Origin of the sequence: Alkalihalobacillus sp. CinArs1 (genome assembly GCF_947387515.1) — a bacterium.
In the GTDB taxonomy this organism is placed as follows: domain Bacteria; phylum Bacillota; class Bacilli; order Bacillales; family Guptibacillaceae; genus Guptibacillus.
The window spans coordinates 1-57,361 of the sequence record NZ_CANDOB010000002.1 but is presented as its reverse complement, the minus strand read 5'-3'; the positions used below and the strand labels follow the sequence as shown (position 1 = coordinate 57,361).

Here is a 57,361-nt window from a genome sequence, read left to right as displayed (position 1 = left end):
TGCTTCTCATTATGTTCAGGATCTGCATTCTCCTCTTGCTTACCTGTTGGAGTTTCGTTGGAGAAAAACAAATCGTTGTTTGCACCAGCTTCTGTTGCGGACCCTTGACCTGAATCCGGGGCGTCGACCGATAGATCCTTATCCTCTTTAATCTCCTCCACTGAAGCACTAGTGACAGAATAATTCTTCATATCTTCCTTTGCACTTTCTGCTTCGTTCTCCGTTGGAAAATAGGCTTGTAATGTTTTACTCATCTCTATCGACTCCTTTTTTGTTTGGCTCACTGTAACTTGATTCCCGTTACAAAGAAGTCTTAATCATTCAAAACAAATCGCCTTTCTAATATTCCTTTCCAAACGAAATATCGTGATTAATCTCCCTTCAACTAACATAAACTACCGCTATTCCATACACATAGGAGGATCAATATGAAAAAGAGTAAACTCAATCGTGAGGACGAATACAAAAAGGGGCATGATGAGGTAAACGTTGATGAAGCGATCAATGAAGCCTTTTATTCCGAGAAGCAGAAGAACGATTCTACTCCAACTTCTTATCTAAACAACAACACAGCAGCCATCGATGTAACGGGCAATAAGGATGAAGACCGTTAACAAACCGTCTCACTCTCAGATTTCCTCCATCATTCAACTGAAATTAACTGATTTTCTTAAAATTTTCGTAAATTAGGGGTCCTTAGTTGAATCAGTACATGATGAGTGCTATCGTAAATTGTGATATAGCAAGCATTTCAGTACAAAATTGACCATTGTGATGGGGGTAAAATCTATGAGAATTATTGTTGCAGGTGGAGATGGTTTTTGCGGATGGCCAACAGCGCTTTACTTATCTAAACAAGGACACGATGTAACGATCCTAGATAACATGGTTCGCCGCAAGTGGGATGAAGAACTCCGCTCAAACTCTTTAACACCGATTCTAACTCTAGAAGAACGGGTAAAACTTTGGGAAGAAAAGAGTGGCAACCGCATCCATATTTATGACTGTGATTTAATGCATTACGATTTTCTTAAAGAGATCTTCAAACAAGTACAGCCAGAAGCATTCGTTCATTTTGCTGAACAGCGCTCTGCTCCATACTCTATGATCGACAGAGAACATGCGGTATTCACTCAGACGAATAACGTCGTTGGCAATTTAAACGTACTATATGCGATTAAAGAAGTCACACCTGATTGTCATTTAATAAAATTGGGCACAATGGGCGAATACGGTCAGCCTAACATTGATATTGAAGAAGGATACATAAAGATCGAACACAAAGGGCGCGAAGACGTTCTTCCATTTCCAAAACAGCCAGGCTCGTTCTATCACCTTTCAAAAGTCCATGATAGTCATAACATCCAATTTGCCTGCAAAATTTGGGGAATCAGAGCAACTGATCTGAACCAAGGAATCGTGTATGGCCTTCATACAGATGAAGCTGACATGGATGAAGGCTTGATCAATCGTCTTGATTATGACGGTGTGTTTGGAACCGCATTGAACCGGTTCATCATTCAGGCAGCGATCGGCCATAACTTAACGGTCTACGGTTCCGGGAAACAAACAAGAGCATTCCTTAACATTCAAGATACAATCCGCTGCGTTGAAATCGCTGCAGAGAACCCTGCTGACAAAGGGGAGTTCCGCGTCTTCAACCAGTTTACAGAAGAGTTCTCTGTCCTAGAACTAGCTGAAAAAGTACAGCGTGTGGCAGAAGCGAAAGGACTTAATATTTCGATCGATCACTTGGAGAATCCGCGTGTCGAGAAGGAAGAACACTATTATCATGCGGTTAACACGAACCTGATCGACCTAGGTCTTGAACCATGCTTATTAACAGATGAACACATTTCAAATACGCTCGATACTGCGCTTAAATACAAAGATAGAGTGTTAAAAGAAAATGTACTTCCGAACGTTACTTGGAAGTAAGTCGAAGACTAAACGAGAGGTGTAACTATGAAAATATCCATCGTCACTGAAACATTCCTCCCCTCCACAGATGGGGTCGTAACACGATTGCGTGCTTCAATCGATTATTTAATCGATCAAGGACATGAAATCCAAGTTATTGCTCCAGATTTAGGGGTACGAAGCTATAGGAATATTCGTTTCGATGGGGTTAAGCCTCGTACCTTTTTCTTGTACAAGCACCGAAAGTTTGGAATGCCGACGCGATTGATCAAAACATACCTTGAAGACTTTAACCCTGACCTTGTTCACGTCGTGAATCCCGCATTCATGGGGTATTCAGGTATTAAATATGGGAAGAAGCTCGGGGTTCCTCTTATCGCTTCCTATCATACGCATGCTCCAAAATATGCTGATTACTACAATGTACCGTGGGCGGAGCCCCTTCTATGGTGGCATTTTCGAAGAATGCACAATCAAGCAGACTTAAACCTCTGTACATCAAAAGCTATATTAGAAGAACTCAATGAGCAAAACTTCTATAACGTTCAATTATGGAAACGTGGCGTCGATACAGAAAGGTTTAACCCGAAACTCCGTAATCAGGAAATGAGAGAGCGGTTAACGAACGGAAACGCTGATAAAACGCTTCTCCTCTTTGTTGGACGCCTCGCATTTGAGAAAGAAATCGATACATTGATTCCGATGTTGGAGGAAAAGCAAGACGCTCACCTTGCGATCATTGGAGACGGTCCGTACAGAGAAGAGCTTGAGAAGAACTTCTCTCACTTAAGCAATGTGACATTCACAGGCTTTATGCATGGTGAAGAGCTTGCAACGGCCTACGCTTCCTCAGATGCGTTCATGTTCCCATCAACAACAGAAACATTGGGACTTGTGATTTTAGAAGCAATGGCGAGTGGTCTTCCTGTCATCGCAGCGGAATCGGGTCCGACGAACGAACAAGTAGAAGACGGGGAAACAGGTCTTCTTTATCAATCTGGTAAAGATGGGAACTTAACAAGTACCATCTCCAGACTAGAGGAAGACGACCTTCTCAAACGCATGTCAAAACAAGCCTTTTCTCATTCAAGAGCTTTCGGCTGGCACGGTCCTGCTCAGCAGCTTCTCGATATCTACGAATCAGCACTAGATCTTGGTCAGGAGCAAGAAGGACAGCAGGCGATCCAATAGATAGAGGTTAAATTATGAAACAGAGTCAAATAGGCAAAGGTTCAAAGCAGGTAATAAGCTTTAGTGCGATCGGCATCATGAATGCTCTAGTGGATATTGGCGCACTCAACCTGCTCATGCTGTTGTTTCCAACAGATGATCGAATCCAGCTCATTTTCTACAACACAATTGCATATACACTCGCGATCACAAACAGCTACTTTTGGAATGCGAAGCTAACCTTCCCTTCCAAAGCCATTCATGACCGAAAGCAGGTCATCCTGTTTTTAATACAAGCCGTGATCGCTCTTGGAGTCAGTAACCTCGTATTCTATGGTGCTCTGTTTCTGTTCGACCTCAAATGGCTCTCGTTCCCAAACTATATCGAACGGAATATCGCAAAAGGGCTCGCGATGTTTCTTTCTTCCGCCTCAAGTTTCTTTATGATGAAGCATATCGTCTTTCCTCGTACGAAGAAGCAACATCAAAATTAAAAAAAGCGAATCCACTGCTGGATTCGCTTTTTTCTAATTCAACTCTACACATACTTTTCCATTCGAATATCTGCCCACATTCTTCCGTCCCAATATGTAAAATCGTCAAGACGTCCGAATTCTTTATATCCTAATCTTTTATACAGTTGCTGTGCTCGAGTATTAAATTCAAACACACCAAGTTCAATTCGTTTGAGTCCAGCTTTTTTTATTTCTTCTTCTAAAAAGTTCATCGCTTCATAGCCTACACCGTGTCCACGTGCTTCATCTTCTCCAATCGTTATTCCGATCCAAGCCGTTTTGCGCACTTTTTTCAGAAGGTGGTTCGGATCGACCATATAGTTCATTTCCCCGACCAAGACATCATTATAATAAATCAAATAAATATGTAAGTGATTCAACCGCTCTGTTAGATCGATCATTGTTATTTTTCTACGGGTTTCTAGTTCCTTTATGTTCTTGTTAGGACGAATCAACGGAACTAACGACCGATCATTCTCCCATCGATTATACATATCGACGAGGAGTGTTGTAGGTTGTTCAATCTTAGTAAAGTGCGTTTTCATTGAGGACTCCTCTCTCGAAAAAAGGTTGTGTTTGTATTCCCTATCACCTAATCGAATTCCTTCAATAGTAGAACAGACGGTTCCAAGAGTGAAGACCGCTTGACTCTCCCGTACGCAGGAAAGCAAGCGGTGCTCCTCTGGAGTTCTCTATCAACCTTGCTTATGCTCTATTTTTCCAAGCAAATAAGCAGCTGCAAGACCGAGCAGCAGTGTCATGATACTCGCAGTCGCAATAGTAGCATCAGGCTTGAACCCTGGATAAAGAACAACGACTGAGCCGATAACGAGTCCAATCATAACGGCATATGTCGAGACGGTGTATTTATTCAACAGTAAAGAAATCGCCTTTCCTGTTAAACTTAATCCAATAATGATCCCTGCTCCTACTGTCAGAATAAGCGGAATCTGAAAAGAAGACAGCCCGTGGATAACGGTCTGATACGAACCTAACAGCAACAATACGAACGAGCCACTTACGCCAGGCAAAATCATCGCAGTACTCGCAAGCCACCCTGAAAAGAATAGAACGATATAATCATTAAGCTGTAGGCTTTCTTTCACCGCTCCGGAATGGTCTCCTTTAAAAACGATCGTAGAAGCAATCAACACTGCTGCAATCACAAGTAGGAGATAATGACGAGGTTTGAACGTTTCTTTAAACTCAACCTTCTTCAATAGAAATGGAATGACCCCAATGATCAGCCCAATAAAAAAGTAAAATGTAGGCTGGGGATAATGATTTAATAAGTGTTCCATCACCTTACTCACTAAGATGATCGCAAGAGCTACCCCGACAAGAAGAGGGATGAAGAATCCAAGTTCCTTCTTCCAATTTTTACTCATCAAGCCGTTGATGCCGTTGATCAAACGGCGGTAAATCCCGAGTACCATCGCAATGGTACCTCCACTAACACCAGGTATCAAGTCACTGATCCCCATTAATAATCCTCTATATATGTTCTTCCATCTAAACATGACTATGCTTCTCCTTTATCCATATATGTAATGGTTCCATACCCTGCATGCATTTACTTGTAACCTTGAGCGGAACCTTTCTTTCGGTTTTAGTTAGTAGGTATGGGTTATCCTAATCCTACAAACCTTCGAAACGAACCTTCAATTTTTGCCTAATTGCGAAACGTCTTGAGTTGATAATCCACCACGAAATACAGTAAAGTGATAGAGGTAATTTTTGATTTTATACACTGGAGGAATTTGATGAGTGATCGAAATAAAGGCATCCTTTTGTTACTCGTATCGTCGTTCGGTTTTGCGATGATGGCCGCTTTTGTAAAGCTGTCAGGTGATCTACCGACGGTACAAAAGACGATGTTTCGTAATGCAGTGTCTGCTGTTATATCATTTGGATTTGTTATGTATTATAAAGAACGCCTCTTTGGCAAAAAAGAAAACCAAAAGTTCTTATTACTACGTTCCACACTCGGAACGTTAGGAATACTTTTTTACTTTTATGCGATCGATCATCTTGTGTTATCAGATGCCGATATGCTCAACAAGCTCAGCCCATTCCTGCTTATTATCTTTTCCGCACTTTTTTTGAAAGAACGAGCTAGGACGTTTCAGATCGTTGCGATCATCGTTGCATTCATTGGTACATTATTGATTATTAAACCGCAATTTTCAATTGAAACAATCCCATATATTTCAGGTTTACTATCTGCGATTTTTGCGGCTGGAGCTTACACCGTTCTCCGTGTGCTTGGTCAAAAGGAGAAGTTCTATACGGTCGTTTTCTACTTTTCATTTTTCTCAACGGTGGTACTACTACCGTTTGTTATTGTGTTTTATGAACCGATGGAAACCATTCAGCTCATATACCTTCTTCTTGCAGGGGCCTTTGCAACACTAGGACAGTTCGGTATCACAATGGCCTATAAGTTCGCACCAGCAAGAGAGATTTCAATTTTCTTTTATTCCACGGTCGTGTACTCAGCTTTGATCAGTATCGTTCTCTTCGGACAAGTTCCTGATCTATTAAGTATACTCGGTTATATCGTGATCTTCTCTGCTTCATTCTACATGTTCTTACGAAACAACCATGAAGCGAAGATCGAAAAAAGAGCATTGCGCACTTCTAATTAAGAAAAGGTAGCGTCTGATAAGACGCTACCTCTTTTAATTTCGTCTATATTCTGTCCAATTACCACTATCGATTTTCCTAAAAGTTGAAGGTTTTGTTTTCATAACATAGGTGATCGCATCGTACTGCTTCCCTTTCGAATAGACTGGTTGAATGATCCTGTCATACAGGTTCGCTCTTCTTCCCTCTTGAAACCCTTCTAGCACATCGATTCGTGAGAGAAACGTGTCGTTCACTTCATAGACTTCTCCGTAGACGACCCCTTCTTCTGATTGAAACAGCGCAGGATAACCTGCACCTGTGTCATATAGCTTCCCGCTCGTCCAACTGTACGATTCAAGCAACCTTGCTCCTTCAATAACACGGTGGTTACTTTCACCTTTTCTTAATGTTCCATATACAAATACGATATGCATGTAACCGACTCCTAAAGCCCGCCATTGGCGGACTTTTGCTTTTAGAAAATTCGCTTCAACGCTTTCTTCAGCGGCGGCATGTCGAGTTCCTGCTCTTCGAAGGCCTTCTTCAACATGTATTTTGAATAACTTGAAGCTTGTTCATACGTAACTTTACCTGGAAGAGGAGCTTGGTCTTCAATCATGATGTCGACGATAACAGGCTTAGTTGATTTTGCCGCTCTTTCGAAAGCTGGCAGTAGTTCTTCATGCTTTTCAACACGATATCCTTCCCCGCCTGCTGTACGAGCGAAAGCTGCGTAATCAAAGTCTTTAAGCTCTGTTTCATAATCCAAATTACCGATTGCATGTTGTTCATATTTAATCATGCCGAGACGTTCATTGTTAAATAGAACGACCATCATGGGCAGCTGATATTTTACCGCAGTTAAGAAATCCTGCATGACCATGGAGAATCCACCGTCTCCACATATCGCTACAGCCTGACGTTCAGGGTGCGCAATCTTTGCTGCGATCGCTCCAGGCAGGCCGCAGCCCATCGTAGCCATCCAGGAGGAGAGAATAAACGTTTGATTTGTTACGCGGAAGTGTCTCGTTGTCCAAACCGTTACATTTCCAACATCCACAGACAAGATTGCATCATCATCGACGACTTTTTGCAGCTGTGGCATGATTTCCTGAGGCTTTATCGGTGATGATTTTTCCGCTTCAATCTTTTCTAGATGTGTCCACCAGTTTTTCATATTCTCCTGACACTTCTCAATAAAGTCCCTGTCTTCTTGATAGTGACAGTGTTCTGCTAAGTAAGAGAGCGTCCACTTCGCATCTCCGATCAACCCTACTGTAATAGGGTATCGTTTTCCGATTTGAGTTGGCTCGATATCGAGTTGAATCGCCTTCGCATCATCCGGTAAGTAGTCTCTGTAAGGAAACGACGTGCCTACCATGATGAGAAGATCTGTTTCTTCCATTGCTTCGTATGCTGGCTTTGTTCCTATTTGACCTAGCTGACCTAAATTGTAAGGATGAACATCGGGAATCGTGCCCTTTCCTGGAAGACTCAAAATGACTGGAGCAGCGATTTTCTCAGCGAACTGTAACAGTTCCTCTCTTGAATGCTTTGCACCCTTACCTGCTAAGATCACAGGTCTCTTTGCATCATTCAGTAGCTGTAGTGCATCCTGTAAGTTTGAATTGTCGGGATGAATAACAGCCTTCGAATGTATCAGTGATGTGTTTTTAACCTTCTGTTTCACCTTTTCGGCTGCAAGGTCGTCGGGAATCGTAAGGATAGCCACACCCTTTTTTTCAACAGCTGTTCGAATCGCCTGATTTGCCAAGTCAGGTAAGGTTTCTGCAGACTGAACCCGTTTATTGAACACTGATACATCGTCGAACATTTTCTCAAGATTCACTTCCTGAAACTGATCTGTCCCAAGCTGCGTACTGTCGACTTGTCCCGCTATGACAAGAACCGGCACCCCGTCCGCTTTCGCATCATATAGCCCATTCAGAAGATGAATCGCACCTGGACCTGCAATGGATAAACATACGCCGATCTTACCGGTTATCTTCGCATACGAAGCAGCTGATAGCGCACCAACTTCTTCATGGCGTACTTGGATGAATCTCATACGATCTTCAGCAGAACGTAGGTTATCAACAAAATGGTTGATCGAGTCACCCGGAAGCCCATATACATGATCGACTCCCCATTCTGATAACGTATATAAAAGGATCTCTCCCGTACTTTTATCAAACATTTTTTATTCCTCCTCCGCATCATTTCATAATGTTTCACCTTCCCTTTCAGAGGTATTGCGAAACTTTTTTACTACAAAGGTGGGTTCTATTGTTTAATTTCCTTCAATAAAGTGAAATGTAAAGAATAGGATTCCAAATTTCCGATTGGGAGGCTCCCTTATGAAACATCTCGTTTTTTATGATGCACAATGTCCACTTTGTTTTAATGTGAAAAAGACTCTTCAAAAGCTGGACTGGCGTGGACAAATCGAATGGATTTCTGTACAAGAAGTAGAAAGCAATCCTGAAGCTTATCCTTATATGCAATATCGCCACGATCTTATGTATGATGAAATACATATGTTGACGGCATCCGGCCGACTATATTCAGGATTTTCTACAGTCAGAAGGCTGCTCCTAGCATTACCGATCACGATACCATTAAGCTTATTTTTATATTTACCTTACCTCGATCGAATCGGTTCGCCACTTTATAAATGGTTTTCAAAACACCGATACGAATGGTTTGGTCGTTATCCTGAACCTGTTTATGAGTGATCATAAGCAGGTTTTTTTCTGTCGCTCGAGAAGTAGTTTCTAGTAGAAAACTATACTAAGGGAGAACCTTCATGAGCGAGAAATGGCTAGACTGGGCAAAAGAAATGCAGTCCATCGCGCAAGCTGGATTAACGTATACGAAAGATCCATATGACTATGAGCGGTACTTGGAACTGCGTAAATTAAGTACAGAAATAATGGAGACATATACGAAATACGATATGGCAACGATCGAAAACTTATTCGCGAATGAAACAGGTTATCAGACACCTAAAGTGGACGTTCGTGCGGCAATTTTTCAAAACGGAAAAATACTATTAGTACAAGAGAAAGAAGACGGAAAGTGGTCTCTTCCTGGTGGATGGAGTGACATTGGCTATACAGCAGCGGAAGTAGCTGTAAAGGAGGTATATGAGGAAACTGGGTATCACGTGAACGTAGTAAGACTTCTCGCCGTACTCGATAAATCGAAGCACCCTCATCCACCATCTCCTTATCATACATATAAGATTATTTTTCAATGTGAACGAATCGGGGGTTCTCCAACTGATAGCATCGAAACGAGTGGAAGTGGATTTTTCTCGAGAAAGGATCTGCCACCCCTCTCGACGGGAAGGACGACAGAATCTCAGATTGCTTTGTTATTCGATTTTCTAAAGAACCCTTCAAAACCTGTCGTCTATGATTAAAATAGTTGTAAAGAAAGAGGAGTATAACGATGATCACGCCATACGAAAACGGGATACTGCTACTGCGAAACGATCACCTTCATGAACGGAATTGGCGTAGTGACAGCTGCTATAAGTTTATCTTTTCACATCTAGGAAAAGGGCGCTATCAAACGCAACGAGGAGACATTTCGATTAATAAAGGACAGTTTTACCTCGTAAACCCTAATGAACCTCACAGGCAGTTAGAGGTGACGAACGAAAAGTTCTTGATCGAACTCGATCAGTCGCTCTTCTATCGTGTGATGAAGGAGCTATACGCTGAAAGCAGCATTCCAGAATTTGCGGGAATAAACTACTACCATCCACAAATCGAACGGTGGGCTTCTTTCGTAAGAGCGACGATGCAGGACGCCACTCAAGAAGAGGCTTCTTATTTCCTAGAACACAGCGTTCCTCAACTCGTACTTTTGCTGATGAAGCATGGACCTGGCTCACATCAGACGCACTTGTCATACCATTCTTCACCTTCACTCTCTAAAGCGATCGAAGCGATCAAGGATGATTATTCTGCAAACTGGACCCTAGACGAGCTCGCAAGACTATGCGGATTATCAAAGTATCAATTCGCACACGTTTTTAAAGAGACATACGGCATCTCACCCTATTCATGGCTTCAGCTTTATCGCCTTATAAGAAGTCAAGAAGCGCTCTATCATTCCAATGATACGATTTTAGAAATCGCGTTACAGTCTGGATTTACGAACCTTTCTTCGTATAATAAATTATTTAAAAAACTGTACGGAAGAACGCCTTCCCATTTTCGCCTTCACCGCCACTAAATACCCTACACTCGCAGCGATCATGAGACAGCCGCTTCCAACCATAAGCGTTTGGATCGGGATGAAAGCTGCGAGTGCTCCAAATAATGCGAGCGATACCGTGTTCGCAAGATAGAGAAGAACAGCGTTCGTACTAAACCCTCTCCCTAACATCTCTTCTGGTACGAGCGTCTGAAGAATATATACTCTAGCTAGCCCCGCGATTGGAATACCGATCCCAACTAACATCGCTCCGATTACGAAATGCTCTACATCATAGAATAAGCCGTAGTATAGCACGCCACCACCCCATATCGATGAACCGATCATATAAGTTCCTAGGTTCATCTTCTTAAAAACAAATGGAATGATCATATTCGCAACAATAACCGTTGCCCCAAAAACCCCTTGAACCATACTAAATACTTCTTCGCTTCTGTCCGTTAATTCCGACAGTGCGAGTAACATGCCCACTTCCCACACCCACGTATTTAAGAAGACGATCATAAATGTAAAGAAAAAGAGGTTTCGAATCGACACATGGTTTCTAGCCCATTTACTAAACTCCACAATGGCACTTACTGCCATCTTCACTGACTTTTTGCCCACTTTCCTTACTTCCGTTACATGTAAACGCCAAATACAGAATGAACTGATCGCATAGGTCACAGCATCGATCGTAAAGAAATGCACTGCACCGTAAGAAGAGAGGAGCCAAATCGCAATGACTGGACTGAGTACTGTAACGCCTCTACTGAGCGTATCGTTCAAGCTATTCACAACGGTTCTTTGCTCTTCATTCGTAATGAGTGGGAGGAGAGCACGATGAGCTGGATTAAAGAAACACCCGATCGTTTGGATAAGAAAGCTGATCACTAGTAAGAAGATATAGTGTAAGGCGTCTATGTAGTAGAGAAGAACCACAGACCCTACGAGTGGAATCCTTACTAAATCTAGAACGATGAGCAACTTTTTCTTTTGGACCCAGTCAGCGATTACTCCTCCAACCAATCCAAATAGAAGATATGGAGCCGTTTCCGCGATGGCCATTCCAGTCGTTAATGTTTTGGATCCTGTTAAGTCATAAGCGAGAAATAAGAAAGCCATCCCTGATAGAACATCACCTAGCTTCGATATTCCTCCCCCAAGCAGATAGTAACGGATCGTTTTATTTAAGAGAACCTCTTTATACATAAGAACACCTCCATTTTCATCATAAGGAAAATGGAGGTGTATTTTCTTATGTAATCTTGCTATCTCTTACAGCAAGATGTTACTTCACAACAGACCACCGTTTTTCGAGAGATACATGCTGTGACATGAGCCACTCTTTTAATGTGTTCTCTCCATCTTGCCAATCACATTCCTCTATACGAACTTCGATTTCATCTATTGACCCTTCTTGGCCCTGTTCATAGATCGAATCATGAACGTTCTCCATAAAGTCATCATATGCTTTATGATTTCTCCATAAAGCCCCTATCACCGCTACGTTCTCTCGTTCCTTTACCCAGCCCCCGTGTTGAGCGATGAATCCTGAACACTCCGCTATGGCGCTCCACTTTTCCTGACCCTTTGAAAAAACGACTTCTTTTCCACTCTTTACGGTACAGACGATCTTTTTTAAAATCACGATTGTCCCGCCCCATTCTCTGGGTGTTTGAAGCAATTTAATGTATGGTCATTCACTAACCCTACCGCCTGCATGAAGCTATAAATAATCACTGGACCTACAAAGGTGAAGCCTCTTTTTTTCAGGTCTTTGCTGATGGCTTTACTTAAGTCCGACTGTGCAGGTACCTCTTCACTCGAACGCCATCTGTTGATGATCGGTTCATCATCAACGTATGACCATATGTAAGATGAAAAACTTCCAAACTCTTTTTGAATTTGGATAAAGGCGTTTGCATTTTTCACTGCACCACGAACTTTGAGTTTGTTCCGTATGATACCTTCATTCGATAACAAATCTTGTATCTTTTCTTCGCTATAAGATGCCACTTTCTCTACGGAAAAATGATCGAAAGCTTCACGGTAGTTTTCTCGTCGCTTTAAGATCGTGATCCAGCTCAATCCAGCCTGTGCGCCTTCCAAGATCAACATTTCAAAAAGCTTATGATCATCATAAACAGGAACTCCCCATTCATGATCGTGGTAATCGATATAGATTTTTTCATCTGACACCCACGCACATCGTTTCATTCGTTTTCCCCCTTACAATCTACTTTATACAACAATAAAAACGCATAAAAGATGCGTTTTCAACGTTTTACTAGTATTTAGTTCGATTATCGCGCCAGCAAACCCTTTGAACGTAAGTAGTTTACTAATTGATGCACACAGTCTGGAACACTATGAATAGCTGTGTAAAGTACCACGTCAGGGGATTTTGGTGCTTCGTATGGAGCACTGATTCCGGTAAACTCCTTTATTTCTCCTGTACGAACTTTTTCATAGAGACCTTTAGGATCTCTCTTCTCACATTCTTCGATCGGACAATCCACATACACCTCAATAAACTCATCTGCTTCTACTAGATTTCTGACCATCTCGCGGTCACTCTGATAAGGAGAGATGAATGCCGTTAGAACCACCGTCCCACTTTCAACAAAAAGTTTCGCAACTTCACCTACACGTCTGATGTTTTCTTTACGATCAACTTCTTGAAATCCTAAGTCTGCATTTAGTCCGTGCCTTAGATTATCACCATCTAATAGAAAAGTAGAAAGCCCTCTTGAATGCAATGCTTTTTCAAGTTCATTAGCTACCGTTGACTTTCCTGATCCCGAAAGCCCTGTAAACCATACGATATAGCTTTTATGTTCGTGTAAAAGCTGACGATCTGACTTCTGGATAGAATGACTTTGCCAATGAATATTTTTATCCATCCTTACTCTCCTTTCTGACATGTGCGCCTGCTGCCATATTCATCGTTGTTCTCAAGAATCTTTCATTCCTTTTATCAGCACCTCTATGACTTCCCGTCTACTAAACTCAGCTGGAGGTGTTATTCCTTTCCGTAACATCTCTCTTACTTTCGTACCTGAGAGAATAAGCTTCTCGTGATCATCATGTGGACACGTTTTGTACGTTGCGATCGCACTGCACGTTTTGCAATAGAACGCATGCTCAAAGAAGAGAAGTTGGATTCCGATATCTTCCTTCGAAAAGTTTGAAAAAATCTCCTGTGCTTCATATGTGCCGTAATAATCTCCTACTCCCGCATGATCGCGGCCTACAATGAAGTGTGAGCAACCATAGTTTTTGCGAACGATAGCATGAAATACAGCTTCTTTCGGGCCTGCGTAACGCATCGCTGCTGGGAAGCAGGAGAGGAGTGTCCGATTGTTTGGATAATACTTCTTTAAAAGAACTTCATAGCTTTTCATACGTAGATCTGCAGGTATGTCTCCTTGCTTGGTTTCACCGACCAATGGGTGCAGAAGCAAGCCATCCACCATCTCAAGCGCACATTTCTGAATATACTCATGCGCTCTATGAACAGGGTTCCTCGTTTGGAATCCAACAACGGTATTCCATCCAAATTCCTTGATTTTGGAACGAACTTCAGATGGAGTGAGCTGATAGTCCAGAAACTGCAGGTCAGGAAATTTCGTCAAGGTGATCGGGCCGCTCACATACACATTTGACTGTTTCATGAGGCGAGATACTCCTGGGTGGTTCTGATCATTTGTCTTGTATACAGCTATCGCTTCACGATCGAGGTCCACTTCGAACGTCTCCTCTACCTCTAACACACCGTAAACTTGACCATCATAGGCCAGCTTCACCTTCGTTCCTTCAGTTAACTCCTTTCTTCTTTCACTACTGACCGGAAGAACGATCGGTAAACTCCATACCGTCCCGTCTTTCAATGTCATCGAATCTAATACACTCACGTAATCCTCGCGCCCCATAAACCCAAGCAAAGGACTGAACGCGCCGATACCGATACAATATAAATCAGAAAGAGATACGGCATCGAGTGCTACTTCGATCGATATAGAACTATAATCATATTCCGGTCTATATCTATTAATCAATGTCCCTCCATGTGGTTCAATCATTTCTTTTCACGCCCTTGCTTTTTATCAATATAGTTTACTGTATGTAAAAAACACGATTATGAAAGGGACAAACTCCTAAGACAGCATTGTATTTTCGAACCATACTTGTTCAAGTTCTTAGAACAAGAAAAAAACCTGCCCATTTATTGGACAGGTTTCTCATCATTCACCTGATACTTCGTTTTTTTCTCAAGCTTCCTTACTTCCTTCATAAGCTCTTTATAGCCAAACCTTGTTAATTCAAAATCCTCGTTTACGATTTCGTGCTCTTTTAGCGTTTCTCGCTTGTGTTCTGGGATCTCCTCAGAAACATCTTGTAACCTCTCGTTTAATTCAACGAATGTACTAGATTCGATGTCATGGACACCAATCAATTCTGCTACAAGCTTCATATCAGGCGTTTCTTTGATGAACAATCCTTTTTTCTCGCTGACGACCTGCTGAATCTTATCTTTTAATACGAGAAGCTCTTGCTTGATACGGTTACTGTCCGTTTCTTTTTGCTTAAGCTGCTCTCTATAGGTTGCTTTTTCAAGTTCATCTAGATCAGCTTTCGTGAGAAGTTCTTCAAAGAGCTGTGTTTTGTCACTATTGATCTTTTCGAGTTCACGTTCTTTCGCGGCTTCAACAGATTCATTCTCAGGATCTTGCCATTCGAACGTTAGCTGTGCTTCTGAACTAACAGCCGCCTCTTTTTCCTGTTCTTGTTCGCCACCTTTTAACACTCGGTCGAAATCTTGAATTTTCTTCATGACATATAACGATACACCGACACTTAAGCAAGTGATAAATAATCTAAATAGAAATGGAGAAAAAGCCACCGCGTATAAAAGTAGTATGAATCCTATTATCGAAAGGATGGTGAGTACTTTTTCTTTGCCTGTCTTTGCTTCAAGGGGTTGGTCCAACGTACCGAGAAACTTTTTCATGGATGTTATCATCCTTACATTTCACCTCTCTACTCTATTGTCATTCCCTATGAGAACGAGCAGTACCCGGATCGCACAGACCCCGGGTATAAGACTATTCGACCGACACATCTATTTTATGAGCACCTTGTCTCATTTAGTATGAATAACCCAGATGGAATTTAAATAAACATAAGGACAGGGTCAGCCAATAGGAAGGGAGATCATTTAAGTGGAATCTTATATCGTCCAATGCTTAAGCTGGTTGCTTACGCTAGGATATCCTGGTATCGCAATTGCTTTAATGATAGAAGTGATCCCAAGCGAACTTGTTCTTGCATACGGGGGATATATGGTTTCAAAAGGACACATTCACTTTACTGGAGCAGTCGTTGCCGGAATCATCGGCGGTACGATCGCTCAGCTTTTCTTATACTGGTTAGGACGATACGGCGGTCGCTCTTTCCTCGAAAAATACGGAAAATACCTATTCATTTCCAAAAAACATATGAATCTCGCAGAAAGATGGTTTGAACAGAATGGCGTTAGTGTTATCTTTACCGCACGGTTCATCCCCGTTGTCAGACACGCCATCTCCATACCAGCAGGCATCGCAAAGATGTCTCTCATCCGCTTTACACTTTATACGATGCTCGCGATGATCCCATGGTCGATATTGTTTTTATATATCGGGTTAAAGCTCGGTAGAAACTGGCAGCACATCCACTCAGCAGCAAAAATATATACGCTACCTCTAAGTCTAGGCGCAGCTTTTTTTCTCGTTGGTTACTGTGCTTTACTCGTTTGGAAAAGACGGAAGCATGTCTAATTGGCACTCGCCCACTCTTCATATGTTAGGGAATATCGTAGCGAGTTCCTCCATCCATCCCGGATAAGAAGATGGTTTTCCAACAAGCCTTCTTTCTTCATCCCGATCTTCTCCATAACTCTACTCGATGCTATATTCCTCTCATCACACGTGCCTATAACGCGGTGCAATCCAAGGTCTTTGAACGAGAATAATAGAAGCATTTTCCCTACTTCCGTTGCGATTCCGTTCCCCCACCATTCAGGATTAAGAATGTAAGAGAGTTCACCAATCTTCTCTTGAGCATTCCGCAAATTCACTTCACAAGCACCGATCACGCTATTATTTTTAGTTATTGCGTAAGCAAAGCGCGTTCTCGGAGTCTGTTTGGAAGCGAATAGGATGTCATCTACGTAGGCTTTCGAATCAGCTACAGAATTTGGCCCCCATGGCTGGTACTTACATACTTCATCAAGAGAAGCGTATCGGTGAACAGCTTCCCAATCATTTGTACGAAATTCTCTTAGTTTAATAGATGACATATCCTCACTCCTCTTATGTAAGTCTTTTCATTAAATAATACAACGTGTAGCCTTTTGGGTGATCCTTAACTTCTCCACAAACTTCAAAACCTTCGTTCATATAAAATCCTGGAGCCTGAAAACTGAAGGTATCGAGTAACATTAGATGACATCCATTTTCTTTTGCATACGTCTCGATTTTCCGTAACAGCTCTCGCCCTAGACCACTGCCTCTCATCTCTTCTTTTACCCACAAAAAGTCGATATGAAGATTACGCCAGAACATCGTACCGGTTATTCCGCCAACGAGCTCTCCCTCTTCACGACTAACAAACGTTACAGATTCTAATGGGGTTTTGACGGAATCGGGAAGTTTGGACATGTTGTAGGCGATGAGCTTCTCCTTTACTTCAGCATTCGCTGCATCTTCTCTCGTTATCATAGTATCTTCCCCTTCACTTAAGGTTTCTGATCGTTTCTTTTAACGGATTGGTATTGCCCTTCTCATATTCAACAGATACTTCAAACGTACCTTCTTCAAAAAACTTTGGCAGTCTACGCTTAAACCAATTTTGCATCGGTAGACTCATCATATCCTTCCGAGAAACCCACTTCAGTTCTCCTTCTGGCGGATTGGATAATAGCGTTCCAGTAAAATTCCTTACTAAATAATTGAAGACAATATAACGATACTTGTCTTCTCTAATAATAAATTCGTCTACTCCTTTAAAAATCATATCTGATTCTTTAGCATGCAAACCCGTTTCTTCGAATAACTCCCTCGATGCCCCTTCAGTGAAGCTCTCCGACATCTCAATTTTCCCGCCGGCACCGATATACCCTGGAAAGCCCGCTTCTTTAGGACGATTTAATAGAAGGATCTCATCTGTTTTTTCATTATGTACAACAACCATCGATAACAACGTTGCTTGTATTGTCTCCATCGAACTCTCCTATCTATTTGTTTATGCTGTCAGTATATACCACCTTAGAGAGAGAGCCTATAGTTTGAAGGATTTTTTTCTGTCGATAGTGGGTATCACAAGTAATAGGAAAGGGAGGCGATCGAATGTTAAAAGAAAGAGATTACAAAAGTAGAAAGAAGATGGACAAAAGACTCATCAACTGGTCTGTAAAAAACACGAAGGAAGAAGAATTTCAAGATTCACAAGTTGCGATCGTAGAATGTACGTGTACCAATTCAGACGGTGATGAGTTACAAACGGTCAAAACGTTAGAGATCGACCCCGAACATGAATCCTGGGAAGACTGGATGAATGAACTGAAAGAAGATCGGTTCGAAATCATTCATTGCCCAACGTGCAAAATTTGGACGATCGATTCTGAGACATAAAAGCGCCCCTCTCGTGAGGGACGCAGTGCTCTTATGCTTTCAGGTTCTTTAATTCGTTTGACACAAACTCCATTAACCCTTTGATCATTGATTCAGAGAAATCGAAGCGAATACCAGCTGCTTCATATACCTCTGAGAGTGAAACAGAACTTCCCAAAGATAGTGCTCGATTGTAGTTCTTTAACGTCTCCTCAGGGTTCTCTCTGTATTGGCGGTACATTTGAATTGCACCGAGCTGTGCGATTACGTATTCGATGTAATAAAACGGCACTTCAAAGATGTGCAGCGTCATCAGCCATTTATTTTTGATCCACTCATCGTCATCACTTCGATCGACGAATGAAGAATCAAACGTTTCAGAGATCTCCATAAACTTCTCGTTCCGCTCTTCACTAGTATGCTCTGGATTCTCATACATCCAATGCTGGAACTGGTCGATCACGATCCCACTCGGTAAAAAGTGAATGATCCCTTCTAACTGCTCCTTTTTGGCGCGATGAAGCTCATCGCTATCTTTATACATGATATCCCAGTAGTCCATCGTAAGAAGCTCCATCGTCATACTTGCAAGTTCAGAAGACTCCATCGGGGTATCACGATAATCTGATAACATCTGATTTCGCTTAAAGTCATTGTGAATACAGTGCCCCATCTCATGAAGGAGGGTTACAAAGTCATCTTGAGAGCTCGTGATGTTCATAAAGATGAATGAAAGCTCTGAAACAGGAAGGTATTCACAGAAGCCTCCTTGCGCTTTACCTTTTCGGCTTTCTAAATCTAACGCACTTTTTTCATTCATTTCTAGCAATAGCTCAGAAAAACGATTCGAAAGCTGCATGAAGATCTCAGAAGTCCCTTTCACGAGATCCTCTGTACTACCAAATGGTTTCAATGGCTTCTTTCCTGCTGGAACTGCTTTAAGATCCCATGGTTTGTAGTCACGTAGTCCAAGCTCGTTTTGATGCTCTTTTTGTAACTCTTCTTTAAGCGGTACGACATGCTTTCGAACGGCTTCAGCTAAGCTCTTACAATCTTCTGGTGTATAATCAAAGCGCTCGTATTTTTTAAACATATAATCCCGATAGTTATCAAGGTTCACATTCTCTGCCTTCTTTTGGCGAAGCTGAATCAGCTGATCCATGATATGTTGGAGATCGTTTTTCTTTGTTAAAAGCGTGGTATAGATTTCGGTCATAGCCGCTTTACGAACATCTCGATCTGATTCTTGTAGGTACAGACCCATTTCACTAAGCGTCTTCTCTTCACCTTCAAACATGAACGAAAGAGAACCAGTGTGCTCAAAATACTTGTTTACAAGTTTATCTTCTTCTATTTCTAAGTCTATGTTTTCTTCATTAAAAAGCTCGATTGCGTTTTCTTTTCTTAATAAAAATTGCTTATAAACCGTTTGGTCCAGTTCTAATCGATAAGGGGAATCTTGAAACTTCTTATCGAAAAGCCCTTCGTACCGTTTGATGATCGGTTCTATGTATTCTTGATCGTATTCGATGGTCTGTTTCGCTTTTTCACTGCTGCTATGACATTGAAAATCGATGTAATGCCCGCTCAATCCTTCAGCTATCTCATCCATTAACGTTGACAGACGCAATACCCACTTCTCAAGCTCATCTGCTGACGTTATCTCCTCTTGTAACAGCTTATCGAAACGTTCTTCTAATTGGTCCGGTTTCGTAAAATCAAACCGTTCTACATAAAAAGTACTCAATCTGTCTCCCCCTCTGCAAGTTTCCGTTTAGTCGCACCTACTAGTTTACCACAGAAAATTCTGACAGTATATGACAGCCTGAGGGCAAAAAAAATGGGACCCCATCTCATGGATGGGTTCCCTCCTGTGTGGAAATCGAAGCATCCCATCCATGGGACGGGGGCTTCATTAATGCTCGTACCCGGATAACCAGGTGAATTAACGTCATATTCACAAGAAATTTTAACCTTTTACACCAGAATAAGTATGCTGTTTCCTTCTCATCACATACTGAACCGTTCCATTCCCCAGCATGACGCCGCATACGATCAACACAAACCCTACTATTTGAGACAATCCGATCTGTTCTCCTAGGAAAATCGCTGATCCAATCAAAGCAAAAAATGGAGTCAAATTATTAAAGATCGCCACTTCTCCTGGACCGATATGGGAGATCGCTTTGTTATAAAACATATGCCCTAACCCTGTAGCAAAAATAGCAGATGCTGCAAAAACACTCCAGATCGGCCACTGTGATTGTGTTAAGGTCCCAACACCGCTCGGCTCAATGACGAGCGCAATGATAAATAACGTAGAGGAGCCAACCAGAAGCATCCACCCCGTCATAAGCCTTGGTCCCATCGTCTCCGTTCCTTTTTTAATGAAAATAAAGCTGATCGCCTGTGTCACTACCGATAAGAAGACGAGAAAATCCCCACTCGAGACAGAGCCTGGCTGATTATGTCCACTCAATACGACAAACGAAACACCAACAAGCGCGAGTAGAATACCAGCTCCTTTTGTGAACGTCATCTTGTCTTTTAGAAATAAAACAGCAAAGAATGCTGTCATGAGTGGAACAAGTCCCAATATGAGTCCTGCGTTTGAAGCGGTTGTGCTCGTTAACCCTAGCGCTAGGAAGGAATGATGGCACACCACTCCTGTAATCGCCCCCGCACTGATGTACCCTGCTTCTTTAAAGGAAATCTTTCTCAAATCCTTTCCGATGAGAACGACAGCAAGTACGACTAATCCAGCAGTAAAAATACGAATCGATTGAATCATCACAGGTGTGAAGGTGTTGACGAGCAATTTAATCGCAACTACGTTAAATCCCCATATGACCATGAGTAAAAGCAGCCCACCATACAATACAAAATTCTTCAAAGTATTCCTTCTTTCTTTTATCTATAGTGAGTCGCGATCGATCAAGTGAACGTCGTCACCAATTTTAATCGGTCCAGTCTCGATAACACGTAAGTAGATCCCAAAATGATTTCGGTGATGTTTTGCAACTCTCTTCAACAGATCTGGTTGTCTAAGACCACTTTCAGGATCCACCGTAATAATCATACAGCGTTCACATGGACCAGTGACCATCACTTTAACATGTTCTCCGATTTGAAGGGTACTCCCGATCCATTCTTGTTCAATGAACGCTTCTTGACTGTTTAATTCAAGCTTCAAATTAGGGCGAAACCTACGATCATCAACATGTTTCCCCCAAGCCTCTGATAACGCTTCGAGGGAAGCATCCGTAACCATCAAAAGGTTCGCCTCTTCGATCGCACCAGTCGGCACATGTTCTGGGTGATAAGAGACCTTTTGGAGTTTTTTAGAAGAACGTTCTTCCATTTCTTCAAGCCATTCAGAATCTGACCATCTATAGCTTTCTCCTGACATTGTCGTAACGATTGGCTCAGGAAAAGCCGTGAGCGAATCCGGTCCGTCAAAGGAAGCTTTGTATGTGACCATGTCAGGAAATTGTGTAATCGTAAGAAACGACTCTTTTTCATCGATGAGTGCATGGCTACGATCCCCATACAAACCATAGTTCATAACTCTCGTTTCACTTACTTTCTCTCCGCGCATCGATTTGACCGGGTGTCTGGTGATCTCTGAAATCGTACCTACGTGCATCGCATTAACCTCCCTACTAGTTATCTTTCCATTAGTATACCCGTTCAACGATCTTTCATAAATTTATTAGTATAAACTTTACTAGATTTGAATAAAACTAGTAATAACCAATAGGAAGGAGATGAGGAAGATGGAAATAAAAGAATATTACTCTATTACGTTGTATAACGAAAACCGTAAAGAAATCTATCGATCTGAAGATGAATACGATAATTTTGAAGAAGCTCACCGGGAAGGCTTCCTGCTTCTCCGCGACAATCCAAAAGCAGACCTCTACTCGATCGATAAGTTCTTTGCTGTTGAGGATGTCTAACTCTCTCGTTTTTTCTTCGTCAAGTTTGATAACTCAACATCCAGCTCCTTTATTTTAGGATCACCTGGAGGCAGTAAACTAATCTCACTAATAATAGCTGATATGCTATTTTCTAAAAGCATTTTCTGCTCCTCACTCGTAGGATCAGTCGTGCTTTTTTTCTTTGTTTCATATTCTGATAGCCCCATTTCAACTCGATGAAACCTGTTCTCCTCATGGACGAGTAGACGATCGCACATTTTATCCATGAAATAGCGATCATGTGATACAACGATCACGGTTCCACCAAATTCCATCAACGTTTCCTCCAATTGTTCTCTAGAAGGCAAATCCAAATGATTTGTCGGTTCATCCAAGACTAACACATCATGTTTGTTCATAAGTATACCGGTTAGCTTAATTTTCGTTCGCTCACCGAGACTCAACATTCGTATGGGAATCGTTTGCCTCGTTCGCTCAAGTCCCATCGTTGCTAGTATCGTTTTCGCTTGATAAATGTCGTCTCTCGTTATATAACCAAGAGCTTCGATCGCATCCTTGTCTTCAGGCAGGTCATGTACATCTTGAGAAAGATAGCCGATCGATAACGATGGACTTCGCCATACCTCCCCTTCTGAACATTCTTTTTCTTCTACAAAAAGACGTAATAACGTTGTTTTTCCACATCCGTTATCACCTACGATCCCGACTCTTTCCCCTTTTTTTATATAAAAAGAGGTTTTGTCGAAAAGCGTACGATCGTTAAACCGGACTGCTATATCGCTCGCTTCAATTATTCTCTTACCGTGACCCGTGCTTTCTTGGAATTGAAAACGCACTTTCTGCTCATCTTTCGGTCGCTCGATCCCACTATCATCGAGTTTCTTTTGAAGCTGCTTACGAGTAGACTTCACCTGCTTATCCATTTTTTTCGCCTTCATACGATAATACTCTTTCTTACCTTCTTGTTTTGTTGAATCATTATGAGCTTTTTCTGACCAATTCTCTAAAGACGCCAGATGCTTTTCAATTCGTTTTCGTTCACTTTCTTGAACGTGGTAATGATGAAGCTTCTCATCATATCTCCGTTTCTTCTCAGCACGATAGTCGGAATAATTTCCTACATACTCATGAACCTGCCGATCTTCTATTTCGATAACCCTATTTACGCTTCTATCTAGAAAGTAACGGTCGTGTGAGATGATCAATACCGCTCCTTCAAAAGAAGAAAGCTCATTGATCAGCCATTCCACTCCTTTTAGGTCAAGGTGATTTGTCGGTTCATCCAACAGGAGGATATCAGGATTGGCTGCCCATATTTTCGCAAGTGAGAGCTTTAGCTTCTCACCTCCGCTCAAGTGAGTTTCACTTCCTGAATACTCCCTGACCATACCGAGCTCTTTCGTCCGTTTTAGGAATTCACCATTTATCGAGGAGGCATTGGAAGCCTTCATTTCAGTCGATTGCTGCAAATAGCCAACCGAACCTCTCACATCGACTGCCCCATCGTCCTGCTTAGAATACCCAGTCAGGATATTGGCAAGCGACGTCTTTCCAGCTCCGTTCGCTCCGACGATCCCGATCCTCTCGCCATGCTCTATAGTAAGGTTCACATTTTCGAACAACATTTTTTCCTCAAACGCTTTAGTTAAATTTCTTACCGAAATCATATTCGTCATCATAACGCCTCCCTATTTTCTTAGGGAATTAAAAAAACTCCCCAATTCTGGAGAGATACGTCAGACCTGTTCCCAAAGAAGGCTGAGCATAGCCAAATAAGCATGCTCAACGAATGGTAAAAAAGGACAGACTAATCTTATTCTCCAGAATCTCAATTTCAGTATTTGAAAGTTGATCTAGAATAATAAGATTAGGTTTTCATTGCTCCTTAACCATTCCTTCCGTTATGTGTTGAACTCAGTTTAAAGAATTAGGAATATTTAGTCAACACTTCAAATCCTTTTTACTAAAAACAAAATTCGATATAAAACCTGTAATTAGTACAATGGTCTACTAAAAACCCTTAAATTCCCCACCGATATATACATTATGCAAGTCATCGATAACGTTTATAGATAAAGGGGGATCGTTTTTTACATATCTATCGTCACTGAGGTAAAAGGAACAAAAATAGGGGGAATTATGTTGCAAAAGCGTATCATTCTGTTTCTAGGAGTCATCGCACTGCTATTCGGCTTTACTCTACCAAGCGAAACTTCTGCTAATAGTAACGTAGATCGTATTAGTGGAGTAGACCGTATCAGTACAGCAATCGAAGTATCGAAAGAGTCTTGGCCAAGTCAACTCGCAACATCCGAAAAAGCAGTTATTCTTACAAGAGCGGATATGCCTTACGATGCACTAGCAAGCTCAGGGTTAGTAGGAGTAAAGCAAGCTCCAATCCTACTAACACATTCAACAAAACTTGACGATCGTGTAAAAAAAGAGATGGATCGTCTCAATGCAAAGAAAGTGTATATTTTAGGTGGAACAGGCGCTATTAGTTCTGGAGTAGAGAATGAATTGAAGAAACATTATTCAGTCGTTCGTTTAGAAGGATCGGATCGCTATACTACTGCTGAAGCCATCAACAAAGCAGCTGGACTCGACAAGTCTAACACAGCGATCGTTGTAAACGGGCAAACTGTCGCTGACTCTTTATCGGCGTCTAGTGTAGCTGCAATCAAACATTACCCGATTTACTTAACATCAAAAACAAAAGCACCGTCTCTTCCATCTAACGTAAAATATGTTTATTTGATCGGTGGAGACTCTGTACTATCTCAATCTGTCAAAACATCATTAGAACAGCAGGGTAAAAGTGTGACTCGTTTGTCTGGAGACGATCGTTTTCAAACAAACCTAGCGATCAATCAAGCATTCTTTAAATCTAGCTCTTCTTTCATTGTTGTAAGAGGAACGTCTACACAGAATGATAAAGAAGACTATCCGGATGCAGTTGCAGCAGCTGGACTATCACAAAAACTAGATGCACCGATCGTGTTGTCTCACCACTCTAGTGTTGTTACAGATGTAAAGTCATATTTGAAAGATAATGCTAAATCAATAAAAGTTCTAGGTGGAGAAGGAGCACTTCCATCTAAGGTAGTCGATTCTTACGAAAGCAAGCAAACTACTGAAGAAGTTGCATTAGGTACTGCTGTCGTGACGGCTTCAAGCCTAAACGTTAGAACTGCTCCAACCCTTTCTGGTACGAAAATCGGTGCGCTTCTAGAGCATTCTGAAGTGACGATCTATGGATTTGAAGGAGACTGGGTGAAGATTAAGTACAATGGTCAATTTGCTTACGTTCATGGAGCTTACCTTCTTATGAAGACGAGTGATGTATTGAATGGCCTTACGATTGTTGTTGACCCAGGACACGGTGATCATGATCCAGGTGCAAGCAGAGGGAACCTTTTAGAAAAGGATATCAATCTTGATGTCTCCACGTTCTTAGAGAAAAAGTTAAAACAAGCTGGAGCAAACGTTGTGATGACGAGAAAAGACGATACGTTTCTTGAACTTGAGGATCGCTCAGATATGGCAAACCATATCGATGCTGACTCTTTCATAAGTGTTCATACAAACGCAGGTCCTGAAGCAGCTCATGGGATCGAGACATATTGGTACAGCAAATATAGCTCAGAAGAAAGTAAAGCACTTGCAGCAAGCATCCAAAAGCGTTTGATCGAAGTAACGAACGCGAGAGATCGAGGTGTGAAACACGCAAGCTTTTCTGTTATTCGTGAATCAACGATGGCTGCTGTTCTTGTAGAGGTTGGATTCCTATCGAATAATGAGGAATATAAGCTCCTCTTAACGCAATCCTACAGAGAGAAACTAGCAGAAGGTATCTATCAAGGTGTAATCGATTATTACAAGAACTAATAAAGAAAGCGTACATCCCGTTAAGAGATGTACGCTTTTTTTTGCTTATGCTTTTGTCCAGTTAGCAGTCATTTCAACATCAGCAGCTTCAAGAGTCGTGTAAACAGGGCAACGAGAATCTACGATACGCTGAAGTTCTTGAACGCGCTCTTCGCTTTCAGATGTTTTTACTTTTGCATCAACGTTGATCTTTTGGAAATAAGGGCGAACGCCTTCTGCTCCCATCATTCCTTTTGGATCTAGTTCACCATTGATCGCGAATTCAATTCCTTGAAGGTCGAAGTCGATTTCCTTCGCTACGAAGTTTGCGATCGCATTTTCACAACCAGCTAATGATGCAAGTAGTGTCGCAAGTGGGTTTGCACCTTCGTCAGTACCACCCATGTTTGCTGGCTCATCGATAACGATCTTATGACCGTGAGAAAGACCTTCTGTATTCATTCCTTTAGATACTGCTGTAATTTTTTCGATCATGTGTAAAACTCCTTTTCATTTAGATAGTGAACACGTATCGTGTCTGCAATATTTTTCAGGATCGATACATCCTGATAACTTTTCATTAAAAGTATGCCGCCTTCTAACTGAGCTACAATGGTTTGAGCATGTTTCTTTGGATCTCCGTCGACAAACTCTCTCAATGCTTCTTCAAGGTTTTCAATCCAAGAATGAAGAAGTCCATTCACCTTTTCTCGAAACACTTCATCATGTTCACTCATCTCAAGAGCAAGATTTCCAAACGGACAACCATGGATGTTCGCCTGAGTCTCATGGTATTGCACAGCCCAATGAAGCATCGTATCGAGCTTTTCTCGACCGCTCTGATCCGTTCTAAGAATGTCCTCTATCAAATGTTGATTCCATGTTTCAACAAAGTGATCAACAACTGCGATTCCAAGATCCCTTTTTGATGAAAAGTAATGATAGAACTGACCTTTTCCAATTCCTGATTCGGATAGAATATCTTTAAGGCTCGTACTTTCATATCCCTTTGAATGGATCAGTCGAGCAGTCGCGTTAATGATTTCATCTCTTTTTGTCATAGATATCACCTTCTAATCGTTAGTAAAACCAACTAGTTGGTGTCATTTTACCATAGGCTATGACCTAAGAGACATGCACCACCTGCTCAATGACAGGAAGGCTGACATATTCAATTTTTAAAACCAACCGGTTGGTACAGAATAAATGTAACATCATCCTATAAGATGTGCCAACTAAAACGCTCAGGTTTTTTAACCTGAGCGTAAGCTTGTAAAATTCTCAGTGTTGCGATGAGAGAAGTCCAACGTTCCCACTCCATCTAACGTTAATGGATAAAAGGAAGGTCAGTAATTCTATATTTAGGACGGAGAGTTCGTTTGGGATTCATACTCTTCAAGTAGGAGAGACGATCGCGGACTCCTGCGGTAGAACGGGCTTGGACGTTCGTCCGCGGAAAGCATGCGATCGTCATCGACTACGGAATCGGGAGCACCGAATTATGACATAGGGCTACTCCTTTCCTCATGAACGCTCAGGTTTTATTACCTGAGCGTTTTCTTTCTTATAACCCAAGTCCGATCGAAGTTTGATTCGTGTAAGATGTATAGGCGATCAGCTGGTTAATCTCTACGATATTCTGTTCCGAGTAGCCATGTTCACGTAACTTGTCCAAGTCTTCTTTTTGTAATTCACTAGGGCTCGACACTAGCTTTTCAGCATAGTTCAAGATATCTTTCACATGTTCTGGAATAGCGTCTGAAGTACGGTATGACGTCAACTCTTCTACAATGTTGTCATTTTTACTAATCTGCTTTAACAACTTACTATGTCCTTCAAAGCAATAGTGACACCCATTCAGTTTTGAGACGTATACAACGACCGCCTCCGTTTCGAAGTCATTCAACACACCGTTCTTTATTGCTTTCGCGAGCGGCATAAATGTCGAAAAGATCTCCGGGCTTTTCGCAATAAGACGATTAAATACAGGAACAGGTTTTTCTAACTCTTCATAAATTGCCATTTCCTTTAGTTCAGATTGTTTTGCTGGTTTAATCCAAGGCATTACGTTTCCCTACCTTTCATCACGAGTAACTGCTATCATATCAAACTTTCACGAAATAGAAAGTTCGGAAGAAAAAGTACGTCGAATGACAAGAAGATTTTCCCATCATTTGATTAACATGGTAAACTATTAGTATCTACATATTGAGGTGGTTACACATGCAATTGGTTCAGGATTACTTCGGTAATATGATGATAATGCTCGCACTTTTATTTATCTATTATCAGCACTATAAAGACGAGAACCTCACCCATACCTCTTCCACTAAACGAAAAGTGATCAGTGGATTTTTTGCCGGGATAACTGGCAGTATACTTATGGTTTTTGGGATTGAAGTCGGTTCCAATACCATCATCGATATGAGACACGTGCCCTTTCTCTTGGTGACGCTTTATGGAGGCTACTTACCAGGCGGAGTCGCCTTGATCATCATACAACTCGTACGATTTTCATTCGGAGTTACAGTTTCTTCTTATGCTTCTCTTATTCTCTTCATTTCATTATATATTGGATACTTATTGTTCAGAAAATGGAAGATTGAGACAAGGATCAAAGTATTCTTCATGCTCCTATACTCCAATGTTATGTTCACAATTATCACATCCTTGTTGCTGAAAATAGATCCACTTAACAAAATCAATTTACTCTTTTGGATTACATCTTTCGTTTGTGGAATGATGGCGATCTATACATCAGAATATTTACGACGGATCAACCACCTTTTCAAACAATACCAGCTGAGCTCTACAATAGATCCTCTGACTGGTTTAAATAATGTAAGAAGCTTTGACGAAGCAATGAATAGTGCTATCAAAGAAAGCAATACAAAAAGAAAGCCCTTATCGCTCTTAATCATCGATATAGATTATTTCAAACAAGTAAACGACACCTATGGGCATGCTGCAGGTGATGCCGTATTACAACAATTCGGCGTAACGCTTCGCCAAACTGTAGGAACAGAAGATACAGTATCTAGAAACGGCGGCGAGGAATTCACCATCCTACTGAAGAACACAGATCATCAAGATGCATTACGAATTGCCGAACATGTTCGAACTTCTATTGAGGCACAGCCTTTTAAAGCTACTCAAATGGACACGATCTATATTACGGCGTCTGTAGGGGTTGCGACTTACCCAGATACGGTTTCAATAGGTGATCAACTATATAGTAAAGCAGATCAAGCGTTGTATACTGCAAAACGTAAAGGTCGAAATCGAGTATGCTCCACTACTGAACTAGATGAGCTAGTCACACAGTAGGAAACTTACCCTAACAAACTACTAATCTTTACTTTTGCGTCATATCTTTCTCCGTTACAAGAAGAAAAAACCCGTTAGAGTCCTAACGGGTTTCAGTATTTTTGTGAACGATGGGCAACAAGATTGTCACACATGTTCCTACGTTTTTTTCACTCTCTATCTTGATCTCTCCAAAGTGTTCCGAAATGATTTTATTACTAACTGTCATTCCAAGTCCTACTCCTTTTTCTTTATTCGTATAGAAAGGAGTACCTATATGGGGGATACGCTCTTGAGCGATTCCCTTACCATTATCACGAATCACAATCGCTATTTCATCGTGGTATTGGTCGATTGAAATAACAATCTTCCCTTCATCATGCTCGATTGCATCGATTGCGTTTTTTATGACATTGAAAAATACTTGTTTTATTTGATCACCACGACAGATTGTAAAGACCGGCTTCTTCATCATATTCTTTATTTTAATGTTTTTTTCATTTGCTTCTGCTTGAGCTTCTACTATCGCATTCTCCATCACCATTTTGAGACTAACCTCAAATGTATTGATCGCTTCAGGCTTACCAAGAGAGATAAATCCGTTTACGACTTCTTCTAGCTTACTGAGCTCGTTATTGATAATCCGGTGAAACTCTTTTTCTTTCTCATCTTTATCGATTGAAAGTAAGTCAAGAAATCCTTTGATCGATGTTAATGGCGTTCGGATTTCATGTGCAAAACCAGCTGCCAATTCTCCTACAACTGATAATTTCTCGATATTCTTCTTGTATTGATCGATCTTTATCTTTTCCGTAATATCTCTTGAAATAATGACATACCGATTCACTTCACCACACTCTCCAATAACAGGCATTGCCTTTCCTTCAAAGGTTAGCACTTCACCTGAGGCATGAAGTTTTCGATACGTTACGGTTACAGGCTCTTTAAAGTTACGGAGCTTCGTAAGTGCGTTCATGCACATCTCGTAGTCATCAGGGTGAACGTGGGATAGAACATCTTCCCCCACCACATCTTCCGGCAGATAATTCAGTACAGTTAGGTACGAGGGTGATGCATAGACAATCACACCTTCAAAATTAACCATACAGATGATATCACTACTATGTTCTACGATCATGCGGTGCTTTTGTTCACTCACACTTAGCTTCTGTTCTGCATTTTTCTGCTTTGTTATATCTCTTGAAATTACGATATAGTGATAGCGCTCTTCGTTTTGAACGCAGATAGCTCTTGATTCAAACCAGCGATAGTCACCATCGATGCGCAAGAGTCTATAGTCCACGGATATCGGCTTTTTGTATTTTAGGAGACGATCGAATGCCTCTTTTGCAGCAGTTAAATCTTCAGGGTGCACATATTTAAATGAGCTAGTACCAATTTCATTCTCGATTCCATCCCTTGAATAGTCCCGATAAGAAGGCGACACATACAAGAAGTTACCGTCTCGATCGATTAAGCTCACAATATCACTCATATTTTCCGTAATAAGCTTGTAGTTGTACAGCGTTTCCTCGATCAGCTTTTCTTTGCTTCCATTTTCCTCGATTAAAGCGACAGATTGTCCGAGTTCATTCGCTACAGGAATGCCCATTACTTTCAAATATACGTAAGACCCATCTTGCTTTATCCACTTCTGAGTCGAAGGTCCCGGGTTCGTACCATTTTGTAACGAGTGAATTCTACTCGTTACTGCTGTCCTTTGAGATTCATCGATTGTTTCCCATATCGATCGCCCTTCGAGTTCAGAGAGGGTATAGTAACCTAGTAGTTTTAAAGCGGAGGCATTTAAATACACCCATTTCCAATCCTTTTGTATTACGATTGCTGATGAAGACTTGTTATAGTAATCGATTAAATCTCTAAGTGCACTCATTTCTTTCTTCGGTTTAGAATTTGATTGAGGAGGTCGCTGAGCATCATGTTCGGTAGGATAGTAATTCACTCTAGTCATAGGGCCTCCCGTTAAGCATTTATATTTTTCAGGACTTTTGAAGGAGAAAACTTATACATTACTTTCTTCTTCGACTTTCCATCTCCTGCAAAATAATCAAGAAAAAGAAGGATTCTCAAATGTGATCCTTCTTATCTTTCACTAATATACCCTTTCTCCCTTAATCCAAGTTTGCAAGACGTTGACTTCCTTCAGTTTATGAGGTGATATTCCTTCTGGATGATCTGATAAAAGAACGAAATCGGCAGTAAACTCTTTCTCCAATTTGCCTTTCCACTCTTCTTGAAATTCTAATTCTGCACCTGTAGCTGTATAGGCTTTATAGATTTCACTTACCGACAGCCGCTCTTTTGGAATCCAGCCGCCTTTCGGATTTCCATCCTCGTCTTGTCTCATAACTGCCGCATAAATGTGAACGAATGGATTTAATTCACCAATAGGACAATCAGAGCTTCCGGTAAAAGGGATGCCCATTTCACTAACTGTTTTCCATGGATTACAATACTTTTCTTGTTCTTTCCCAACCCAATCAGCCGTTTGATCATATTCACCCATCATAAACCCTGGCTGAGTTTCAAGGTATGGCTTTACTTTCTTTAACCGTTCTAGTAAATCAGGCGCAAGAATTTGGGCATGTATGATCCTATGACGCATTTTGGAAGTGCCAACTTTCTCAATAGCCTTGAGCGCTTGCTCTACTGTACGGTCTCCGATCGCATGCATCGTAACTTGCATCTCATGATCGTCTGCAGTTTGGACCATTTCGTTAAGTTCTTCCTGTGAATAAATTAAAGCACCACTAGTTTCAGGTTTATCATGATATGGCTTTCGTAAAGCTGCAGTATGGAGACGCTGAGTTCCATCTAAAAATATCTTAAATGCGCCCATTCGCACCCTGTCCGTGCCATCTCCGGTTCGCCTATTATGATTATTCAAATATTTCTTCATATCATTAAGGTTGTACACATAATGATGGAGGTGAACTTGAACAGGCAGCTTCTCTTCATCTTCTAATCTTCTATAGCTGTCCCACACACGCTCGAAAGCTCCAGTGTAATTTAAATCGTCGGTATGCACTGACGAAATCCCGTGTTTCAACAAATGAGGAACCGCATCATGAATCGCTTCATATACTTCTTCTTCGCTTTTTTGTTTAAAATGAAATTTAATGAAATGCACAGCACTATCTTTAAAGCGTCCAGTCCATTCCCCGTTCTCGTCTTTTTCAATAAAACGATTATGGTTTTCTTCTAGCTCATCATTATCTCTAATAATTTTAAGTGCTTCTTCATTCACGATACATTCATGACCATCTTCATGCAGAAAGAACATAGGCTTTTTGTATTCTAATTCCTCGAGATCTTTAGCAGTCAAGAGATGGTCTATATCTGAGAATTGACTATCGATCAAACCTCGTCCTATTATCCAATCGTTCTCTTCCATCTTCTCTTCTGTATACCGATCTCGAACAATTTCCTTCATTTCATTCCATGATGTGACCTCTCGTAGATCCAATTCTTTCTTCATAAGTCCATATCGAAGGAGGTGCATATGTGTATCATTAAAGGAAGGAGCTACGGTTTTCCCCTCTCCTTCAATGACATCTTTCTCATCACCTTTATATAATCCCTCTTCAATTCTAGCAATCTTTCCATCTTCAATTAAAAGGTGTCCTTTGATTGTTTCATTCCCTGGTTGGTATAGTTCAACATTGTTAATTACCTTCATCTCCCCACCCTTTCAAAACACAGTCTTTCTATTATCTACCCGAGTGGGGACACAACTATTCGTAAAGAGGAGTCGTTTAAACACCTTTTAATCGATTTGTTTACGATACCACTCTCGTCCAAAATCGACCATTTTTCGCTGGTTGATCAACTTACAAGTTGCCTTTCCAACCTTCATACAGTTGAAATCCCCGCTTTTTTCGAATTCCTTCCCGATCTGTTCGAAGACATCTGAATCGTAGTCAATTTCCTCATATGACTTCCAAAGCCTTTCTCCATTTTCTATTAATGCAGCTGCTTTAGTTTGTAGAGGCTTATTCGGTCTAGCATGCTCTGCATAGTGAAGGGATGTATTGCTATCGTGTCCTACTCCAAGCAAAAGGATCATACCGTTTAACTGATAAATCTTCGCTAGTGGTGATCGATCGCCAAATCCGCTTTCTAGCGGCTGTTCTTCTATAATGTAGTCGCGATACTTTCCAAATGCTGCGAAGGAATAAGTCGGGTGGTTACTCCTTCTTACCCCTGGCATCGTTCGAAACAATTCTGCTATAACACCCATTCCTCTTGTTGGCGTCGTATCCTCACAAAATGCAGGCATGTTTTCTCTAATGATCGGCCACCACGATTCTGGAACAGGTGGATTCATCCAATTCGCGGGGTCAGAATTTCCAGCAGATTGTGTGGGCATCACGATCGTGCCATCATGACCGACAGCATCGGCCAATGCTCGTATTACCGCTTCAGCACCACCGCATACCCATCCGAGAGAACTAAGAGAGGAATGAACAATAATGGTCATTCCCTCTTTTACACCTAACTCCCTGAAATCATCTACTAAGCTAGCCATCGTATGCGGTTCGATCATACTTTCTGTCGTTCGTTTTTCAGTCATTCTACTTCCCCCTGTAACAACTCGTATAATTCGTTTCGTTTTTCTTCCATCTTTTCTTTCTCACGATAAAGAGTCTCGAGTTCCTTATGATCGCTTGTCCTTAGCAGCTTATCCTCGAGGTTATACAATCCTTCCTCAATTTGTTCAACTTCCTCCTCAATCGTAGCTGCTTTCTTCACAGGTGTTTTCTGCTCAGGCTCTTTATACTCTTTAGACCCTTTTCCTTCTTTCAAGTCGCTCTGATTTTCAGAAAGCATCTCAATATGCTTCACTCTTGCTTGACTGTATGACTCTAAATAGTGATAGAGTTTCCCTTCTTGGAGCCAATACGTAATTGGAAAACACTTGTTCAATAAATAGCGATCATGTGAAACGCAAATGATCGTTCCAGGAAACCGCTCGATCGCATCTTCTAGCACTTCTCTAGAATCGATATCAAGATGGTTCGTTGGTTCATCCAGAACGAGTAGGTTGATATCTTTACTCATCAGCTGAGCTAGACGAAGTCTCATCTTCTCTCCACCACTTAAAGAAGAAAGTTTTGAGAACACGCTATATCCATAAAATAAGAAACGGGATAGCTCATGACGTGCATCACCTTCAGCAACTTTCGCTGTTTCGCGATAGACGTCAATCACCCTCGCGTCCTCCCGATCTTCAAAAACGTGCTGAGAGAGATACCCAACCTTCAAGCTGGACCCTTGTACAACTTTTCCATCAGCGGGTTCGTGCTGACCAAGTAGGACTTTTAATAGCGTTGTCTTTCCACTTCCATTTTTTCCAACGATTGCAACCCTTTCCGGATAGCGAATACTCCAATCAACGTTCTTTAATAGTGGTTTACTAGTAAATCCAGCCGTCACATTTTCAAACGTGATCACATCTTTCCCGCTTCGATTTGCCATGTCAAATTCGAGTCCCATCTTTCGTCGTTCTAGAATCGGACGTTTGACCTTATTCATGCGTTCTAAAGCTCTTTCCATATTCCTTGCTCGTTTGTGAAGAGCAGCATTTGGAGGATTCGCCTGATTTGCCCACTCTCTTAAACGCTTTATCGCTTCTTTCATCTTCTTTATCTTCTTCTGTTGTTCTTGGAAAGCTTGAAATTCTGCTAGAAGCACCTCTTCTTTTTTCTGAACGAAATAACTATATGAACCGACGTATATTGTTAGTTCCCCGTCTTCTAAATCCATCACTTTAGTAACGACTTCATCAAGGAAATACCTATCATGCGAGACGATGAGAACAGTACCTTTGTATGCTCGTAAAAACTCCTCTAACCATTCGACCGCGTCTATATCAAGGTGATTCGTCGGTTCATCGAGTAAGAGAAGATCTGGTTCTTTCAACAAGATCAATCCTAAGCAAACCTTTGTTTGTTCTCCCCCGCTTAGCTGAGAGAACGCAGTATCTAGTAGATGGCTGATGCCTAAACCGTTGGCTACGGTTTTCACCTTGGAATCTGTTTCATAACCACCTCTCCTCGAATACTCGTCAAGGACATGTCCATACTCTGTTATTACTTTTTCATTAGCTCCCTTCGCCATCTCCGCTTCGAGCTTTTTCATTCGGTCAGCTAGATTTTCAAGGTCGCTGAAGGCATCGTTCAATACATCTCGAGCAGTACCTTTGTATTCAGGTATTTGAGCTAGATAGCCGATCGTAGTGCCTTTCTTATAATGAATGTCACCTTCATCCGGTCGTTCAACGCCAGCAAGCAGTTTAAACAACGTTGTTTTACCGCTCCCATTTCTTCCTACGATTCCAACCCGATCTCCTTCATTTATTTCAAACGTTATCTCTTCAAAAACGGTGTTTCCACCGAGCATTTTACTGATCGATAGTGCCGTGCAAACCATCATGATTATCCCATCCTTTTTCGATAATAAAAAAAGCCACAGATAAGGATACACCTCACCTGTGGCTACTTCTTGCATAAAAAAGAGCGGCAAACTACGCCGCTCCTCTCTCTTATATTAGTTCCGTCTGAAGTAGGGTAAGAGCGCCTTACGCGATCGTCGTGCTTATGAAGTTGCTAAAAAAGGGCATACGTGTCCCGTTAGCAGCTCCATCATGAATAATCGCACGGCAACAGCTAGCATAATCAACAAATTCCGCACGAACGACAGCGTTTAACATCTCTTACCTCACCTCCTTCATTTAATACTTTAACTTTATCTAAAGTTTCAGAAAAAATCAACCCTCTGTTACTTTTAGACCAACTACTGAAATAACGATGAATGATATCAAAAGGAGTTGGATTCGATTTCTTGGTTCTTTAAACCAATACATCCCGATCAGCACACTTCCAGCAGAACCAATTCCTGTCCAAATCGCATACGCCGTTCCGACCGGCAGTGCCTTAAGTGAAAGGGAAAGCATAAAAAAGCTCAGCATACCAAAGGCGATCGTCATAAGAGATGCCTTGAGGTTTCTAAATCCATTGGATAACTTAAGACTGGTTACCCCACCAATTTCCGCTATCCCAGCAATCAACAGTGCAATCCATGCCATCTCGCAACCCTCCTACGCTTCAGATTGGTTTGAGGTTAACTTCAAACCAACGATTGAAAAAATGAGTAATACTACAAAAAACACTTTGAACAAATTGACCGTTTCATTTAAATAAACCATCCCTACGATCGTTGTTCCAGCAGCTCCAAGGCCAGTAAAAATGGCATAAGCTGTTCCGACCGGCAAATATTTAATGGCCTTACCAAAAAAGAAGAAACTGATCCCGATACCGGCGACTGTCAATATACTGATGATTGGATTACTGAATCCATCAGAATACTTTAGACCAAGCGCCCATCCGACTTCCATCAATCCACCGATTACAAGAAAGATCCATGCCATCTCAATCACCTACTCTCATATAGTTGATGCCATTTATAAATAATGCCCATGAATGTTCAAGACGCTTACTATGTTCTTCTTTTGAATAATAGAAGAGCTGCTCAAACACACCGTCTAACAAACATAAATACGCATCGAATATTTGATCACAGTCAAGTTTCGAATCCATTTTCTCGAGGATCGAATAGACCACTTCTTTCATCACACCTTCTGTCGCTTCAAACATGTCATAAATATCACTTCGCAACGATTCAGGTGGAAACAAGAACATCCGTTTAAAGATCAGACCTAATTCATGATTCTGTAAATACGCCGTATTTCTTATCAAAAGCGTATAAAGTTGCTTCTCAGGATCTAGAGAAGCTATTTCCTTTGCCGTCTCTTCAAAGAATGTATTATAGTCGATCGTTACTTTATTAATAACGGCAAGAAATAAGTCTTCTTTATTTTTAAAATGAGCGTAAAGGGAAGGTTTCTTAATTCCGACTTCATCTGCAATATCATTGAGAGAGGTTCCTTCAAACCCTTTTTGAGCAAATAATATCAATGCTTTTTCCTTAATTACCTTCTGAGTTTCTTGTGCCATTTCGACAACCTCCCTACCATTCGTTAGGTAAACATCAAAATAAAGAACGGTTACCTACCGTCCGTTAGTTAGTGTACCAAATTTTTATCCACAACGCAAGTTTCCTTAAAACAAAAAAAAGGACCGGCATATAGCCGGTCTTCCTGGTAACGGAATATTTGAAAGGGGGTCTGGTAATAGAGTAACAAAATGGCAATAGACACGAACAGAGCAAGATAACCCATTCCATTTGAACCTGTTGATCAGTTTACCCTCAAAAGCATATCAATAGATCTAGGACTAAGGTATTGTTTTTTGTATCACGTTTCAGAAACACGCCTTTTGATTCAGTGGAAAGATTGAAGGAAAAATTTTCTCTAAAATTTCTTTATATTTCAATTTACCAACAACCTCTGAAAACATATTTCCCTCCTGTAGCTTTTGTGTCAAAATAGTTATTGTAAAGAGATTGAAAGCAGGTGGAGATAAAGAATGTATTGTCCACATTGTGGAAAGAAAAGAGATAGTAACGACCAATTTTGTTTCTCCTGTGGAAAAGAACTCGTCTCCCAAACGAAGGGAAAACGTTCTTTCTTGGTTCGTTGGTTACCGCTTATGATTTTCTTTGTAATCGGTATTACACTCTCAAGCTATTACTACTATGAAGAGTCTGTAACGAATGCAGCCATCCGTTCATTTGAACAAGGAGAAAAGCTAGCAGAAAAAGGTAATTATAAAGAAGCGCAAAATAAATTTGAAGAAGCGAAAGCGCAGCGTGATCAATTCCCCGCTGCACAAACCAATCAAAACATGATGAAGACAGCAATCGAAGTTGAAAGTACGCTGAACTCAGCTGAAAAAGCTCGCAAAAAAGACGACTACTCTCAAGCATTAGAACTCGTCGACAACGCCGAAACTGAATTGAACCAATTTAAAGGGCCTTTAGTCACGGATCTCCAAAATGATATCGCCTCAGCGAGAACAACCGTCATGGTAGCCGAACTGAAGTTTGATATGAAAGGAAAGAAATCGGTCGAAGCCCTCAAGCCAGTGTTAACTAGAGCAGAAACGCTTGAAGTTGATGAAGCGAAAGAAGTAGCGAATCAAATTCGTAACCAGATCATTGAGTTCTCTATGAATGAAGCGAACAAACATTTAAAAGACAATCAGTTTTCGAAAGCCCTCTATGCAGTTGAAGATGGGTTACAGATCAATAGTGAAAACGAAAAATTATTAAACTTAAAAAGCGTTATAGAAAAGAGAAAGAACGCATTCGAAGAAGAACAGCAAAAACGGATTGAGCAAGCAATGGTAGCGGCAGCGAAAGAAGAAGAAATGAACCGCACCAACGCCATAGAATTAGTCGATGCTAAAACTTCCGTCACCGAGTATAACGAGCTCAAAATCACAGGCAATGTTAAGAGTAAAGCCACTGTTCCTGTTTCATCGATCGGTGCATCTTATCAAGTACTTGATAGTGAAGGTAAGGTTTTTCGAAAGGGCGAAGTCTATATAAACCCAGAAACACTCTATCCTGAAGATACAGGAAAATTTGATTTCACAATTTATGAAATTGATAAAGACGTCAAAAACCTAGACGAATACACCGTAAAAATCGACCACTTCACGTGGTTCGTAGAATAGCAGAAAGGAGTTTCATAACGAGATGATTAATAAGTCTGCTATTATCTCCCTAGCTGCCTCATTACTTTTAATAGTAGGAGGCAGCGTGGGTTTTTATTATTTATATGACCATTATGACAGTACCACTGTCAACGCCACTTCTTCCTTAGGGGAGGAGTCTGAGACAACAAGCTCCAAAGAAGATAGTGAGGATTTAAAAAGCATCATTCATGATACTCAGAAAAGCGTTGTGCAGATCAACGTTCAGTTGAAAGACGGAACTTCTTCTGGTTCTGGCTTTTTATATAACAATCTTGGTGATGTGATTACAAATGCGCATGTCGTTGAAGATGCTGAAAAAATCATCGTAAAAACATCCGATGCCAAACAATTCGAAGCGCAAGTAATCGGTATGGGTGAGACAATCGATATAGCTGTCTTACGGGTTCCTGGTCTGAAAGATGCAGAACCTTTACCTGTCGCAGAAAAAAGAATGGCTGAAGTAGGTGATGATATCATTGCTCTAGGGAGCCCACTTGGCTTACAAAACACCGTTACGACAGGAATCATCAGCGGCCTCGACAGAGAGTTCATTCTTGAACCGTATCGTTATGAGAACATTTACCAAATCTCCGCTCCCATTACAGACGGAAATAGCGGGGGGCCTCTTATTGATGCGAATACAGGTGAAGCGATCGCAATCAATTCAGCTGGTACTGAATCCGGAGCGATCGGGTTCAGTATTCCGATCAAGAATGTGATCGAACAGCTTACATCCTGGTCAAACGACCCAGTAAAAGTAACTGTCGACGACGAGAGCCAAGAGTCTGTCTCGACTCCACAAGGACTCACTGGCGAAGATTTTGAAGAAAATGCACAGTACTTAATCGGGTATTTTTACGAAAGCCTCGCGACACAAGATTATGTAACAGCCTACTCTCTTCTCGGCAGCCGCTGGCAAAACGAAATGCCTTACGAAACATTTAGAAGCGGGTATATTCGAACCCTCGATGTAGAAGTATCGAACATGGCGGGCACGCTGAATGAAAACAATGAAGAAGTAAAAGTAACGGCAACGATCGAAGCGCAAGAGCGGACTGATGATCAAAAAACAAAAACATCTATGTACAATGTGACCTATCAAGTGGGTTATGAGAACGATCATTTAAAGATTCTGAGTGGCACAGCGAAAAAGCTTAAATAAGAAACAAAAGCATGGGGTAAACCCCATGCTTAGCTTGTCGAGGAACCTATTTGCGGTGCTCCCGATACCGTAGTCGATGACGATCGCATGCTTTCCGCGGACGAACGCAGGAGTCCGCGATCGTCTCTCCTACTTGATGAGAGTTGATCCAAAACGAACGTTCCGTCCAATGGTTTAACAGACAGATATTTCACTATCCATCAACATTAATTAGAATGGAAATGATCAACTACTTTCATCTAAACACCGAGACTTTCTCTACACACTGAGCATGGGGCAAGCCCCATGCTTTTTAGTTTGGAGGATAGAATCCTTCTTGTGAAATGAAGATGTTTCCCTCGCTAAACTTCTCTAACAAGCGATTCTTTATTTTTAGGTAGGTCTTCCGATCATACCAATCCCCTAAATTGTGTTCTTCAAACAATTTACGAATTCCGAGCTGTTCAGTCCTTTTTCCACCGCTTCCATCTCCCATAAAGAAATCATCGAGCGTAACTCGATTTACAGCACGATGCAGTTTCTCCGGGAAGTCCTCTGAACATGGTAATAGCGGTGCGATTGCAGCTTGAACGGGTATACCTGCCTCTCGTAATTCTTTTAATGCCTTCAATCGCCCTCCTATCGGCGGCGCTTGGGGTGCGAAAATCTTCCTTACTGACTCTAAATCAGTCTCGACCGTGATGCTGACGAGAACTTGATTGCCAAGCTTTTTCAACAGGTCGATGTCCCTTGTCACAAGAGGTGACCTTGTTTGAAGAAAAAGAAAATCTGGTGTCTCTTCAAGCATAGCTTCAAGAAGGCTTCTAGTTAATTCTGTTTTGTATTCAATCGGTTGGTAAGGATCTGTAGAGGAGGACATAAAGATCGAGACTTTCCCTTTCTTCTTTGCTTTTGGAATCTCTTTCTTTAATAATGCGACTCCATTTTCTTTAATGTCCACCCACTCTCCCCAATCTTCCTCTCGAAACAAAGCGATCGGCATTCTCCTCACATAGCAATAGGAACAACCAAATGCACAGCCAGCGTAAGGATTCAGCGTATGACTATATCCATTTAAAAAACCGCTCCCCTTCGTCAAGATCGTTCGGGACGTACGGCTTTGAATGGAAGGCTTCATTCTATCCCTCCTTCTAGCAAGAACGTAGGTTCTTATCTCTATACATAAAAATCCCCGAAAATGGAGAATATAAACATCGAAAGGTGGTTACGTATTATGAAGATGATAGTACCTCTACTTCTAATGATGGGTATCCTAATCTCACCAAATGAAACAAAAGCAGCGCTCCCAGTTAAACTCCTTCAAGAGGAATGCCCTAATCTTCAGAAGGTGAATAACCCGAGCTCAATCCAAGAACTTCAGGCAAAACTACAGGTAGTCGTTCCATCACTTATGACCCAGGACCCAAATGCGAAAAGTTGGCGGGTGTTGTCCACAACAAAACTAAATCGTTCTTCTCCTTACTATAAACCGGCTGTAAAAGCATGTAGCAAAAAAACTGCCGATCAAAGCTACCTTGTAGATGTTCTTGTGACGAAGAAGTCGACGAACTTCCCTGTTCATATTCACCTATTTGCAACGAATCAGGTTGAAAAAGGCTGGCAGCTTTGGGGATTGACGACGTATTGATGTAAACGTCCGATAGACAGCTTAACCCCCGATCAGGAAACTGGTCGGGTATTTTAATGCATATATCTTTCTAGGAACTCTTTAAATAGACTCGCTTCTCGTGAAATATGGTGATAGACCATATACGTATACACTGTCGGGAGCTTAATTTCACTCGTTTCCACTTCTAACATCCTTCCTTCAAGCAGCTCTCTTTGAACGGCAGACCTTGGCAGAAAAGAAAATCCAAGCCCCTCTTCAATAAAACGCTTTGTTACATGCACCTGAGAGACCACCATCGTCCGAATTCCTTCATACCTTGCACGTAGTTCGATCAATAGCTCTTCCCAATACCCTGGGTGTGAATACGTAAGCAATGTTGTATGGTTACAATACTCTTCAAGACTTAATGGCAAGCTCGTTTCGGCATCACCACCATCATGAGGAACGACGAGCACAATTGGATCTGGACCCATTTTTTCTGAGGTGAGATGCTGCTGTATGGCAGCCATCCTCGATAACCCTAAGTCAGCTGAGCCATCAGCTACACTATCTCCAATATCAGTAGACTCACTCACCTTTACCACAACTTCTATCGAAGGGTGCTGTTTCATAAACTGCTGCAGGACGTAAGGCAAAAGGGTCGCAGCTAGTAAAGGTGATACAGCAATCGTTATCTTCTTATCGTACCCTTGATTCCACCCTGACATATGTTGAAGGCTGCTATTATAGTGGTCGACCATTGTTTTTGCATATGGTAGGAACTGTCTTCCTGCTTCAGATAGCACCACACGTCTCCCGTTCTTCACAAAGAGCTTACTGTTCAGCGCTTTTTCTAATTGTTGAATATGTACTGTTACAGTAGGTTGAGCGAGATATAACTTCTCTGAAGCTTCTCGGAAGTTTTCATAGGTGGCTGCAGCAACGAACGTTCGAAGCCAGTTCAGGTTCATTTCTTCCCTCTCCAATCAATTATGATTCTCTATCAATAATACTGTTATTATTTATTAGTCATAATGATAGCGAAGCGATACACTGAAAACAAGAATATAGATTGGAGTTGATGATATGGTTCATGCTGGATTAAAGGGAATTGTTGCTGCTGAGTCAGAAATCAGTCTTGTTGACGGTGAAAGAGGCCAACTCGTCTATCGTGGGGAGTGGGCTTCCACTTTAGCAAAAGAAAAGTCGTTTGAGGAAGTCGTTTATTTCTTGTGGAATGGGTCATTTCCAAGTGAAAAGGCTCTTAAAGAATTTTCTACTAAACTTCTAGAAGCAAGATATCTCAAACCTTATCAAAAAGACATACTAGACCGACTACCTGATAGTATGGATATGATGGCTGTGATTCGAACAGTAGTTTCATCCATGGGTAACAAGGCGGACACGTTTCCTTCCACCGAACAAGAAGGAATCAAAATCGTGGGTCTCATTCCAACGATTATTTCGTATCGCTACAGATCATTGCAAGGAGATCCTATCATTGAACCAGATGCTTCGCTCTCGCATGTTGCAAACTTTTTGTACATGCTAAAAGGAAAAACGCCTGATGAAAATCATGTAAAGGCGTTGTCAGCTTATTTTGTCTTAACGATGGAACATGGTTTGAACGCTTCAACCTTTACTGCCCGTGTCATCGCCTCAACAGAAAGTGATCTCGTATCAGCGATTGCTGGTGCGATCGGTGCAATGAAAGGACCATTGCATGGTGGTGCTCCTACTGGAGTGATCGACTTACTTGAAGAGATCAAGAAAGAAGGAAGTGCAGAACGCGTCTTAAAAAGGAAGTTAGAAAATAAAGAAAAGCTAATGGGCTTCGGCCATCGAATCTATAAAACACGCGATCCAAGAGCTGCTGCGCTCAGTGACATCACTTCAAATTTCTATGATGATGAGGAATTTAAGCTAGCTCATGAAGTGGAGAACAAAGCTGTTGAACTACTAAAAGAGCATAAGCCAGGAAGAAACCTTTATGCGAATGTAGAATACTATGCAGCTGCTATCCTGCGCTCAATCGAGCTTCCAACAGAATTATTCACTCCGACCTTCACCGCAGCAAGATGTGCAGGCTGGGTCGCACATGTCTACGAACAAAACCAAAACAACAGCATCATCCGCCCTTCCTCCACCTATACTGGGGAAATCCCTGAGGAGTGACCTTCCGGAGTTACGTAGTGACAGGCACCGCCCGGTATTTGTCGAAGGGGGAAACAAAAAGAAGCGCCAGCCCGGCGCTTCTTTTAATCTATTACCCTTTATAAGGAATCGGATCAGTTGAACCTGCTTCTTCAAATCCTTTTAATCGAAGACGACAGCTATCACATTCCCCACAAGCTTCTTCTTCTCCGTTGTAACAAGAAGTGGTCAACTCATAAGGCACATCTAACCTTAACCCTTCTTTAACCGTTTCAGCTTTCGTTAAATCGATCAATGGCGTCTCGATTACCATGTTACTACCAGTTGCTCCTGCTTTTGTTGCAAGGTTTACCGTTTCATTCATACTCTCGATAAACTCAGGACGACAATCCGGATAACCGCTATAATCGACCGCTGACACCCCGATATAGATGGCCTCCGCTCCAATCACTTCAGCATAAGCTGATGCTAGCGAAAGAAAGATCATATTCCTTGCAGGCACATATGTTGCAGGAATCTCATCTTCATCCATGTCAGTTGGAACATCGATTGACTGATCTGTTAGTGCACTCCCACCGATTTGGTTCAGAAAGCTAATGTTTACAATCCGATGGTCTGGTGCTTCATAGTACTCAGCCACCTTCTTAGCCTGCTCGACTTCACGATTATGCTTTTGCCCATAGTGGAAGGTAATCGGATAAAGCTCATATCCTTTTTCCTTCGCCATTCCCATACAGGTCGTACTATCAAGTCCACCACTCAATACGATGACTGCTTTTTTACTCAATCTACACACCTCTTTTATTAGGATCCCAAATGATTTTATGAAGCTGCATGCTGAGCTTTACTCTACTCAGTCCAGCATCGAGTATCTTTTGAACGAGTTTATTCGGTGGCATCGTTTCCCACACAGGACTATAAAGAACCTGACCTTTATCATGATGCTCAGCCACAACCTCCGTCGCCACATCGAAATCTTCGTCAGACCCAATAACAAACTTGATTTCATCCTGTTCATCGAGCAGGGCGAAATTATCATGAAGCATACGATGCTGCTCACCGGAATCAGGAAGCTTATAGTCCATCACAAAGCGAACCTTGCTTTCCCACTCCTCATTTTCACTTCTCACTTGTTTATATGGCGCAAGATCGATTGCACCGTTCGTTTCGATGTGAATATCTTCAATATGCGGAAGGTCTACCATCGCTTGTAACAGAGCATAGGACTTTTCACGATGAATCAACGGTTCACCGCCCGTGTAACAGATATGCCTGCTCTTATACTGCTTGATTTGATCGATAATATCTGAAATCGTGGCCGTGTACTCAGCCTTATCAGGTGCATAGCTATATGGCGTATCACACCAAGTACAGCGAAGGTTACAATGAAACACTCTTACAAAAACAGTTGGAAATCCGGCCCTAGTCCCTTCTCCTTCTACCGTTTCAAACACTTCAACCATCGGAAGGTTCCAATTCATATATTCTGATCGTTCAGGTAATGTCCACTTCATCATTCTGATTCCATCCATTCTCGCTTCAATGTTGCGTAGCTTGTCGGTGTTTCATACAGAACGAGCTCTTCGAGACGCTGGCCATTATCTCGCATTTCACGGCTATCAAGAGCAGTATCGAGCTGTTCCCAAATCCAAACGATCATGTTCTCCGCAGTTGTATTCATGTTTGGAAGAACTTCATTTAAATAATGGTGATCAAGCTTTGAATCGATCACATCTTTAAACAATGCTTTGATCTCACCGAAATCTACTGAAATACCGATTTCGTTGACATACCCGCTAATCGTAATAACTAATTTATACGTATGACCGTGCATACTTTTACACTTGCCTTCATAACAGTGTAGGTGGTGTGCTGCGTCGAACGTAAATTCCTTTGTGACAGCCACACGCTTATTGTGATATTTTAATTCGCTTTTTTGAATATCTTCTCCAAGCAATTCAACTTTCTTAGGAATCATAAAAGACATAAAAAAAGCTCCCTTCTTTTATTCATTAGAGGGAGACGCATGAAAAAACCTTCTTTCAACGAGAAGGCATGCTACATTTCATGGGTCCCTAGTTTTGTTTTACGAGAGGAGGGAATTCCGAACTCTCCAACCTGATAATAATATCATAACACGTTTTTTGAGAAAAGCTTCTGGTAAATCTCTCCCTTATAAGAAATATAGCAGGTAAAAGCAATTGCATTACAAATGAATTGCAATCATGTAAACTTGTAGATGGACAACTATCTATAGGAGGTGACATATCATGAACCAAAACCAAGGTATGATGGAAGGAATGGGTATCCTTTTCGGTTTATTCGGTTTCCTTTACATGGCAATCATTTTATTTATCGTGATCTTAACGATCGTCTTTATCTTTAAAGCAATGGGATTCATGAAGCGAAAAACTGCGTCTGACCAGGAACAAAACGAACTACTTCGACAGCTCGTTTCAAAGCAAGCGAAGACGCATGACCATGATTCAACAGGTCATTAATGTGAAAGCCCACCTTTAAATAGGGAGGGTTTTGTGTGTCAAAAGCAATAGTTAAAGCCGTCCTTATTGGACGGCTTTCGCTAATTGCTCGCGTATTTATCTACGAACCGCTCGATTCGTTTCACAGCTTCTTGAAGGGATTCAAGGGATGTTGCGTAAGAGCATCTGACATACCCTTCGCCTCCCTCTCCAAATACATGACCAGGTACAACCGCTACTCGTTCCTCATGCAGCAGCTTCTCCGCGAACTCATCCGAAGTCATCCCTGTTGATTGAATAGATGGAAATGCATAGAATGCACCTCCTGGCATGCGGCAAGATAACCCCATCCTGTTAAATGATTTCACAATAAAGTTCCTTCGCTGACGATAACTACGCTTCATACGCTCTAAATCTTCACGACCATTACGTAGTGCTTCAAGTGCGCCATGCTGCGCGATCGTTGGAGCACACATCATCGTATATTGATGAATCGTAAGCATTACCTTCAAAATTTCTTCAGGCCCAGTTACGTAACCAAGTCTCCACCCGGTCATCGCAAAGGCTTTTGAAAACCCTGAAATCAAAATCGTTCTTTCTCTCATTCCAGGTATTCTAGCGATACTGTAATGTGGTTGATCATACGTAAGCTCAGCATAAATCTCATCAGATAACACGAGTAAGTCGTGATCTTCAATAACTTTGGCTACATCCTTCAATTCATCTTCTGTCATCGTTGCGCCTGTTGGGTTACTTGGGAAACAGATGAGCACTGCCTTCGTCCGCTCTGTAATCGCTGACTTCAACTTCTCAGGTGTAAGCTTAAATTCATCTTCCTCCACCGTTTCAAGAGGCACAGGTGTCCCTCCTGCAAGGGTAACTGCAGGTGAATACGCAACGAATCCAGGCTCCACGATAATTACCTCATCGCCAGCGTCCAGTATGGAACGAAATGCTAAATCGATTGCCTGACTTGCCCCAACCGTGCAGATGATTTCTGTCTCAGCAGAATACGAAAGTGCGAACTGTTCTTTTAAGTAAGAAGAAATCTCTTGACGTAAATTCAACAAACCCGCATTAGGGGTATAAGCCGTATAGCCATTTTCTAAGGAAGCATAGCCAGCTTCACAAACATTCCATGGTGTTACAAAATCTGGCTCACCAACACCAAGAGAAATGACATTATCCATTTGAGATGCGAGATCAAAGAACTTACGAATGCCAGAAGGTTTTAGCTTCGCAGCATTTTTTGAAACATAGTCGCTTTGAACCTGACTCATGGTGACACCACAATTCGCTTATCTTTCTGTTCAGGCTCAAAAATAACACCATCATGCTTATATTTTTTCAACAGAAAATGAGTCGTGGTCGAAAGAACAGAATCAAGCGTTGACAGCTTATTTGAAACAAAAAACGCTACTTCTTTCATTGTTTTTCCTTCGATTTGAACGGAAAGATCATAAGCACCCGACATCAAGTAGACAGTCTTCACTTCAGGAAAGCGATAAATACGTTCAGCTACATCATCGAACCCAACGTCTCTTTTTGGCGTTACCTTGACATCGATCATCGCAACGACACCATCTTTTCCTGCCGCTTTATCCCAATTGATAACGGATGAATAGTTTAAAATAATGTCTTGTTCCTCTAGAGAAAGAATACTCTTTTCCACTTCCTCTACGGGTAAGTCAACCATATCAGCAAGCACCTCCAACGGGATGCGAGCATTATCTTCAAGAATTTCTAGGATTTCAATTTCTTTTTCATTCACGTTAGTTCCCCCAGTTCACTGCATTTTTTCTACTATATCATGCTTGAAAAGTAATTTCATCAGTGATGCAATGCGTTAAACTCATAAGCATGACGGTTAATCGATAATACCTGACTCTAAAATCCCAACAGTTGGTTTAATCTTGATATCGAGACCTGTATATTGATCTTCCCAATTGGAAAAGTTGAATTGCCTCGTCTGGCTCCTAGCCCGATCCCCAAGTGCTAGAGGGTCGATCTGTAAGTCTTGAAACTTCTTTATGAGTTTCAAGCTGTCTTTCTGAATTTTCTCTTCAAACTCTTTCGCAATCATCTTCTTAATTTTGTCGTCTAGTTTATCTCCAGTATACTGTGCGATATTTGCTTTTATATCCACTTTGATCGAGACCTCAGGAGAAGTGTTTCCATTATCAATCGTATAATCAACATGAGATTTCACTTTGTGGAGCGTCGCAAAATTACCGTCTGAAAGGGCAACTTCAAATAACCCTGCTTTATGATTTTTGTTAATTAATGTAAACATAAACATCTCTTCTAAATCTAGCTCCCCCACCATCTTCTCACCTTTAAAGAGAGCTAAACCCGAGACAATGATTTCATCCTCGTTCTTTTTTAAAAGAGGCATATAAGGATCCATGCCTTTACCATAATATTTATAATCGAATAAGTGAAGATTGTTTTGTGGCATATTCCCGTACTCTATCGACTGTCTGATCAATATTTGCAGAAACGGTCCAATTCCTTGAAGGTATTCGAACTCTTCTGTAATCAAGTCCCCTGCGCTTCCTTCCACTACACCTATATACATTAAACGCCCAGATGCAGGATCACGTAAGAAACTGTCCAGTACCCTTAGAACGCCTTTCTCTGCTTCCTCTTCCCCAAATAGCATCACAGCCATCTTTCCAATCGTTATCGGCTTTGGCACCCCACTCAACTTGTTTCTGAGTCCTTTAGATGTATGTGCTTCTGCCTGGAAAGTTCTCGTCTCCACTTCCTGATTTGGTTTGAATCTTTGAAGAGAAATGGTTCCTTTAATCTTTCCTTCGCTTCCTTTATCGAATCCTGCAATAAATACCACGGGTACTTCATCGATGATTTCAGTTGAAACACAAGATGTTAGTAAGAGACACAGCATGAGTGAAACAGCTAACCTTTTTTTCACCTCGTCACCCTCCTTCGAATGACACTATATAAGAAGATGATCGGGACATAGATGTAGAAAAAGTACGTACCGATCGAGGCAGTAACTGTGTTTAACATGTCGATCTGTTCACGCGTTGCAATCATGACACATGCTAGGAAGACGAGGAACAGCAAGACGATCGAAAAATGTTTTTGTTTGATATGTAACGTTTTTTTACCGATTCTTGTTGCTGCCCAAATGTATAAACAGAGATTGGGAAAAATAACAAAGCACCAAAACGTAATCCCTATATACTCAAACCTCTCTACGAAAGGAAGCTCAACCATTTTCCAAGAAACCAACGTAGACCAAATCGTCTGCTGCAGCTGCTCATCGCTATAGAATGCGATGGAAATCACCATCACAATCAAGTAGATGACCGTAGTCCCCATAATACCTAAATGAGCCCAAATCCTTGATTTCTTAGGATTTTTAAGGAAAGGGTAAGCAAACAATAGGATCTCAGCTCCTAGATAGCTCAACGTCATTTGCTTTATTCCCATTGCGAATTCTTTCAAAGAATGATCAAAAACAGGGAGTAAATTCGTAAAAGATGAAAATTTCGCTGGCGACACCGCTGTCGTGATTAACCATATAGGTAAGATCACACCAAAAAAAGATACGCCGACTACTGTGCGAAACCCACCCGCCAGCACATAATAGGTTAACAACAAATACATGATTGCTGGAATCCATGTTTGCAGTTCGGGAAACATCCATGCTTGTATCACTTCAATAGACGTTCTCAGAACGATGACAGCACCAAGTAACATATATAACATAAAGAGGATATTGAGGAAGCCCCCAATCCAACTCCCAAACCACTTCTTATGCAGATCGATGATATCTTCGTTATCATCACCTAGTATGACGTACATCATCCACACAAACACATGAAAAATGAGCCCGGTGATAATGACAACGATCCATGCATCCTGCTCTGTATATTGTGTGATATACCTTGGAAAACCAAGGATACCGACGCCAACTTGATTGCTATGAATGATAAACATCACTAGAAAAGAGGAAACAAGAAGATCTTTTTTACGGTTATTTTCCAAAATACTCACCCTCTACTGCTCATCGAAGTCCAGTGAATTCCGTTTTTTTTCCTTCTTATCAAGAAACCTCGAAACTTTTTCTGTTCGAAAGAAATGAGCCCTCTTTTTTTGCATTACATACGGTAAGCGAAAGAACGAATCATACCAATCCATAAGCCTCGGCGGATATAGCGGAGCAAGATATGGACTTCCGAATGAAGTAAGTCTAATTAAATGAACCAGAACAAATAAACTGAATAAAGCAATTCCTATCAAGCCAAGAAAATGTGCAAATAGAATCAATGGGTACCTTAAGAATCTAATCGTATTCGTCATTCGATATACAGGGGTTGTAAATGACGCAAGCGCAGACAGCGCTACAATAATAAGAAGGATATTACTTGTAAGGGATGCTTCTACGGCAGCCGTCCCAATGACGATACCTCCCACGATACCGAGAGTCTGTCCGACTTTAGAAGGCATTCTCGCTCCTGCTTCACGCAAAAGGTCGATGGTGATCTCAAGGAATAGCACCTCGATAACAGGGATAAATGGAATGTCACTTCTTGAAGAAATCAACGTTGCAAGAAGTTTTGAAGGGAACAATTCAAAATGGTACGTTAACACAGCTACATACAAAGGGGTTGCAACGATCGACATTATAATAGAAAACATCCTGATAATCCTAAAAAATGATGCAATGTTCCATCCTAAATAATAATCCTCGAATGATACTAGAAGTTGTCCAAAATTAATCGGACCGATCAATGCATTGGATGATCCCTCTGCAAGAATCGTAATTGCTCCGTAATTCAGATGCCCAGTTATTCTGTCTGTCCGTTCCGTATCGATCATTTGTGGAAAAACGGAAAAAGAGTTGTCTTCTAACATTTGTCCGAGGAAGGATGAGTCTGCTATGATATCGAAATCTATATCCTCAAGTCGTTGCATGACTGTATTCACATTTTGTTCTGATGCAATATCTTCAATGTAGATAACAATTACTTTGGTCTTTGAAACAGTTCCAATCGTTACCTGCTTCATTCTTAGTTTGGGATGAGGGATTCGTCTCCTAATCAAGTTCATATTTGTTTGAAGGTCTTCGATTAAGCCCTCTTTTGGTCCCATGACACTGAACTCTATCTCAGGAGCAGATAAGTCTCTAGATTTTGTAAGACTTAAATCCATCAACAATACATTTGAATCGTTGGATAAGCGTACAGCTAAATAACCATTCATCAAGCGCTCTTGTATTTTCTTTGCATCCGATGTGATCTCTAGGTTCTGGATTGGAATCTTAGACTCTAGCTCTTCAAGTGATTTCATCTCGCATTCATTAAGCTTCGGCAGCACATTTCGATGAAGCTGTGCTGGATCAATAATGGAAGCAAAATAAATGATCGTATAAGAAATTGCACTCCTCTTGTTATGATAAGTCACAAAATCCGAAGACTTACTTAGGTCCTCTAACATTTCATCTAATGTCATCTCTTTTTTGAATGGTGCTTTCTGAAACCACTTCACGTCGATCAGCTCCGCTGCTAAGTCTCTTTTAGGTAGCATGCGCATTTCTATCTACGTTATCCAAATACAAAAACCAGGCACTTAAGTGCCTGGCTCAAGAAAGTTCTTTATAAACTGCTAAAACTTTTTTTCTTTGCTCTTTATGATCCACCGATGGCTCTGGATAGTCTTTGCCAATCATGCAGTTACTTTCAACCTGCTCCTCATGAGACATCTTTGATGGGTTATGAATATAAGCCGAGGGAACATCTCTTAACTCTTCGACATATTTCTTAATAAACGTTCCATCCGGATCAAAACGCTCACCTTGTGTAGTCGGATTAAACACTCTGAAGTAAGGAACAGCATCGGTTCCAGTCGATGCTGCCCACTGCCAGCCGCCTGCATTTGAAGACTCATCATGATCGATCAGTTTCATTTCAAAATGCTGATCTCCAAGTCTCCAGTCGATCATATAATCTTTGGTTAGAAACGAAGCCGTTATCATCCGAAGACGATTGTGCATCCATCCTTCATTGTTTAATTGCCTCATCCCAGCATCAACGATTGGAAAACCAGTTTTCCCTTCTTTCCACTTTTGAAGCCGTTCTTCATCATTATTATTCCAAGGAAGGTCACGATATTTTGAGTGAAACTCTTCTTCTCGTAACGTAGGAAAGTGATAATGAACCATCCCATAAAAGTCTCTCCATGCAAGCTCTTGTAAATATGCTTCTACTCCTGTATTATCTTTTTCTGCAACTAAGTGATATAACGTACGTATCGACAGACAACCTGTTTTTAAATAAGGAGATAGTCTACTCGTACCAACCACATAAGGAAGGTCCCGATTGTTGTCATAATCCTTTAATCGATCACTTACAAACCCCTCGGCACGCTTCCGAGCGTTTTCTTCCCCTATGCCCTGCCACTCTCGGTCGCATTGACTCAGCAAGGAAGAAAACTCTTCTGAAGACTTTTCATCAAGTTCCTCATTAAATGATCGTGCATACTTCTTCAGCATTTCTCCGTCGATTTTTACGACCTCAGGTTTCTTCTGCTTACTCCATTGTTTGTAATAAGTGGAGAAAACCTTATACATCGTCCCGTCATCCTTCTTAACTTCCTCTCCTGTATGCAAGTGATAGTCTTGAAAATCATGCGACTCAATCCCTTCACTCTCAAGCCATTCTCTCACCTTTTCATCTCTCTTTGCCCCATAGCCCACATCATCTCGATTGAAGAAAACAGCTTTTACCTCTTTTAACTCGTTCGTTACTTTTTTGAATACATCAACTGCCTCTCCATACACAACCTGAAATGGCAGCTTCATATCTAAACAGCGTTCTTGAAATTGCTTCACCGTCTGGAAAAAATAATCATGATGCGAGTCGATCGCCTGAGTAAAATGAGGATCCAATTGAAACACCCCAACCCAACGTGCATCATGTTCCTCACAATATTCGATCGCTCTATGTAATGCTGTATTGTCCTCTAATCTAAAATCCCGTCGAAACCAAACGATCACGATATCCTTCATGTTCTCACCTCTCTTTGTTATCGTACCGTTTTTATTCCCTAAAAGTGAAATTCTAATAGGCTTTGTGTGCTTTTGCGTGTGAATGTGAAAGGGTATGGTGGAATTGTGTTGTTGAGATGGGGGATTTTTAGCGGATATCAGCGAAATATTTGATTTATCGGCGAAATCGGGGGAGATATCAGCGAATTTTTCGTTTTATCAGCGAAACAGGGACATTAATCAGCGAAATTTTGATTTTATCAGCGAAACGGTTGTGATAGGGATTGATTAGTCAAAAGCACAATCAGATAAAATCTACTGGGGGTTGGAATCGGTACGATATCCGCGACTTTTTCGTTTTATCCGCGAAAAGGATAGATATATCCGCGCTTTTCGATTTATATCCGCGATTCTGAGATTATATCCGCGAAACCCCTTTTCAAGAACCCCTGATGACTCACCCCCGCATTCAAACAAAACAAAAAAGCCAGAGCTCAATGCTCTGACTTCTCACTTGCCTAGCGACGTCCTACTCTTGCAGGGGGAGAGCCCCCAACTACCATCGGCGCGCGAGCTTAACTTCCGTGTTCTCATACGGGGCGCGATAAGCGGCGAACTTCTTCGTCAGCTGCGCGATGCTGGATCCTCATAGATCTCCGAATATCTACTCCGGTCCAGCCTCACTTGCTTCCTCGAATTTCTTGCTTCTCCCACCCCTACGAAGCTTTCGAAGATGCCCTTTTCTCTCTTCTCAATGAAGGTACTTACCTTACGGTATCGCAATAAAAACCAAAAAAGCATATAAAAAAGCCAGAGCTCAATGCTCTGACTTCTCTCTTGCCTAGCGACGTCCTACTCTTGCAGGGGGAGAGCCCCCAACTACCATCGGCGCTGAAGAGCTTAACTTCCGTGTTCGGCATGGGAACGGGTGTGACCTCTTCGCCTTCATCACTAGACTATTCAGGTATTCCCTGAAAACTAGATAGCACGCAACATCGTATTCCAATTTTTTAGGTTAAGCCCTCGATCGATTAGTATTCGTCAGCTCCACGTGTCGCCACGCTTCCACCCCGAACCTATCAACCTCATCATCTCTGAGGGATCTTACCAGCTTGACGCTGTGGGAAATCTCATCTCGAGGGGGGCTTCATGCTTAGATGCTTTCAGCACTTATCCCTTCCACACGTAGCTACCCAGCTATGCTCCTGGCGGAACAACTGGTACACCAGCGGTGTGTCCATCCCGGTCCTCTCGTACTAAGGACAGCTCCTCTCAAATTTCCTGCGCCCGCGACGGATAGGGACCGAACTGTCTCACGACGTTCTGAACCCAGCTCGCGTACCGCTTTAATGGGCGAACAGCCCAACCCTTGGGACCTACTTCAGCCCCAGGATGCGATGAGCCGACATCGAGGTGCCAAACCTCCCCGTCGATGTGGACTCTTGGGGGAGATAAGCCTGTTATCCCCAGGGTAGCTTTTATCCGTTGAGCGATGGCCCTTCCATGCGGAACCACCGGATCACTAAGCCCGACTTTCGTCCCTGCTCGACTTGTAGGTCTCGCAGTCAAGCTCCCTTGTGCCTTTACACTCTGCGAATGATTTCCAACCATTCTGAGGGAACCTTTGGGCGCCTCCGTTACTCTTTAGGAGGCGACCGCCCCAGTCAAACTGCCCACCTGACACTGTCTCCGCACCGGATCACGGTGCTGGGTTAGAATGTCAGTACAGCCAGGGTAGTATCCCACCGACGCCTCCACCGAACCTAGCGGTCCGGCTTCTATGGCTCCTACCTATCCTGTACAAGCTGTACCAAAATCCAATATCAGGCTACAGTAAAGCTCCATGGGGTCTTTCCGTCCTGTCGCGGGTAACCTGCATCTTCACAGGTACTATAATTTCACCGGGTCTCTCGTTGAGACAGTATCCAAGTCGTTGCACCTTTCGTGCGGGTCGGAACTTACCCGACAAGGAATTTCGCTACCTTAGGACCGTTATAGTTACGGCCGCCGTTTACTGGGGCTTCGATTCAGAGCTTCTCCCGTAAGGGATAACCCCTCCTCTTAACCTTCCAGCACCGGGCAGGTGTCAGCCCCTATACATCGCCTTGCGGCTTGGCAGAGACCTGTGTTTTTGCTAAACAGTCGCTTGGATCTTTTCACTGCGGCTCCCCTGGGCTATTCACCCGAGGAAGCACCCCTTCTCCCGAAGTTACGGGGTCATTTTGCCGAGTTCCTTAACGAGAGTTCTCCCGATCGTCTTAGGATTCTCTCCTCGCCTACCTGTGTCGGTTTGCGGTACGGGCACCTCTTTCCTCACTAGAGGCTTTTCTTGGCAGTGTAGAATCAGGGACTTCGGTACTTAAATTCCCTCGCCATCACGACTCAGCCTTCGCGGTGAACGGATTTGCCTATTCACCAGCCTAATCGCTTGGACGCGCATTTCCAGCAGCGCGCTCTCCCTATCTTTCTGCGTCCCCCCGTCGTTCAAACGGAAAGGAGGTGGTACAGGAATATCAACCTGTTATCCATCGCCTACGCCTTTCGGCCTCGGCTTAGGTCCCGACTAACCCTGAGCGGACGAGCCTTCCTCAGGAAACCTTGGGCTTTCGACGGACAAGATTCTCACTTGTCTTTCGCTACTCATACCGGCATTCTCACTTCTAAGCGCTCCACCAGTCCTTTCGGTCTGACTTCGCAGCCCTTAGAACGCTCTCCTACCATTGTCGTAAGACAATCCACAGCTTCGGTGATACGTTTAGCCCCGGTACATTTTCGGCGCAGCGTCACTCGACCAGTGAGCTATTACGCACTCTTTAAATGATGGCTGCTTCTAAGCCAACATCCTGGTTGTCTAAGCAACGCCACATCCTTTTCCACTTAACGTATACTTTGGGACCTTAGCTGGTGGTCTGGGCTGTTTCCCTCTCGACTACGGATCTTATCACTCGCAGTCTGACTCCCGCGGATAAATCGTTGGCATTCGGAGTTTGACTGGATTCGGTAATCCGGTAGGGACCCCTAGTCCAATCAGTGCTCTACCTCCAAGATTCTTGCCGCGAGGCTAGCCCTAAAGCTATTTCGGAGAGAACCAGCTATCTCCGGGTTCGATTGGCATTTCACCGCTACCCACACCTCATCCCCGCATTTTTCAACATGCGTGGGTTCGGGCCTCCATTCAGTGTTACCTGAACTTCACCCTGGACATGGGTAGATCACCCGGTTTCGGGTCTACGACCACGTACTCCTTCGCCCTATTCAGACTCGCTTTCGCTGCGGCTCCGCCTTCTCGGCTTAACCTTGCACGGGATCGTAACTCGCCGGTTCATTCTACAAAAGGCACGCTGTCACCCATTAACGGGCTCCAACTAGTTGTAGGCACACGGTTTCAGGTTCTCTTTCACTCCCCTTCCGGGGTGCTTTTCACCTTTCCCTCACGGTACTGGTTCACTATCGGTCACTAGAGAGTATTTAGCCTTGGGAGATGGTCCTCCCGGATTCCGACGGGGTTTCACGTGTCCCGCCGTACTCAGGATCCGTCTCGGAGGGCAGCGGATTTTGACTACAGGATTGTTACCTTCTCTGATGGACCTTTCCAGGTCGCTTCGTCTATCCGTGCCTTTGTAACTCCAATGAGACGTCCTACAACCCCAGAGGGCAAGCCCTCTGGTTTGGGCTGTTTCCGTTTCGCTCGCCGCTACTCAGGAAATCGCGATTGCTTTCTCTTCCTCCGGGTACTGAGATGTTTCAGTTCCCCGGGTATGCCTTTTACTTCCTATGTATTCAGAAGTAAATACCATCCCATTACGGATGGTGGGTTCCCCCATTCGGAAATCTCCGGATCAAAGCGTACTTACTGCTCCCCGAAGCATATCGGTGTTCGTCCCGTCCTTCATCGGCTTCTAGTGCCAAGGCATCCACCGTGCGCCCTTAGTAGCTTAACCTTAGATTTCGCTAGAAACAGTGTTCTAACGTCATCGGTGCACATCGTTAGATGTGACTAACTAAGTTATAACGCAAAAAATAATAATTATTGGATGTCGTTGTTTGTGCTATCTAGTTTTCAAGGAACAT

General features: G+C 42.0%; 58 protein-coding genes, 2 rRNA genes and 1 pseudogene (1 of these 61 cut by a window edge). 19 read left to right on the top strand and 42 right to left on the bottom strand.

Annotation, left to right across the window (positions count from 1 at the left end; genetic code table 11):
- Positions 1-254, bottom strand: the 5' portion of a protein-coding gene (locus PFZ69_RS08805; protein ID WP_270180707.1) for a hypothetical protein. The gene continues 94 nt to the left of window position 1, outside the view; only the first 254 of its 348 coding nucleotides appear in the window; it begins with the start codon at positions 252-254; its stop codon lies beyond the left edge, outside the window.
- A gap of 174 nt (positions 255-428) precedes the next feature.
- Here PFZ69_RS08805 and PFZ69_RS08800 point away from each other — a divergent pair, with 174 nt between their 5' ends.
- From PFZ69_RS08800 to PFZ69_RS08785, 4 genes are all read left to right on the top strand, one after another.
- Positions 429-614 (top strand): hypothetical protein, encoded by a 186-nt coding sequence (locus PFZ69_RS08800; RefSeq protein WP_270180706.1) that lies wholly within the window; start codon positions 429-431, stop codon positions 612-614.
- Between the two features lie 175 nt (positions 615-789).
- Entirely contained in the window at positions 790-1,938 is a 1,149-nt protein-coding gene (locus PFZ69_RS08795; RefSeq protein WP_270180705.1) for an NAD-dependent epimerase/dehydratase family protein, read from the top strand.
- A 27-nt stretch (positions 1,939-1,965) separates the two neighbouring features.
- Complete coding sequence (locus PFZ69_RS08790; protein WP_270180704.1) at positions 1,966-3,111, top strand: glycosyltransferase family 4 protein; 1,146 nt, start codon at positions 1,966-1,968, stop codon at positions 3,109-3,111.
- A 14-nt stretch (positions 3,112-3,125) separates the two neighbouring features.
- The gene (locus tag PFZ69_RS08785; RefSeq protein ID WP_270180703.1) at positions 3,126-3,584 is read left to right on the top strand and encodes a GtrA family protein; all 459 of its coding nucleotides are present in this window, start codon (positions 3,126-3,128) and stop codon (positions 3,582-3,584) included.
- A gap of 44 nt (positions 3,585-3,628) precedes the next feature.
- Here PFZ69_RS08785 and PFZ69_RS08780 read toward each other — a convergent pair whose 3' ends face one another.
- Positions 3,629-4,150: a GNAT family N-acetyltransferase gene (locus tag PFZ69_RS08780; RefSeq protein WP_270180702.1), complete on the bottom strand. Its 522-nt coding sequence runs from the start codon at positions 4,148-4,150 to the stop codon at positions 3,629-3,631.
- 150 nt (positions 4,151-4,300) lie between these two features.
- Positions 4,301-5,125, bottom strand: a complete 825-nt coding sequence (locus PFZ69_RS08775; RefSeq protein ID WP_270180701.1) for a DUF368 domain-containing protein — start codon at positions 5,123-5,125, stop codon at positions 4,301-4,303.
- Positions 5,126-5,368: 243 nt separating this feature from the next.
- Here PFZ69_RS08775 and PFZ69_RS08770 point away from each other — a divergent pair, with 243 nt between their 5' ends.
- A complete protein-coding gene (locus PFZ69_RS08770) occupies positions 5,369-6,253 on the top strand; it encodes a DMT family transporter (RefSeq protein ID WP_270180700.1) in 885 nt (294 codons plus the stop codon).
- A 33-nt stretch (positions 6,254-6,286) separates the two neighbouring features.
- On the opposite strand, the gene PFZ69_RS08765 is transcribed toward PFZ69_RS08770, so the two are convergent.
- Positions 6,287-6,667, bottom strand: coding sequence for a gamma-glutamylcyclotransferase family protein (locus PFZ69_RS08765; RefSeq protein WP_270180699.1), 381 nt, complete (start codon positions 6,665-6,667; stop codon positions 6,287-6,289).
- A gap of 41 nt (positions 6,668-6,708) precedes the next feature.
- Complete coding sequence (locus tag PFZ69_RS08760; RefSeq protein WP_270180698.1) at positions 6,709-8,430, bottom strand: pyruvate oxidase; 1,722 nt, start codon at positions 8,428-8,430, stop codon at positions 6,709-6,711.
- Between the two features lie 160 nt (positions 8,431-8,590).
- Here PFZ69_RS08760 and PFZ69_RS08755 point away from each other — a divergent pair, with 160 nt between their 5' ends.
- The 3 genes from PFZ69_RS08755 (at position 8,591) to PFZ69_RS08745 (ending at position 10,478) form a co-directional block, all read left to right on the top strand.
- A complete protein-coding gene (locus tag PFZ69_RS08755; protein ID WP_270180697.1) occupies positions 8,591-8,968 on the top strand; it encodes a thiol-disulfide oxidoreductase DCC family protein in 378 nt (125 codons plus the stop codon).
- 71 nt (positions 8,969-9,039) lie between these two features.
- A complete protein-coding gene (locus PFZ69_RS08750) occupies positions 9,040-9,657 on the top strand; it encodes an NUDIX hydrolase (protein WP_270180696.1) in 618 nt (205 codons plus the stop codon).
- 29 nt (positions 9,658-9,686) lie between these two features.
- The gene (locus PFZ69_RS08745; RefSeq protein WP_270180695.1) at positions 9,687-10,478 is read left to right on the top strand and encodes a helix-turn-helix domain-containing protein; all 792 of its coding nucleotides are present in this window, start codon (positions 9,687-9,689) and stop codon (positions 10,476-10,478) included.
- On the opposite strand, the gene PFZ69_RS08740 is transcribed toward PFZ69_RS08745, so the two are convergent.
- The 6 genes from PFZ69_RS08740 to PFZ69_RS08715 form a co-directional block, all read right to left on the bottom strand.
- On the bottom strand, positions 10,422-11,651 hold the full coding sequence (locus PFZ69_RS08740; protein ID WP_270180694.1) for an MFS transporter: 1,230 nt from the start codon (positions 11,649-11,651) through the stop codon (positions 10,422-10,424). The genes PFZ69_RS08745 and PFZ69_RS08740 overlap by 57 nt on opposite strands.
- A 79-nt stretch (positions 11,652-11,730) precedes the next feature.
- Positions 11,731-12,090, bottom strand: a complete 360-nt coding sequence (locus PFZ69_RS08735) for a DUF4937 domain-containing protein (protein WP_270180693.1) — start codon at positions 12,088-12,090, stop codon at positions 11,731-11,733.
- Positions 12,087-12,659: a DNA-3-methyladenine glycosylase I gene (locus PFZ69_RS08730; RefSeq protein WP_270180692.1), complete on the bottom strand. Its 573-nt coding sequence runs from the start codon at positions 12,657-12,659 to the stop codon at positions 12,087-12,089. Before PFZ69_RS08730 ends, PFZ69_RS08735 begins: the two co-directional genes overlap by 4 nt.
- Positions 12,660-12,745: 86 nt before the next feature.
- Positions 12,746-13,345: an adenylyl-sulfate kinase gene (gene cysC, locus PFZ69_RS08725; protein ID WP_270180691.1), complete on the bottom strand. Its 600-nt coding sequence runs from the start codon at positions 13,343-13,345 to the stop codon at positions 12,746-12,748.
- Between the two features lie 51 nt (positions 13,346-13,396).
- A complete protein-coding gene (sat, locus tag PFZ69_RS08720) occupies positions 13,397-14,524 on the bottom strand; it encodes a sulfate adenylyltransferase (RefSeq protein WP_270180690.1) in 1,128 nt (375 codons plus the stop codon).
- A 143-nt stretch (positions 14,525-14,667) separates the two neighbouring features.
- Positions 14,668-15,453, bottom strand: a complete 786-nt coding sequence (locus tag PFZ69_RS08715; RefSeq protein WP_270180689.1) for a hypothetical protein — start codon at positions 15,451-15,453, stop codon at positions 14,668-14,670.
- A 211-nt stretch (positions 15,454-15,664) separates the two neighbouring features.
- Here PFZ69_RS08715 and PFZ69_RS08710 point away from each other — a divergent pair, with 211 nt between their 5' ends.
- Positions 15,665-16,261, top strand: a complete 597-nt coding sequence (locus tag PFZ69_RS08710; protein WP_270180688.1) for a DedA family protein — start codon at positions 15,665-15,667, stop codon at positions 16,259-16,261.
- Here PFZ69_RS08710 and PFZ69_RS08705 read toward each other — a convergent pair.
- The 3 genes from PFZ69_RS08705 to PFZ69_RS08695 are packed head-to-tail and all read right to left on the bottom strand — an operon-like array spanning position 16,258 to position 17,705.
- A complete protein-coding gene (locus PFZ69_RS08705) occupies positions 16,258-16,782 on the bottom strand; it encodes a GNAT family N-acetyltransferase (RefSeq protein WP_270180687.1) in 525 nt (174 codons plus the stop codon). The two genes, PFZ69_RS08710 and PFZ69_RS08705, sit on opposite strands and share 4 nt — an antisense overlap.
- Before the next feature lie 13 nt (positions 16,783-16,795).
- Positions 16,796-17,203 carry a GNAT family N-acetyltransferase gene (locus PFZ69_RS08700; RefSeq protein ID WP_270180686.1) on the bottom strand — a complete coding sequence of 136 codons (408 nt, stop codon included), beginning with the start codon at positions 17,201-17,203 and terminating at the stop codon, positions 16,796-16,798.
- A gap of 13 nt (positions 17,204-17,216) precedes the next feature.
- Complete coding sequence (locus PFZ69_RS08695; RefSeq protein WP_270180685.1) at positions 17,217-17,705, bottom strand: 8-oxo-dGTP diphosphatase; 489 nt, start codon at positions 17,703-17,705, stop codon at positions 17,217-17,219.
- Between the two features lie 125 nt (positions 17,706-17,830).
- Here PFZ69_RS08695 and PFZ69_RS08690 point away from each other — a divergent pair, with 125 nt between their 5' ends.
- On the top strand, positions 17,831-18,115 hold the full coding sequence (locus PFZ69_RS08690) for a hypothetical protein (RefSeq protein ID WP_270180684.1): 285 nt from the start codon (positions 17,831-17,833) through the stop codon (positions 18,113-18,115).
- 31 nt (positions 18,116-18,146) lie between these two features.
- On the opposite strand, the gene PFZ69_RS08685 is transcribed toward PFZ69_RS08690, so the two are convergent.
- The 3 genes from PFZ69_RS08685 to PFZ69_RS08675 form a co-directional block, all read right to left on the bottom strand.
- Positions 18,147-19,841 carry a M3 family oligoendopeptidase gene (locus PFZ69_RS08685; protein WP_270180683.1) on the bottom strand — a complete coding sequence of 565 codons (1,695 nt, stop codon included), beginning with the start codon at positions 19,839-19,841 and terminating at the stop codon, positions 18,147-18,149.
- Positions 19,842-20,063: 222 nt separating this feature from the next.
- On the bottom strand, positions 20,064-20,987 hold the full coding sequence (locus PFZ69_RS08680; RefSeq protein WP_270180682.1) for a DMT family transporter: 924 nt from the start codon (positions 20,985-20,987) through the stop codon (positions 20,064-20,066).
- A 21-nt stretch (positions 20,988-21,008) separates the two neighbouring features.
- On the bottom strand, positions 21,009-21,740 hold the full coding sequence (locus PFZ69_RS08675) for an MOSC domain-containing protein (RefSeq protein WP_270180681.1): 732 nt from the start codon (positions 21,738-21,740) through the stop codon (positions 21,009-21,011).
- 130 nt (positions 21,741-21,870) lie between these two features.
- On the opposite strand from PFZ69_RS08675, the gene PFZ69_RS08670 reads away from it, so the two are divergent.
- On the top strand, positions 21,871-22,053 hold the full coding sequence (locus PFZ69_RS08670; RefSeq protein WP_270180680.1) for a hypothetical protein: 183 nt from the start codon (positions 21,871-21,873) through the stop codon (positions 22,051-22,053).
- Here PFZ69_RS08670 and abc-f (PFZ69_RS08665) read toward each other — a convergent pair.
- Positions 22,050-23,711: a ribosomal protection-like ABC-F family protein gene (abc-f, locus tag PFZ69_RS08665; protein WP_270180679.1), complete on the bottom strand. Its 1,662-nt coding sequence runs from the start codon at positions 23,709-23,711 to the stop codon at positions 22,050-22,052. The two genes, PFZ69_RS08670 and abc-f (PFZ69_RS08665), sit on opposite strands and share 4 nt — an antisense overlap.
- Positions 23,712-24,174: 463 nt before the next feature.
- Here abc-f (PFZ69_RS08665) and PFZ69_RS08660 point away from each other — a divergent pair, with 463 nt between their 5' ends.
- Positions 24,175-25,923, top strand: coding sequence for an N-acetylmuramoyl-L-alanine amidase (locus PFZ69_RS08660; protein ID WP_270180678.1), 1,749 nt, complete (start codon positions 24,175-24,177; stop codon positions 25,921-25,923).
- 45 nt (positions 25,924-25,968) lie between these two features.
- On the opposite strand, the gene PFZ69_RS08655 is transcribed toward PFZ69_RS08660, so the two are convergent.
- From PFZ69_RS08655 to PFZ69_RS08645, 3 genes are all read right to left on the bottom strand, one after another.
- Positions 25,969-26,397, bottom strand: coding sequence for an OsmC family protein (locus tag PFZ69_RS08655; protein WP_270180677.1), 429 nt, complete (start codon positions 26,395-26,397; stop codon positions 25,969-25,971).
- On the bottom strand, positions 26,394-26,963 hold the full coding sequence (locus PFZ69_RS08650; RefSeq protein WP_270180676.1) for a TetR/AcrR family transcriptional regulator: 570 nt from the start codon (positions 26,961-26,963) through the stop codon (positions 26,394-26,396). The genes PFZ69_RS08655 and PFZ69_RS08650 overlap by 4 nt, the downstream gene beginning before the upstream one ends.
- Positions 26,964-27,466: 503 nt before the next feature.
- Positions 27,467-27,967: a carboxymuconolactone decarboxylase family protein gene (locus tag PFZ69_RS08645; RefSeq protein WP_270180675.1), complete on the bottom strand. Its 501-nt coding sequence runs from the start codon at positions 27,965-27,967 to the stop codon at positions 27,467-27,469.
- A 158-nt stretch (positions 27,968-28,125) separates the two neighbouring features.
- Between PFZ69_RS08645 and PFZ69_RS08640 the strand changes: the two genes are divergently transcribed.
- Entirely contained in the window at positions 28,126-29,229 is a 1,104-nt protein-coding gene (locus PFZ69_RS08640; protein WP_270180674.1) for a diguanylate cyclase, read from the top strand.
- A gap of 82 nt (positions 29,230-29,311) precedes the next feature.
- Here PFZ69_RS08640 and PFZ69_RS08635 read toward each other — a convergent pair whose 3' ends face one another.
- The 8 genes from PFZ69_RS08635 to PFZ69_RS08600 all read right to left on the bottom strand — a co-directional run bounded on the left by PFZ69_RS08635 (position 29,312) and on the right by PFZ69_RS08600 (position 37,244).
- Entirely contained in the window at positions 29,312-31,180 is a 1,869-nt protein-coding gene (locus PFZ69_RS08635) for a PAS domain-containing sensor histidine kinase (protein ID WP_270180673.1), read from the bottom strand.
- A 141-nt stretch (positions 31,181-31,321) separates the two neighbouring features.
- Positions 31,322-32,908: an amidohydrolase gene (locus PFZ69_RS08630; RefSeq protein WP_270180672.1), complete on the bottom strand. Its 1,587-nt coding sequence runs from the start codon at positions 32,906-32,908 to the stop codon at positions 31,322-31,324.
- Positions 32,909-32,995: 87 nt separating this feature from the next.
- Positions 32,996-33,802, bottom strand: coding sequence for an aminoglycoside N(3)-acetyltransferase (locus PFZ69_RS08625; RefSeq protein ID WP_270180671.1), 807 nt, complete (start codon positions 33,800-33,802; stop codon positions 32,996-32,998).
- Entirely contained in the window at positions 33,799-35,664 is a 1,866-nt protein-coding gene (gene abc-f / locus PFZ69_RS08620; protein WP_270180670.1) for a ribosomal protection-like ABC-F family protein, read from the bottom strand. Before abc-f (PFZ69_RS08620) ends, PFZ69_RS08625 begins: the two co-directional genes overlap by 4 nt.
- A 145-nt stretch (positions 35,665-35,809) precedes the next feature.
- Positions 35,810-35,941 carry an RAxF-45 family protein gene (locus tag PFZ69_RS08615; RefSeq protein WP_270180669.1) on the bottom strand — a complete coding sequence of 44 codons (132 nt, stop codon included), beginning with the start codon at positions 35,939-35,941 and terminating at the stop codon, positions 35,810-35,812.
- A 57-nt stretch (positions 35,942-35,998) separates the two neighbouring features.
- Complete coding sequence (locus PFZ69_RS08610) at positions 35,999-36,316, bottom strand: DMT family transporter (RefSeq protein WP_270180668.1); 318 nt, start codon at positions 36,314-36,316, stop codon at positions 35,999-36,001.
- A gap of 12 nt (positions 36,317-36,328) precedes the next feature.
- Positions 36,329-36,658 carry a DMT family transporter gene (locus PFZ69_RS08605; protein ID WP_270180667.1) on the bottom strand — a complete coding sequence of 110 codons (330 nt, stop codon included), beginning with the start codon at positions 36,656-36,658 and terminating at the stop codon, positions 36,329-36,331.
- Between the two features lies 1 nt (position 36,659).
- Positions 36,660-37,244, bottom strand: coding sequence for a TetR/AcrR family transcriptional regulator (locus tag PFZ69_RS08600; protein ID WP_270180666.1), 585 nt, complete (start codon positions 37,242-37,244; stop codon positions 36,660-36,662).
- A gap of 471 nt (positions 37,245-37,715) precedes the next feature.
- Here PFZ69_RS08600 and PFZ69_RS21015 point away from each other — a divergent pair.
- The 3 genes and pseudogenes from PFZ69_RS21015 to PFZ69_RS08590 form a co-directional block, all read left to right on the top strand.
- Positions 37,716-37,781: pseudogene (locus PFZ69_RS21015) on the top strand (zinc-ribbon domain-containing protein); the annotation flags it as partial.
- 36 nt (positions 37,782-37,817) lie between these two features.
- The gene (locus PFZ69_RS08595) at positions 37,818-38,867 is read left to right on the top strand and encodes a hypothetical protein (RefSeq protein WP_270180665.1); all 1,050 of its coding nucleotides are present in this window, start codon (positions 37,818-37,820) and stop codon (positions 38,865-38,867) included.
- Positions 38,868-38,889: 22 nt separating this feature from the next.
- The gene (locus PFZ69_RS08590; RefSeq protein ID WP_270180664.1) at positions 38,890-40,050 is read left to right on the top strand and encodes a S1C family serine protease; all 1,161 of its coding nucleotides are present in this window, start codon (positions 38,890-38,892) and stop codon (positions 40,048-40,050) included.
- Positions 40,051-40,342: 292 nt separating this feature from the next.
- On the opposite strand, the gene PFZ69_RS08585 is transcribed toward PFZ69_RS08590, so the two are convergent.
- Entirely contained in the window at positions 40,343-41,167 is an 825-nt protein-coding gene (locus PFZ69_RS08585; protein ID WP_270180663.1) for an SPL family radical SAM protein, read from the bottom strand.
- A gap of 96 nt (positions 41,168-41,263) precedes the next feature.
- Here PFZ69_RS08585 and PFZ69_RS08580 point away from each other — a divergent pair, with 96 nt between their 5' ends.
- The gene (locus PFZ69_RS08580; protein ID WP_270180662.1) at positions 41,264-41,677 is read left to right on the top strand and encodes a hypothetical protein; all 414 of its coding nucleotides are present in this window, start codon (positions 41,264-41,266) and stop codon (positions 41,675-41,677) included.
- Between the two features lie 53 nt (positions 41,678-41,730).
- Here PFZ69_RS08580 and PFZ69_RS08575 read toward each other — a convergent pair whose 3' ends face one another.
- Positions 41,731-42,609 (bottom strand): LysR family transcriptional regulator, encoded by an 879-nt coding sequence (locus PFZ69_RS08575; protein WP_270180661.1) that lies wholly within the window; start codon positions 42,607-42,609, stop codon positions 41,731-41,733.
- A gap of 115 nt (positions 42,610-42,724) precedes the next feature.
- Here PFZ69_RS08575 and PFZ69_RS08570 point away from each other — a divergent pair, with 115 nt between their 5' ends.
- Positions 42,725-43,813 (top strand): citrate synthase/methylcitrate synthase, encoded by a 1,089-nt coding sequence (locus tag PFZ69_RS08570; protein ID WP_270180660.1) that lies wholly within the window; start codon positions 42,725-42,727, stop codon positions 43,811-43,813.
- A 91-nt stretch (positions 43,814-43,904) separates the two neighbouring features.
- On the opposite strand, the gene queC is transcribed toward PFZ69_RS08570, so the two are convergent.
- The 3 genes from queC to queD are packed head-to-tail and all read right to left on the bottom strand — an operon-like array spanning position 43,905 to position 45,779.
- Positions 43,905-44,579: a 7-cyano-7-deazaguanine synthase QueC gene (gene queC / locus PFZ69_RS08565; protein ID WP_270180659.1), complete on the bottom strand. Its 675-nt coding sequence runs from the start codon at positions 44,577-44,579 to the stop codon at positions 43,905-43,907.
- 1 nt (position 44,580) lies between these two features.
- A complete protein-coding gene (locus PFZ69_RS08560) occupies positions 44,581-45,309 on the bottom strand; it encodes a 7-carboxy-7-deazaguanine synthase QueE (protein ID WP_270180658.1) in 729 nt (242 codons plus the stop codon).
- On the bottom strand, positions 45,306-45,779 hold the full coding sequence (queD, locus tag PFZ69_RS08555; protein WP_270180657.1) for a 6-carboxytetrahydropterin synthase QueD: 474 nt from the start codon (positions 45,777-45,779) through the stop codon (positions 45,306-45,308). Before queD ends, PFZ69_RS08560 begins: the two co-directional genes overlap by 4 nt.
- Positions 45,780-46,062: 283 nt before the next feature.
- On the opposite strand from queD, the gene PFZ69_RS08550 reads away from it, so the two are divergent.
- Positions 46,063-46,293, top strand: a complete 231-nt coding sequence (locus PFZ69_RS08550; protein ID WP_270180656.1) for a hypothetical protein — start codon at positions 46,063-46,065, stop codon at positions 46,291-46,293.
- An 80-nt stretch (positions 46,294-46,373) separates the two neighbouring features.
- On the opposite strand, the gene PFZ69_RS08545 is transcribed toward PFZ69_RS08550, so the two are convergent.
- The 8 genes from PFZ69_RS08545 to PFZ69_RS08510 form a co-directional block, all read right to left on the bottom strand.
- Positions 46,374-47,552: an aminotransferase gene (locus PFZ69_RS08545; protein WP_270180655.1), complete on the bottom strand. Its 1,179-nt coding sequence runs from the start codon at positions 47,550-47,552 to the stop codon at positions 46,374-46,376.
- A complete protein-coding gene (locus tag PFZ69_RS08540) occupies positions 47,549-48,043 on the bottom strand; it encodes an Lrp/AsnC family transcriptional regulator (protein ID WP_270180654.1) in 495 nt (164 codons plus the stop codon). Before PFZ69_RS08540 ends, PFZ69_RS08545 begins: the two co-directional genes overlap by 4 nt.
- 96 nt (positions 48,044-48,139) lie before the next feature.
- The gene (locus PFZ69_RS08535) at positions 48,140-49,207 is read right to left on the bottom strand and encodes a Ger(x)C family spore germination protein (protein ID WP_270180653.1); all 1,068 of its coding nucleotides are present in this window, start codon (positions 49,205-49,207) and stop codon (positions 48,140-48,142) included.
- Complete coding sequence (locus PFZ69_RS08530) at positions 49,204-50,289, bottom strand: GerAB/ArcD/ProY family transporter (protein ID WP_270180652.1); 1,086 nt, start codon at positions 50,287-50,289, stop codon at positions 49,204-49,206. The genes PFZ69_RS08535 and PFZ69_RS08530 overlap by 4 nt, the downstream gene beginning before the upstream one ends.
- Before the next feature lie 12 nt (positions 50,290-50,301).
- A complete protein-coding gene (locus tag PFZ69_RS08525; RefSeq protein WP_270180651.1) occupies positions 50,302-51,792 on the bottom strand; it encodes a spore germination protein in 1,491 nt (496 codons plus the stop codon).
- A 94-nt stretch (positions 51,793-51,886) separates the two neighbouring features.
- Complete coding sequence (locus PFZ69_RS08520; RefSeq protein ID WP_270180650.1) at positions 51,887-53,311, bottom strand: cryptochrome/photolyase family protein; 1,425 nt, start codon at positions 53,309-53,311, stop codon at positions 51,887-51,889.
- Positions 53,312-54,129: 818 nt separating this feature from the next.
- Positions 54,130-54,246: ribosomal RNA gene (rrf, locus tag PFZ69_RS08515) — 5S ribosomal RNA — on the bottom strand.
- A 55-nt stretch (positions 54,247-54,301) separates the two neighbouring features.
- Positions 54,302-57,231 (bottom strand): 23S ribosomal RNA (locus tag PFZ69_RS08510).
- Positions 57,232-57,361: the final 130 nt, after the last annotated feature.

What these genes read in the sequence shown, in the direction of transcription:
- PFZ69_RS08650 (WP_270180676.1), bottom strand. Translation starts at nt 26,963, where the DNA reads ATGACAAAAAGAGATGAAATCATTAACGCGACTGCTCGACTGATCCAT.
- PFZ69_RS08545 (WP_270180655.1), bottom strand. Translation starts at nt 47,552, where the DNA reads ATGAGTCAGGTTCAAAGCGACTATGTTTCAAAAAATGCTGCGAAGCTA.
- PFZ69_RS08660 (WP_270180678.1), top strand. Translation starts at nt 24,175, where the DNA reads ATGTTGCAAAAGCGTATCATTCTGTTTCTAGGAGTCATCGCACTGCTA.
- PFZ69_RS08675 (WP_270180681.1), bottom strand. Translation starts at nt 21,740, where the DNA reads ATGCACGTAGGTACGATTTCAGAGATCACCAGACACCCGGTCAAATCG.
- PFZ69_RS08745 (WP_270180695.1), top strand. Translation starts at nt 9,687, where the DNA reads ATGATCACGCCATACGAAAACGGGATACTGCTACTGCGAAACGATCAC.
- PFZ69_RS08570 (WP_270180660.1), top strand. Translation starts at nt 42,725, where the DNA reads ATGGTTCATGCTGGATTAAAGGGAATTGTTGCTGCTGAGTCAGAAATC.
- PFZ69_RS08740 (WP_270180694.1), bottom strand. Translation starts at nt 11,651, where the DNA reads ATGTATAAAGAGGTTCTCTTAAATAAAACGATCCGTTACTATCTGCTT.
- PFZ69_RS08655 (WP_270180677.1), bottom strand. Translation starts at nt 26,397, where the DNA reads ATGATCGAAAAAATTACAGCAGTATCTAAAGGAATGAATACAGAAGGT.
- PFZ69_RS08605 (WP_270180667.1), bottom strand. Translation starts at nt 36,658, where the DNA reads ATGGCATGGATCTTTCTTGTAATCGGTGGATTGATGGAAGTCGGATGG.
- PFZ69_RS08785 (WP_270180703.1), top strand. Translation starts at nt 3,126, where the DNA reads ATGAAACAGAGTCAAATAGGCAAAGGTTCAAAGCAGGTAATAAGCTTT.
- PFZ69_RS08705 (WP_270180687.1), bottom strand. Translation starts at nt 16,782, where the DNA reads ATGTCATCTATTAAACTAAGAGAATTTCGTACAAATGATTGGGAAGCT.
- abc-f (WP_270180670.1), bottom strand. Translation starts at nt 35,664, where the DNA reads ATGATGGTTTGCACGGCACTATCGATCAGTAAAATGCTCGGTGGAAAC.
- PFZ69_RS08580 (WP_270180662.1), top strand. Translation starts at nt 41,264, where the DNA reads ATGAAGATGATAGTACCTCTACTTCTAATGATGGGTATCCTAATCTCA.
- PFZ69_RS08790 (WP_270180704.1), top strand. Translation starts at nt 1,966, where the DNA reads ATGAAAATATCCATCGTCACTGAAACATTCCTCCCCTCCACAGATGGG.
- PFZ69_RS08635 (WP_270180673.1), bottom strand. Translation starts at nt 31,180, where the DNA reads ATGACTAGAGTGAATTACTATCCTACCGAACATGATGCTCAGCGACCT.
- PFZ69_RS08780 (WP_270180702.1), bottom strand. Translation starts at nt 4,150, where the DNA reads ATGAAAACGCACTTTACTAAGATTGAACAACCTACAACACTCCTCGTC.
- PFZ69_RS08550 (WP_270180656.1), top strand. Translation starts at nt 46,063, where the DNA reads ATGAACCAAAACCAAGGTATGATGGAAGGAATGGGTATCCTTTTCGGT.
- sat (WP_270180690.1), bottom strand. Translation starts at nt 14,524, where the DNA reads ATGATTGAACCACATGGAGGGACATTGATTAATAGATATAGACCGGAA.
- PFZ69_RS08640 (WP_270180674.1), top strand. Translation starts at nt 28,126, where the DNA reads ATGCAATTGGTTCAGGATTACTTCGGTAATATGATGATAATGCTCGCA.
- PFZ69_RS08695 (WP_270180685.1), bottom strand. Translation starts at nt 17,705, where the DNA reads ATGGAGACAATACAAGCAACGTTGTTATCGATGGTTGTTGTACATAAT.
- PFZ69_RS08560 (WP_270180658.1), bottom strand. Translation starts at nt 45,309, where the DNA reads ATGATGAAGTGGACATTACCTGAACGATCAGAATATATGAATTGGAAC.
- PFZ69_RS08750 (WP_270180696.1), top strand. Translation starts at nt 9,040, where the DNA reads ATGAGCGAGAAATGGCTAGACTGGGCAAAAGAAATGCAGTCCATCGCG.
- PFZ69_RS08575 (WP_270180661.1), bottom strand. Translation starts at nt 42,609, where the DNA reads ATGAACCTGAACTGGCTTCGAACGTTCGTTGCTGCAGCCACCTATGAA.
- PFZ69_RS08765 (WP_270180699.1), bottom strand. Translation starts at nt 6,667, where the DNA reads ATGCATATCGTATTTGTATATGGAACATTAAGAAAAGGTGAAAGTAAC.
- PFZ69_RS08610 (WP_270180668.1), bottom strand. Translation starts at nt 36,316, where the DNA reads ATGGCATGGATTGCACTGTTGATTGCTGGGATAGCGGAAATTGGTGGG.
- PFZ69_RS08645 (WP_270180675.1), bottom strand. Translation starts at nt 27,967, where the DNA reads ATGCCTTGGATTAAACCAGCAAAACAATCTGAACTAAAGGAAATGGCA.
- PFZ69_RS08770 (WP_270180700.1), top strand. Translation starts at nt 5,369, where the DNA reads ATGAGTGATCGAAATAAAGGCATCCTTTTGTTACTCGTATCGTCGTTC.
- PFZ69_RS08800 (WP_270180706.1), top strand. Translation starts at nt 429, where the DNA reads ATGAAAAAGAGTAAACTCAATCGTGAGGACGAATACAAAAAGGGGCAT.
- PFZ69_RS08775 (WP_270180701.1), bottom strand. Translation starts at nt 5,125, where the DNA reads ATGTTTAGATGGAAGAACATATATAGAGGATTATTAATGGGGATCAGT.
- PFZ69_RS08715 (WP_270180689.1), bottom strand. Translation starts at nt 15,453, where the DNA reads ATGAAAAAGTTTCTCGGTACGTTGGACCAACCCCTTGAAGCAAAGACA.
- PFZ69_RS08590 (WP_270180664.1), top strand. Translation starts at nt 38,890, where the DNA reads ATGATTAATAAGTCTGCTATTATCTCCCTAGCTGCCTCATTACTTTTA.
- PFZ69_RS08760 (WP_270180698.1), bottom strand. Translation starts at nt 8,430, where the DNA reads ATGTTTGATAAAAGTACGGGAGAGATCCTTTTATATACGTTATCAGAA.
- PFZ69_RS08700 (WP_270180686.1), bottom strand. Translation starts at nt 17,203, where the DNA reads ATGATAACGAGAGAAGATGCAGCGAATGCTGAAGTAAAGGAGAAGCTC.
- PFZ69_RS08755 (WP_270180697.1), top strand. Translation starts at nt 8,591, where the DNA reads ATGAAACATCTCGTTTTTTATGATGCACAATGTCCACTTTGTTTTAAT.
- cysC (WP_270180691.1), bottom strand. Translation starts at nt 13,345, where the DNA reads ATGGATAAAAATATTCATTGGCAAAGTCATTCTATCCAGAAGTCAGAT.
- PFZ69_RS08585 (WP_270180663.1), bottom strand. Translation starts at nt 41,167, where the DNA reads ATGAAGCCTTCCATTCAAAGCCGTACGTCCCGAACGATCTTGACGAAG.
- abc-f (WP_270180679.1), bottom strand. Translation starts at nt 23,711, where the DNA reads ATGACGAATATGATTTCGGTAAGAAATTTAACTAAAGCGTTTGAGGAA.
- PFZ69_RS08600 (WP_270180666.1), bottom strand. Translation starts at nt 37,244, where the DNA reads ATGGCACAAGAAACTCAGAAGGTAATTAAGGAAAAAGCATTGATATTA.
- PFZ69_RS08615 (WP_270180669.1), bottom strand. Translation starts at nt 35,941, where the DNA reads ATGTTAAACGCTGTCGTTCGTGCGGAATTTGTTGATTATGCTAGCTGT.
- PFZ69_RS08730 (WP_270180692.1), bottom strand. Translation starts at nt 12,659, where the DNA reads ATGAAACGATGTGCGTGGGTGTCAGATGAAAAAATCTATATCGATTAC.
- PFZ69_RS08690 (WP_270180684.1), top strand. Translation starts at nt 17,831, where the DNA reads ATGTTAAAAGAAAGAGATTACAAAAGTAGAAAGAAGATGGACAAAAGA.
- PFZ69_RS08630 (WP_270180672.1), bottom strand. Translation starts at nt 32,908, where the DNA reads ATGAAGGTAATTAACAATGTTGAACTATACCAACCAGGGAATGAAACA.
- PFZ69_RS08520 (WP_270180650.1), bottom strand. Translation starts at nt 53,311, where the DNA reads ATGAAGGATATCGTGATCGTTTGGTTTCGACGGGATTTTAGATTAGAG.
- PFZ69_RS08670 (WP_270180680.1), top strand. Translation starts at nt 21,871, where the DNA reads ATGGAAATAAAAGAATATTACTCTATTACGTTGTATAACGAAAACCGT.
- PFZ69_RS08795 (WP_270180705.1), top strand. Translation starts at nt 790, where the DNA reads ATGAGAATTATTGTTGCAGGTGGAGATGGTTTTTGCGGATGGCCAACA.
- PFZ69_RS08625 (WP_270180671.1), bottom strand. Translation starts at nt 33,802, where the DNA reads ATGACTGAAAAACGAACGACAGAAAGTATGATCGAACCGCATACGATG.
- queD (WP_270180657.1), bottom strand. Translation starts at nt 45,779, where the DNA reads ATGTCTTTTATGATTCCTAAGAAAGTTGAATTGCTTGGAGAAGATATT.